Annotated in this window: 36 protein-coding genes, 1 tRNA gene and 2 pseudogenes; 30 read left to right on the plus strand and 9 right to left on the minus strand. The window is 61.7% G+C overall.

Features of this window, described 5'->3' with window-relative positions; translation table 11 throughout:
• The 5 genes and pseudogenes from RMN95_RS16845 to RMN95_RS16865 form a co-directional block, all read left to right on the plus strand.
• Positions 1-745 (plus strand): annotated as a pseudogene (locus RMN95_RS16845) (glutamate synthase subunit alpha); the annotation flags it as partial.
• Positions 738-2195 (plus strand): glutamate synthase subunit beta, encoded by a 1458-nt coding sequence (locus RMN95_RS16850; protein ID WP_309618058.1) that lies wholly within the window; start codon positions 738-740, stop codon positions 2193-2195. The pseudogene RMN95_RS16845 and the gene RMN95_RS16850, both read left to right, overlap by 8 nt.
• A gap of 36 nt (positions 2196-2231) precedes the next feature.
• Positions 2232-3689, plus strand: coding sequence for a pyruvate kinase (gene pyk, locus RMN95_RS16855; protein WP_309618059.1), 1458 nt, complete (start codon positions 2232-2234; stop codon positions 3687-3689).
• 138 nt (positions 3690-3827) lie between these two features.
• Entirely contained in the window at positions 3828-4100 is a 273-nt protein-coding gene (locus RMN95_RS16860; RefSeq protein ID WP_309618060.1) for a hypothetical protein, read from the plus strand.
• A 20-nt stretch (positions 4101-4120) separates the two neighbouring features.
• Positions 4121-4969 (plus strand): hypothetical protein, encoded by an 849-nt coding sequence (locus tag RMN95_RS16865; protein WP_309618061.1) that lies wholly within the window; start codon positions 4121-4123, stop codon positions 4967-4969.
• A 25-nt stretch (positions 4970-4994) separates the two neighbouring features.
• On the opposite strand, the gene RMN95_RS16870 is transcribed toward RMN95_RS16865, so the two are convergent.
• Positions 4995-5077: transfer RNA gene (locus RMN95_RS16870), tRNA-Leu, on the minus strand.
• A 39-nt stretch (positions 5078-5116) separates the two neighbouring features.
• On the opposite strand from RMN95_RS16870, the gene RMN95_RS16875 reads away from it, so the two are divergent.
• Complete coding sequence (locus RMN95_RS16875; protein WP_309618062.1) at positions 5117-5722, plus strand: response regulator; 606 nt, start codon at positions 5117-5119, stop codon at positions 5720-5722.
• 127 nt (positions 5723-5849) lie between these two features.
• On the opposite strand, the gene RMN95_RS16880 is transcribed toward RMN95_RS16875, so the two are convergent.
• Together RMN95_RS16880 and RMN95_RS16885 are read right to left on the minus strand one after the other, a co-directional pair.
• Positions 5850-6551 (minus strand): tyrosine-protein phosphatase, encoded by a 702-nt coding sequence (locus RMN95_RS16880; protein WP_309618063.1) that lies wholly within the window; start codon positions 6549-6551, stop codon positions 5850-5852.
• Between the two features lie 3 nt (positions 6552-6554).
• Positions 6555-6947, minus strand: a complete 393-nt coding sequence (locus RMN95_RS16885) for a hotdog fold thioesterase (protein ID WP_309618092.1) — start codon at positions 6945-6947, stop codon at positions 6555-6557.
• 85 nt (positions 6948-7032) lie between these two features.
• On the opposite strand from RMN95_RS16885, the gene polA reads away from it, so the two are divergent.
• From polA to RMN95_RS16940, 11 genes are all read left to right on the plus strand, one after another.
• A complete protein-coding gene (gene polA / locus RMN95_RS16890) occupies positions 7033-9705 on the plus strand; it encodes a DNA polymerase I (protein WP_309618064.1) in 2673 nt (890 codons plus the stop codon).
• Between the two features lie 134 nt (positions 9706-9839).
• Positions 9840-10601, plus strand: a complete 762-nt coding sequence (locus RMN95_RS16895) for a DeoR/GlpR family DNA-binding transcription regulator (protein ID WP_309618065.1) — start codon at positions 9840-9842, stop codon at positions 10599-10601.
• Positions 10598-11551 (plus strand): 1-phosphofructokinase family hexose kinase, encoded by a 954-nt coding sequence (locus tag RMN95_RS16900; RefSeq protein ID WP_309618066.1) that lies wholly within the window; start codon positions 10598-10600, stop codon positions 11549-11551. The genes RMN95_RS16895 and RMN95_RS16900 overlap by 4 nt, the downstream gene beginning before the upstream one ends.
• A 41-nt stretch (positions 11552-11592) precedes the next feature.
• Entirely contained in the window at positions 11593-12813 is a 1221-nt protein-coding gene (locus RMN95_RS16905) for a PTS transporter subunit EIIC (protein ID WP_309618067.1), read from the plus strand.
• Positions 12814-12838: 25 nt separating this feature from the next.
• Positions 12839-13147: a PTS lactose transporter subunit IIB gene (locus tag RMN95_RS16910; RefSeq protein ID WP_309618068.1), complete on the plus strand. Its 309-nt coding sequence runs from the start codon at positions 12839-12841 to the stop codon at positions 13145-13147.
• Entirely contained in the window at positions 13147-13608 is a 462-nt protein-coding gene (locus RMN95_RS16915) for a PTS sugar transporter subunit IIA (protein ID WP_309618069.1), read from the plus strand. The genes RMN95_RS16910 and RMN95_RS16915 overlap by 1 nt, the downstream gene beginning before the upstream one ends.
• A gap of 7 nt (positions 13609-13615) precedes the next feature.
• Positions 13616-14656 carry a zinc-dependent dehydrogenase gene (locus RMN95_RS16920; protein ID WP_309618070.1) on the plus strand — a complete coding sequence of 347 codons (1041 nt, stop codon included), beginning with the start codon at positions 13616-13618 and terminating at the stop codon, positions 14654-14656.
• 8 nt (positions 14657-14664) lie between these two features.
• On the plus strand, positions 14665-14934 hold the full coding sequence (locus RMN95_RS16925; RefSeq protein WP_309618071.1) for an HPr family phosphocarrier protein: 270 nt from the start codon (positions 14665-14667) through the stop codon (positions 14932-14934).
• Between the two features lie 40 nt (positions 14935-14974).
• Positions 14975-16699, plus strand: coding sequence for a DUF885 domain-containing protein (locus RMN95_RS16930; protein ID WP_309618072.1), 1725 nt, complete (start codon positions 14975-14977; stop codon positions 16697-16699).
• Positions 16696-16884, plus strand: coding sequence for a hypothetical protein (locus RMN95_RS16935; RefSeq protein WP_309618073.1), 189 nt, complete (start codon positions 16696-16698; stop codon positions 16882-16884). Before RMN95_RS16930 ends, RMN95_RS16935 begins: the two co-directional genes overlap by 4 nt.
• Complete coding sequence (locus RMN95_RS16940; protein WP_309618074.1) at positions 16877-17854, plus strand: DUF1731 domain-containing protein; 978 nt, start codon at positions 16877-16879, stop codon at positions 17852-17854. The genes RMN95_RS16935 and RMN95_RS16940 overlap by 8 nt, the downstream gene beginning before the upstream one ends.
• 30 nt (positions 17855-17884) lie before the next feature.
• Here the strand turns inward: RMN95_RS16940 and RMN95_RS16945 are convergent, their stop codons facing one another.
• From RMN95_RS16945 to RMN95_RS16960, 4 genes are read right to left on the minus strand one after another with little or no spacing between them, the layout of a single operon-like run.
• A complete protein-coding gene (locus RMN95_RS16945; RefSeq protein WP_309618075.1) occupies positions 17885-21001 on the minus strand; it encodes an ABC transporter permease in 3117 nt (1038 codons plus the stop codon).
• Positions 20998-21732, minus strand: coding sequence for an ABC transporter ATP-binding protein (locus RMN95_RS16950; protein WP_309618076.1), 735 nt, complete (start codon positions 21730-21732; stop codon positions 20998-21000). The genes RMN95_RS16945 and RMN95_RS16950 overlap by 4 nt, the downstream gene beginning before the upstream one ends.
• Positions 21729-22436: an ABC transporter ATP-binding protein gene (locus RMN95_RS16955; protein ID WP_309618077.1), complete on the minus strand. Its 708-nt coding sequence runs from the start codon at positions 22434-22436 to the stop codon at positions 21729-21731. The genes RMN95_RS16950 and RMN95_RS16955 overlap by 4 nt, the downstream gene beginning before the upstream one ends.
• A complete protein-coding gene (locus RMN95_RS16960; RefSeq protein ID WP_309618078.1) occupies positions 22436-23311 on the minus strand; it encodes a hypothetical protein in 876 nt (291 codons plus the stop codon). The genes RMN95_RS16955 and RMN95_RS16960 overlap by 1 nt, the downstream gene beginning before the upstream one ends.
• A gap of 297 nt (positions 23312-23608) precedes the next feature.
• Between RMN95_RS16960 and rpsA the strand changes: the two are divergent.
• Positions 23609-25072: pseudogene (rpsA, locus tag RMN95_RS16965) on the plus strand (30S ribosomal protein S1).
• A gap of 56 nt (positions 25073-25128) precedes the next feature.
• Here the strand turns inward: rpsA and RMN95_RS16970 are convergent.
• A complete protein-coding gene (locus RMN95_RS16970) occupies positions 25129-25731 on the minus strand; it encodes a DUF4126 domain-containing protein (protein ID WP_309618079.1) in 603 nt (200 codons plus the stop codon).
• Between the two features lie 125 nt (positions 25732-25856).
• On the opposite strand from RMN95_RS16970, the gene coaE reads away from it, so the two are divergent.
• The 12 genes from coaE (at position 25857) to RMN95_RS17030 (ending at position 40180) form a co-directional block, all read left to right on the plus strand.
• Complete coding sequence (coaE, locus tag RMN95_RS16975) at positions 25857-26474, plus strand: dephospho-CoA kinase (RefSeq protein ID WP_309618080.1); 618 nt, start codon at positions 25857-25859, stop codon at positions 26472-26474.
• A gap of 31 nt (positions 26475-26505) precedes the next feature.
• On the plus strand, positions 26506-28578 hold the full coding sequence (gene uvrB, locus RMN95_RS16980; RefSeq protein ID WP_309618081.1) for an excinuclease ABC subunit UvrB: 2073 nt from the start codon (positions 26506-26508) through the stop codon (positions 28576-28578).
• Between the two features lie 89 nt (positions 28579-28667).
• A complete protein-coding gene (gene uvrA, locus RMN95_RS16985) occupies positions 28668-31550 on the plus strand; it encodes an excinuclease ABC subunit UvrA (protein WP_309618093.1) in 2883 nt (960 codons plus the stop codon).
• A 25-nt stretch (positions 31551-31575) separates the two neighbouring features.
• The gene (gene uvrC / locus RMN95_RS16990; RefSeq protein ID WP_309618082.1) at positions 31576-33459 is read left to right on the plus strand and encodes an excinuclease ABC subunit UvrC; all 1884 of its coding nucleotides are present in this window, start codon (positions 31576-31578) and stop codon (positions 33457-33459) included.
• A gap of 26 nt (positions 33460-33485) precedes the next feature.
• Entirely contained in the window at positions 33486-34361 is an 876-nt protein-coding gene (gene rapZ / locus RMN95_RS16995; RefSeq protein WP_309618083.1) for an RNase adapter RapZ, read from the plus strand.
• A gap of 48 nt (positions 34362-34409) precedes the next feature.
• Positions 34410-35387 carry a DNA-binding protein WhiA gene (whiA, locus tag RMN95_RS17000; protein WP_309618084.1) on the plus strand — a complete coding sequence of 326 codons (978 nt, stop codon included), beginning with the start codon at positions 34410-34412 and terminating at the stop codon, positions 35385-35387.
• A 160-nt stretch (positions 35388-35547) separates the two neighbouring features.
• Complete coding sequence (locus tag RMN95_RS17005) at positions 35548-36174, plus strand: superoxide dismutase (RefSeq protein WP_309618085.1); 627 nt, start codon at positions 35548-35550, stop codon at positions 36172-36174.
• A gap of 98 nt (positions 36175-36272) precedes the next feature.
• Positions 36273-37280 carry a type I glyceraldehyde-3-phosphate dehydrogenase gene (gene gap, locus RMN95_RS17010; RefSeq protein ID WP_309618086.1) on the plus strand — a complete coding sequence of 336 codons (1008 nt, stop codon included), beginning with the start codon at positions 36273-36275 and terminating at the stop codon, positions 37278-37280.
• 16 nt (positions 37281-37296) lie between these two features.
• Positions 37297-38514: a phosphoglycerate kinase gene (locus tag RMN95_RS17015; RefSeq protein WP_309618087.1), complete on the plus strand. Its 1218-nt coding sequence runs from the start codon at positions 37297-37299 to the stop codon at positions 38512-38514.
• A complete protein-coding gene (gene tpiA, locus RMN95_RS17020) occupies positions 38502-39299 on the plus strand; it encodes a triose-phosphate isomerase (RefSeq protein WP_309618088.1) in 798 nt (265 codons plus the stop codon). The genes RMN95_RS17015 and tpiA overlap by 13 nt, the downstream gene beginning before the upstream one ends.
• Positions 39300-39398: 99 nt before the next feature.
• Positions 39399-39647 carry a preprotein translocase subunit SecG gene (gene secG, locus RMN95_RS17025; RefSeq protein WP_309618089.1) on the plus strand — a complete coding sequence of 83 codons (249 nt, stop codon included), beginning with the start codon at positions 39399-39401 and terminating at the stop codon, positions 39645-39647.
• A gap of 170 nt (positions 39648-39817) precedes the next feature.
• On the plus strand, positions 39818-40180 hold the full coding sequence (locus RMN95_RS17030; RefSeq protein WP_309618090.1) for an RNA polymerase-binding protein RbpA: 363 nt from the start codon (positions 39818-39820) through the stop codon (positions 40178-40180).
• 24 nt (positions 40181-40204) lie between these two features.
• On the opposite strand, the gene pgl is transcribed toward RMN95_RS17030, so the two are convergent.
• Positions 40205-40780, minus strand: a 576-nt coding sequence (gene pgl, locus RMN95_RS17035) for a 6-phosphogluconolactonase (RefSeq protein WP_309618091.1), incomplete at its 5' end; no start/stop codon positions are given.

The raw sequence follows: 40780 nt of genomic DNA on the forward strand, positions 1-40780 counted from the left end.
TCTTTTCCCGGTGGGTGCGACCGAGAACGGTCTTCCCACCGGCACCATCGAGATCAGGCTCACCGGTACCGCCGGGCAGTCGTTGGGGGCATTCATGCCCGCCGGGATTTCGCTCCGTCTCGAGGGTGACAGCAACGACTATGTTGGCAAGGGCCTGTGCGGCGGGCAGATCGTGGTGCGCCCGAGCAGATTCAGCATCTTCCCGGCCGAGCGCAACGTCATTGCCGGCAACGTGATCGGATACGGTGCCACCCAGGGCAGCATGTTCCTCCGCGGCATCGTGGGGGAGCGATTCCTGGTCCGCAACTCGGGCGCTACGGCAGTGGTCGAGGGTGTCGGCGATCACGCCCTTGAATACATGACGGGTGGCCTCGCCGTCATCCTGGGTGGCACGGGTCGAAACCTCGGGGCCGGTATGTCCGGCGGAACCGCGTATATCTACGACCTTCGGCCGGAGCGGGTGAATGCCGACGCACTCGCCTCGGGCGAACTCACCCTGTCTTGCCTCGAAAGTGCCGACATAGAGATCCTGACAGACCTGCTTCAGCGCCATCGTGATGAGACGGATTCTGTCGTGGCCGCGTCAATGCTGGCCACTATGGATGCCGCCATTCCCCGTTTTACGAAGGTGATGCCGCGCGACTACGCGGCCGTCATTCAGACCCGCCAGACCGCTATCGATGAGGGGCTCGACCCCGACGGCGACGTGACCTGGGCACGAATCATGGAGGTAACCGGTGGCTGACCCCAGAGGCTTTCTCAAGGTGCAGGAGCGCGAGACGGCGAAGCGGCGCCCGGTCGCGCTGCGACTGATGGACTGGAAAGAGGTATACGAGCAGCAGGATGCCTCGGAGCTGAAACGCCAGGCCGGTCGCTGCATGGACTGCGGCATTCCGTTCTGCCATCAGGGCTGCCCGCTCGGCAACCTGATCCCCGAGTGGAATGACCTCATGTGGCGTGGTGAGGGTGCGCAGGCCATCGAGCGCCTCCATGCGACCAACAACTTTCCCGAGTTCACCGGCAGACTCTGTCCGGCTCCGTGCGAGAGTTCCTGCGTGCTCGGCATCAACCAGCCCGCCGTCACTATCAAGCAGGTCGAGGTCTCGATCATCGACCAGGCGTTCGCACATGGTCTGGTCACCCCACACCCTCCCGAGCGACTGACGGGAAAGACGGTCGCTGTCGTGGGATCGGGGCCGGCCGGGCTCGCGGCGGCCCAGCAGCTTACGAGAGCCGGACACACCGTCGCAGTCTATGAGCGGGATGATCGAATCGGCGGCCTGCTGAGGTACGGCATCCCCGATTTCAAAATGGAAAAGAAGCACATCGAGCTCCGGGTCTCCCAGATGCAGGCCGAGGGCACCCGCTTCCGTGCGGGAGTTGAGATCGGCGCCGATATCAGCTGGAGCGACCTGAAGTCCCGATACGACGCTGTCATCGTCGCCACCGGTGCCACCATTCCCCGCGAACTGCCCGTCCCTGGGCGCGACCTGCCTGGCGTGCACTTCGCAATGGAGTTCCTCGTCCAAGCCAACAGGGTCGGCGCCGGAGACACTGTTTCCGAACAGATCAGTGCCGAAGGAAAGCACGTCGTCGTCCTCGGCGGTGGCGATACCGGAGCCGACTGCATCGGAACCGCTCACCGCCAGCAGGCGCTCTCCGTAACGAATCTCGCGATCGGGCTCCAGCCTCCCACCGAGCGCCCCGAGCACCAGCCCTGGCCGATGGCCCCCACCCTGTTTGAGGTCACGAGTGCACATGAGGAGGGCGGTGAGCGAGTCTATCTGGCGTCGACCGTCGAGTTTCTTTCCAATGATGCCGGCGAGGTTCGAGCCATCCGTGTCGCGGAGACAGAGTACCTAGACGGGCGTCGGGTTCCGAAGTCCGGCACGGAGCGCGAGATTCCCGCTGACCTGGTACTGCTTGCCCTTGGCTTCACCGGCCCGGAGTCTGACACTATCGACGAACAACTGCCCCTGCCATTCGACTCCCGGGGCAATATCCAACGCGACGGCCGATACGAAACGAGTGAAGCGGGCGTCTTCGTCGCGGGAGATGCGGGTCGAGGCCAATCGCTGATCGTCTGGGCGATCGCCGAAGGCCGGGCTGCCGCATCCGCTGTTGATCGATATCTTGAGGGTGACACTCAACTTCCCTTCCCGGTAAGACCCACCGACCACGCGCTCGCAATCTGACCACCACCACCACTGCATTACCCACAGAAGGAAGTCATGAGACGAGCTAAAATCGTCGCGACGCTCGGTCCAGCCACGTCGAGCTACGAAAATATCAGGGCCATTATCGATGCAGGTATCGATGTAGCCCGCATGAACCTCAGTCACGGCTCATACGCCGTTCACGAGGAGGTCTACGCGAATGTGCGGAAGGCCGCAGAAGACTCCGGTCGCGCCGTTGCGGTGATGGTCGACCTCCAGGGCCCAAAGATTCGCCTCGGTAAATTCGAGGCGGGCCCCTATGAACTGGCCGTAGGTGACATCTTCCGAATCACCACGGAAGATGTCGTGGGAACGAAGGAACTTTCCGGGACCACCTTTAAGGGGCTGCCGGATGACGTCTCTCCCGGCGACTTCCTTCTCATCGATGACGGCAAGGTGAAGGTGAGAGTGACCGAGGTGACAGGGCCGGTGGTCACGACCGAGGTGATTGTCGGCGGATTCGTCTCGAATAATAAGGGCATCAACCTTCCCGGAGTGGCCGTCAACGTGCCTGCGCTCTCCGATAAAGACGAGGATGATTTGCGCTGGGGTCTCAAGCTCGGTGCTGACCTCATCGCACTCTCATTCGTGCGCAATGCCGACGACATCATCCGGGTTCACGAGATCATGGCCGAGGAGGGACGCAAGATTCCCGTCATCGCCAAGATCGAAAAACCCCAGGCCGTCGATCATCTCGAAGCCATCATCGACGCCTTTGATGCCATCATGGTGGCTCGCGGCGACCTGGGTGTTGAGCTGCCGCTCGAGGCAGTGCCCATCGTCCAGAAACGCACCGTCGAACTGGCTCGTCGCATGGCCAAGCCAGTGATCGTCGCCACCCAGATGCTCGAATCGATGATCTCGTCGCCGGTGCCGACTCGCGCCGAGACCTCCGATGTTGCCAACGCGATCCTCGACGGGGCTGACGCCGTCATGCTGTCGGGCGAGACGAGCGTGGGTGAGTATCCGGTAATCACCGTGCAGACCATGGCCCGCATCGTGGCATCCACCGAAGAGCACGGGCTTGAGCGCATCCCGGAGCTCGGTACAAAACCGCGCACCCAGGGTGGCGCCATCACGTTGGCTGCTGCCGAAGTAGCCGATTTCGTCGATGCGAAGTATGTTTGCGTGTTCACTGAGTCCGGCGATTCGGCGAGACGGATGTCGCGACTGCGGTTCCGTGTGCCGATGAAGGCCTTTACCCCGGATCCGGCCATCCGTCGCCGCATGTCGCTGATCTGGGGCATCGAGTCGTTCATCGTCGATCGGGTGACCCACACCGATGCCATGTACCGGCAGGTGGATGAGGTACTTCTCGCCCAGGGGCTGGCGAAAGTCGGCGATAAGGTCGTGGTCATCTCCGGGTCCCCTCCCGGAATCTCCGGTTCCACAAATGACCTGCGAGTGCACATCATCGGGGATGCCGTTAACGCCGCAGCCCCGGTCTGGGAGCGCGGCGCGCGCGCGGATTAGGCTTCTCACCTCACGCCCACGGCGATGACGACGAAATAGCTTTACGGGAACGCTCTTCTGCCCTTTAATTAGATAATTGGGAGGAAAGAGCGTTCCCGCGTCTGGCGGGTACGTGTTCCTCAGGGAAAGGGTTTCACCGTGACCGAAACAGACGCATCCGGATCCACACCAGCGCCGAACGGCCCCGAGGGTCGCACCATCACGGACTGGACGGACCTCGGCCGGGAAATGTGGTCGTACCTCACTGGTCGCGGGGCCGCGGTCAACTACGAGCTGGTCAATATGACAGTCGAGGTCCCTCGCGACATCGGGCCTGATGCCCCCCGTGCGACCTGGAAGTTCGATGGAACTCTGCGGGTGACCACAAGCGACAGCGAGGGTGGCGGAGCCGCACAGCCCAGCGCGCGATGAAGGCTGTCGCTCAACCTCCGGTGAGCCTCGACATTGACCTGTCGTTCTCGGTCGAGGCAGATTCGTTGTCGTCATCAGGCACAATTCGTGCCGCAGGATCAAAGATCACGATATCGCTCGAATCACCCGGAGCGTTCCGTTCCACGAGCACGCTAAACCGGCGCGGGCTTCTCCAACTCGCGAAGGTACTTGCGAGCCAGGGGATCACGGTCACGCTGGAGGGCCCCAAGGGAGTAGTCGGCAGCGTCGGCGTCGTGGCGCCATCAGCCCTTTCGAGACTCATCTCAGGCTCACGAAATGTTCGTCTCGGTGGGGTGACGGCTTTACTCAATGCACTCCAGCGGACGCCCGGTGTGCCTCGGATCGAGATTCCTCCTTCGACGATGTTCCCACTGGTTCCCACCGTTAGCCGGCGGATTGCCCGCCGAGTGACCACCACCCACTACCTGCGAGGCAGTGGTCGGCCGAGACTCATTTTCGTGATCGGGTCTTCCGTGTGGGACGGCAGACCGCCCCGTGAATTCGAGCTCCTCGATGGCACCACCAAGATCGGCTCCTCGGTGGAGGCAGATCTCCGACTCGATGGACTCGATCCGCTCCACGCCGAAATCCGGCACGATGACAATGACGACTACGTACTGTACGTTCTTTCGGGCGTGGCCGAACCGCTGCCCGTCCTGGCACCCCCTCGGTCGTCGCGCGGAGCCGGTCGAATTCTCCGTACTGGCGCACGAATAGAACTCGGCCAGTGGCGGATGGCCTTCTTCAGGGAAGAGTACGCAGATCATGGTCGACCCTACGGTGGCCGTGTTGGAGGAGAGCTGGCACGCCAGAAGCGCCAGCCGGGCCCACGAGGTGGTCGCGCTTAGTGCGACCCCTCACGCTTCTCAGTTGTGCCGGATGCGGGACTTGAACCCGCACGTCCTTACGAACAAAGCATTTTGAGTGCTCCGCGTCTGCCATTCCGCCAATCCGGCGCACAACAACGCTCAAAAGAATACCGTAGGCTCGTTTCCGTGACTGACCAAGATGCAACATCGACGACCCCGAGGCGGGTTGTTGTCGCCGAGGACGAATCCCTCATTCGCATGGACATTGTGGAGATCCTCCGCGACAACGGGTTCGAGGTCGTGGGGGAGGCCGCGGACGGCGAGACCGCAGTGGCGCTCGCGACCGAGCTTCGGCCGGATCTCGTCATCATGGATGTGAAGATGCCGCAGCTCGACGGCATTTCGGCGGCCGAAAGACTCAGCAAAAACCACATAGCGCCCGTCGTTCTGCTCACCGCGTTCAGCCAGAAGGAGCTCGTAGAGCGCGCCTCAGAGGCCGGCGCTCTCGCCTACGTCGTGAAACCATTCACCCCCAGTGACCTGCTCCCGGCGATCGAGATCGCCCTGAGCCGCTACGCGCAGATCATCACCCTCGAGGCCGAGGTGGCCGACCTGGTCGAGCGATTCGAGACCCGCAAGCTGGTCGACCGAGCCAAGGGCCTGCTGAACGAGAAGATGGGGCTTTCTGAGCCCGAGGCGTTCCGCTGGATCCAGAAAGCATCCATGGATCGTCGTCTCACCATGCACGACGTGGCCCAGGCCATCATCGAGCAGCTTTCCGCGAAGAAGTAGCTCAGCCGTCCATCCGAGGCCGCCGATACGCGTGGTCGTGTCGGCCGGAAGCCGCGAAACTCCAGCTGATGGTTCTGCTCGTACACCTAGCGATGGGTGGAGTTTCGGCGGGATAGGCGAATAGCGACTACTCAAGCAGTCTTCGTCTGACCTGGTCGAGTTGTGCGGGGGAGCATCCGGCCTCCAGCAGGTATCGCTCTATATTCATTCTCTCCAAGAGATCACTGAGCGTTGAACGTGCCGATGCCATCGCTGCGGTGAGTTCGAGCGGCGTGCGCGGATCTTCATGAGCGTTGTCGTGCGACGCTAGATAGTCGTTGGTCTGTCTAACCCCGAGCTCGTAATCATCCAAAATTTCCGCGAGATTGACCTCACACAGGCTCAGGATGAGAGCAGTGATCAGTCCGGTTCGGTCACGACCGGCAGCGCAATGGATCACGACACCCCCAGCGGGAGCAGCCGCGATCGTCGCGAACACCGCCCCGATCTTGTCGGGCCAGCGCCGCAAATTTTCGGCGTAGTAGGTTGGCGAGCCGAGAAACGGAGCCATGAGCTCCATGAATTCATTGTCAGACTGGTCTTCTATCGCGCACGCGAGCGAGCGCACCGTGACCGGCCTCAGGGGAAGGTCAGTGATCTCGTCGGGATTGCGGAGGTCTATGAGCGTTCGTACCCCTGCCGACTCGAGTTCTGCCCATCCTTTCAGTGAAAGGATGTCAGGACGTGGCATGCGATAGAGGCGACCAAACCTGGTGGGACCGGTGCGAGTCGTCAGCCCACCAAGATCCCGAGTGTTATGAATTCCACCCCAGGTAACCCGCCTGGTCACGCGTCAACGATCCTTGAGGAAGTTTGTCATCCGCACCGTCGACAGTCGACGCCCCTCGTCATCGGTCATCACAATCTCGTGGGTGGCCAGGGAACGACCGAGCGAGATGGCGGTGCATGTTCCCGTAACCCAACCCGATGTGATCGACCGGCTGTGGGTGGCGTTGATCTCTATGCCGACCGCATAACGCCCGGGGCCGGCGTGGATCGCCGAGGACACCGATCCGAGAGACTCCCCAAGCACGACATGCGCGCCTCCGTGCAGCAATCCGATCACTTGCGTATTACCTTCAACGGGCATCCTGGCCACGGAATATGCCGCCGACAGCTCGATGAATTCCACGCCCATCTTGACCGAGAGCTCGCCACCATTGGTGCGTTCAATGATCTCCCTCATCACAGGATCGAGGTCATCGGGAAGCGTGGTCATGTGGGTTACCCCGTCATCTTTGGCTGTCGGATGCCGCGGCTAGGCTGGGCACGTGTCGGACACCGAAAAGCCTACCCTTCTCATAATCGACGGTCACTCGCTCGCCTTCCGCGCGTTTTACGCGCTGCCGGTCGACAGTTTCCAGAACCGTGAGGGGCAACACACCAATGCGATCCACGGCTTCCTTTCGATGCTGATCCTGCTGCTGCAAAACGAGAAACCCACCCATCTCGCGGTGGCATTCGACATCTCCCGGTACTCGTTCCGCACTCGTGAGTACCCCGAATACAAGGGCACCCGCGGCGAAACCCCTCCCGAGTTCGTGGGCCAGATCCCGCTGCTGGAAGAGGCGTTGAAGGCGATGGGTATTGTCACGATCTCGAAGGAAGACTTCGAGGCCGATGACATCCTGGCGACCCTTGCCGCTCGTGGTGCCGCGGAGGGCTACCGCGTGTTGGTGGTCTCTGGTGACCGGGACGCCATTCAGATGGTGACACCGGATGTGACGCTGCTGTATCCCAATGCGCGCGGGGTATCCGAGTTGAAACGCTATGACCGCGACGCCGTGTTCGAGCGGTACGGCATCGAGCCCGAGCAATATCCCGATGTCGCCGCGCTCGTGGGAGAGACCTCCGACAACCTGATTGGAATCGACAAGGTCGGTGAGAAGACCGCGGTGAAGTGGATCACGACATACGGCAGTCTCGACGAGGTGCTCGCCCACGCGGACGAGATCAAGGGTGTGGTCGGCGAGAAGCTGCGCGAGCAGAAAGATCGGGCCGTACGCAATCGCAAGCTCAATCACCTATTGACCGATGTCGACCTACCTGTGGGGCCAACACAATTGCTCCGCGCGTCCATCAACGTGGCTGCGGTGCGCGAGGTATTCGACAAGCTCCAGTTCAAGACACTACTGGACCGAGTGCTGAAGATCGCGGGGGCGGAGAGTCCGGACGGATTGGCGAAGGATGCCACTGCGGTGGCGCCCCCGAGCAACTCGATTCCGGTCATCCACACCATGGTCGACGAAGAATTGGGCAAGTGGATCGATACGGTGTCGAAGCGCGGCACTCTACCGCTCGGCCTCCGTGTAAAGAGTGCACACGGCGTGGTCATCGGGTTTGGACTCGCCTCGCAAAGCGAGACGGCGTTCGTGCCGTGGGAAGCGGATCGACCTGATTATGTCGCGCTCGAAAATTGGCTAGCGAGTGACGCGCCCAAACACATGCAGGGCGCGAAGGCGCAGCTCAAGATTTTGCGTGACTCGGGTATCGAGCTAAACGGCATCACGTTCGACACCATGCTTGCGGCGTGGCTCATCAAACCGGGCATCAAGCCCGAGACTCTCGAATCGCAGGTATATGACTACCTCGGAGAAACCCTGGAGCAGGGTGACCCGAACCAGCTCGTTCCCGAAACCGAGGCCGCCAGCCCCGCCACCGAAGCGTGGTACGTGTTGAGAGTCGCCGAATACCTCTCCGAGAAGCTGGAACCCGGCTCACGTTCGGTGCTCGACACGATCGAAATCCCGCTGGTTCCGGTGCTGGCGACGATGGAGCGCACCGGCATCACGATCAACCGCGAAATCCTCGGCAGCCTGACCGCAGAACTTGGGGCGACTGCGGCAGAGGCCGCCGCGAAGGCGTACGCGGAGATCGGTCGCGAGATCAACCTGGGCAGCCCGAAGCAGCTCCAGGAGGTGCTGTTCGACCAGTTGGGAATGCCCAAGACCCGGTCGAATAAGACCGGCTTTTCCACGGATGCGGCAAGTCTTGCCGACCTGCAGGAGCAGGCCCCGCATCCTTTTCTCGATGTGCTGTTGCAGCACAGGGACGCCACCAAACTCCTGCAGATCATTAGTGGCATCGACAAGGCAGTGGATGCCGGGGGCCGGGTGCACACCACCTACGAGCAGGCGGGGTCGAGCACCGGTCGCATTGCCTCGAATGACCCGAACCTGCAGAACGTGCCAGTGAAGACCGAAGTCGGCAGGCGCATCCGATCTGCGTTCGAGTCAGGATCAGGGTTCGAAACTCTCCTCACCGCCGACTATACACAGATCGAGATGCGCATTATGGCCCACCTTTCGGGCGACGGGGGCCTGATCACGGCATTCAATGAGGGGGAGGACCTGCACCGCTTTGTTGGCGCCCGTATCTTCGGGGTTGATCCAGCCGACGTCACACCGGTCATGCGCACCAAGGTGAAGGCAATGTCGTACGGCCTTGCCTATGGCCTCAGCGCTTTTGGATTGAGCAAACAGTTGCGCATCGAGACGTCGGAAGCCAAGGAACTCATGACGGACTATTTCGCGCGATTCGGCGCCGTACGCGAATATCTTCAGAATGTCGTTGAGCAGGCCAGGGCAGACGGCTACACGACCACCCTCTTCGGGCGACGCCGTCCGTTCGGCGACCTGTCGTCATCAAACAGGGTGTTTCGGGAAAATGCGGCGCGGCAGGCACTCAACTCGCCAATCCAGGGCACCGCGGCCGACATCCTGAAGATTGCGATGATCAGGATTGAGCATGATCTCGGCGAGCAGGGGCTCGGATCACGGATGCTGCTGCAGGTGCACGATGAACTCGTATTCGAGGTAGCCGCAGGGGAGCTCGATGCCCTCACTGCCATTGTGCGCAACCGCATGGCGGGGGCGGCCGTCCTCACGGTCCCCCTCGAGGTGCAGATTGGAACCGGCCCGAACTGGGATTCTGCCGCGCACTGAACGATGAACGGTCGACGCGGATGCTGATTCATCCTGAGTCGACCCCGTCAGCTCATTGACAAACGGACATAAACGGACTTATATAAGCCCATAACCACCTTTGGTTTGTCCGATTCTCCATCAACGAGGTCAGAGTGTACGCACCGGAGCGTCACCAGCAGATTCTGGACACTGCCCGTGTCCACGGTCGTGTCGATGTCGCCGGCCTCGCCCGCGATCTCGCGGTTACTCCCGAAACGGTGCGCCGAGACCTGACGGCACTGGAACGTCGAGGAGTACTTCGCAGGGTGCATGGGGGCGCTATCCCGGTGGAGCGACTAGGCATTGAGCCCGGGGTCTCGGACCGTGAAAGTCACTCGGCGGGCCAGAAGGAGCGAATCGCCCGGGCTGCGCTGGATGAACTTCCGGACGGCGGCTCGATCATCCTCGATGCCGGTACGACTACTGTCCGGCTGGCGGAGATGCTCCCTCACGATCGTGAATTGACAGTTGTCACCCATTCAATCCCGGTGGCAGGCATTCTCATATCCCGGCCCAACATCACTCTTCACCTCCTCGGCGGCATCGTTCGGGGCCGCACCCTGGCCGCCGTCGGTGACTGGACCCGAGCCCAGATCGCCGATGTCTTCGCGGACGTTGCATTCATGGGCACCAACGGCATCAGCGTGGATCGAGGTCTCACCACCCCCGACCTCGCGGAAGCCAGCGTCAAACGCGCACTTATCGACGCCGCGCGGCGCACGGTGGTGCTGGCAGATCACACAAAATTCGGCCGAGAGGATTTTGCTCGCGTCGCACCGCTCTCCGATATTGACACCGTGATTACCGATATCGGCCTCGACGTCGAGCTTGCCGGAGACATCGAGAACGCTGGGCCCAGGGTGGTGGTCGTGTGATCATCACGGTGACCCTGAACCCCAGCCTTGATCGCACGCTTGAAGTTGGCCGGCTGGAGCGCGGCGTGGTGCTCCGGACCACCACACCGACACTCGAAGCCGGCGGCAAGGGTGTCAATGTCACGCGAGCACTCGCGGCAAACGGCATCCCGAGCATTGCAGTGTTTCCGGTGGGTGGCCGCGAGGGGTCGGAACTGCATGGGCTCCTGGCCGATGCCGGTATCGACACGCGTGCCATGGCGGTGGCTGGTCGTACTCGGTCCAACATCACTATCGCCGAACGAGACGGCACCGTCACCAAACTCAACGAACCGGGCTCGGCGCTGCTGGACCACGAGATTCGCGCGCTCTCAGATCTCGTCGCCGACACAGTGTCAGCGGGAGACTGGATTGTCATGAGCGGGAGCGTTCCGCCGGGGTTCACCGGTGGACGGATGCGCACCTTCGTGTCGAGCCTTGCCGCCCATGACGTCAGCCTGGCCATCGACACGAGTGGTGATGCCCTCGCTGCGGCCATCGATGCCCGTCCCAGACTCGTCAAGCCCAATCGGGCAGAGCTGGCCGAGATCGCTGGCTCGCCGCTGGAATGTATTTCCGAAGTCATTGACGCAGCACAATCCGTTCGCGATCGCGGCGTCGAGTATGTTGCGGTGAGTCTGGGCGCTGATGGCGCGGTGCTGGTCGGCCCCGCTGGCGTCGTTGTCGGTGCGTCTCGCGTCGAGCGCCCCAGGAGCACCGTCGGCGCGGGAGATTCATTCCTCGCCGGATTCCTCGCCAAATTCTCCATGGATGAAACAGATGTCGACGCCGCCATGCTCGAAGCTCTCGCCTGGGGTGCGGCGGCGGCATCCCTGCCTGGCACCTCCGTGCCATGTTCTGCGGACATCGACTTCACCCACGTCCAGCTGGTGTGGCAGCCAGACCTGGATCGGCCACTCGTGGCCAGCTAACCCAACCCCCATCCCAATCCAGTACAAAGGAGTACCCAGTAATGTCTGACTTCACACCAGCGGCCACCGGGACCGGTGTTCGCGCGCGCATTCAACGAGGCGGTGCGTTCCTTGCCGGCATGATCATGCCGAACCTTGGGGCCTTCATCGCGTGGGGCCTCATCACGGCCCTCTTCATCCCCAACGGTTGGGTCAACGAGATTGCCCGCAACACCGGGGCCATTGCGAAGGACACAAACATTCCGTTTGCCGATCAGGCACTCACTCTTGTCGGTCCGATGATCGTTTGGCTTTTGCCTATCCTGATCGGCTTTACGGGCGGTCGTCTCGTTCACGGCAACCGCGGTGCGGTCGTCGGTGCTGTGGCGACCATTGGTGTCATTGTGTCACCGCTGGCCCTCCAATTGGGCGCGACCCCTCCCGCTGACGCCTCGGGCCTCGGCCCGCAGTTCCTCGGCGCTCTTATTATCGGCCCAGTCACGGGTCTGCTGCTGAAGCTCTGGGATAGGGCTATCGCCGGCAAGCTCAAAGCTGGCTTCGAGATGCTCGTTGACAATTTCTCCGCCGGAATCATCGGTGGCGTCATGGCGATGGTCGGTGTCTTCCTTTTGGGACCGATCGTCTTCGCGATCGCTGATGCGTTCGGCGCAGCTGTCAAGGCGCTGGTTGCAGCAAACCTCCTCCCGCTGGTCTCGATCATCATCGAGCCTGCCAAGGTGCTCTTCTTGAACAACGCACTGAACCACGGTGTGCTCACCCCGATCGGTGCCGACCAGGCTGCCGAAGCGGGCAAGTCGATCATGTTCATGCTCGAGGCGAACCCCGGGCCCGGCTTGGGTATTCTCACCGCAATGCTGCTCTTCGGTCCCCGCGCAATCCGCGCGACGGTGCCGGCGGCGATGGTTGTTCATTTCCTCGGTGGGATCCACGAGATCTACTTCCCCTATGTGCTCATGAAGCCGATCCTCATCATCGCGGCTATCGCGGGCGGAGCGTCAGGGGTGCTCTGGTTCTCGATTTTCAAGCTAGGACTTGTCTCACCGGCCTCACCCGGCAGCATTTTCGCCTGGATCGTGGCCTCCCCGCCCAGCGACCTGCTTCTGAACATGGTCGGAATCCTGATCTCTGCGGCCGTCGCGGCAGTGGTCGGTTCCGTCCTTCTGGGATTCGGTCGTAACGAGGGGGCGGCTATGGACCTCGACGAAGCGAAGGCGCAGAGTGTCAGGAACAAGAACAAGAAGACCGCTCCGGCAGAGGCCTGAGTTCCTACAACACAAGGGAGATACCATGGTGACCATCGACGGATCAAGCATCAAAAAGCTGATCGTTGCGTGCGACGCAGGCATGGGCAGCAGCGTAATGCTCGCATCGACGTTGAAGAAGCAACTCGCGAAGAGTGGGATCACGGTTGAGCACTCGCCCGTGGCCAGCATTCCGGGCGACGCTGACGTCGTGGTCACCCAGACCGGTCTGGCGGATCGTGCGAGGGGCGTTGTTCCGCACGTGCCTGTCATCCCGTTCCAGCTTTTTCTGGGAGACCCCAAGATTGCCAAGCTCGTAAAGGCAATCCAAAACGGCGAAACGGTCGAACTGTAATGCCGGATGAGAGCACTCCTCTCGCCGAACTGCTCGCGGAGGCGTCGATTGATCTCGACGCCTCCGCGACCAGCCGGGATGACGCGATCCGCCAGGCCGGTGCAGGCCTCCTGGCGGTGGGCGCCATTGACGAGGCATACGTGGATGCCATGATCGATCGCGAGAACTCCGTCTCCACGTTTATGGGCGAAGGTGTGGCAATTCCTCACGGAACGCTGGCAGCGAAAGATTCGGTCCTGTCTGATGCCCTGTCGCTCGTGCGCTTTCCGGATGGAGTCGACTGGGACGGCAATGATGTGCGCCTGGCATTCGGCATTGCCGCCAAAGGCAATGGTCACATCGCGCTACTGTCCCAGCTCGCTACCGTCCTGATGGATCCGGAAAAAGCTGAAGCGTTGCGCGCCGCTACGACGACTGAGCAGGTTTATGCGCTGCTCGAGTCCGACGACGAGGACGAATGACAGCACCGTGAAGGTTGCAAAGTTTTATGCCCCGGGTGACATCCGTCTTGAGGACGTCGACGAGCCGCACGTCTCGACCGGTGAGGTAAAAATCCGTGTGCGCAACTGCTCGACGTGCGGCACGGATGTCAAGATCTTGACGTCGGGTCATCCCAACATGTCGCCACCGCAGGTCATGGGCCACGAAATAGCGGGCGAAATCGTGGATGTCGCGGCGGGCGTCGAAGGCTGGAGCGTAGGCGACCGAGTGCAGGTCATCGCCGCCATCCCTGACGGCACCTGCGACGACTGCCTGGCGGGTAATCCGACGATCTGCCCGAATCAGCTGTCGATGGGCTACCAGTTTCCCGGCGGATTTGCCGAATACATGATTGTGCCGCGCGAGGTTCTCAGGGTGGGCGGTCTCAACCGGATTCCTGACGGGGTGGGCTTTGCCGAGGCCTCCCTCACGGAACCCCTGGCCTGCGTCCTGAATGGCCAGGAACTGGCACGCGTGGGGGCCGGTGACACAGTCGTGGTCGTGGGTTCGGGGCCCATCGGCTGCCTGCACGTTCGGCTTGCCCGGTCCCGCGGCGCCGTGCGAATCATCCTGATCGATATCAATGCCGACCGACTCGCGGAGGCGGCCGCCATTGTGCAGCCGGACCTGACCATCGTGTCAAGCGAGACCGATCCGGTCGAAGCCGTGCTTCGGGCCACGAATGGCCGCGGGGCCGATGTGGTGATCACCGCCGCAGCATCCGGTGCAGCCCAGGAACAGGGGCTCAGGATGCTGGCCCGGCGTGGCCGCTTGAGCCTGTTCGGTGGGCTGCCGAAAGACGCACCCACCGTCACCGTCGACTCGAACCTGGTGCACTACCGCGAGCTGACTATCGTCGGCGTTAACGGGTCGAGCCCCGCTCATAATAGACAGGCTCTGGAGCTCATTGCTACCGGCGTCGTGGTAGTCAGCGACCTCATCACCCACCGACTTCCCCTTGACAGGCTTCTCGACGCGATCGGTATCGTGGGCAGAGGCGAAGCAATCAAAGTAACAATCGAATCGTAGGAGCAGTCATGGCAGAGAAAAAGGTCGTAGTGGCGTCGAGCGTTGGACTGCACGCCCGCCCGGCATCACTATTCGCGCAGGCAGCGGCACAAGCCGGCGTGCCCGTACAACTGGCCTCCGCTGCGGGCAAGAGTGTCAACGCGGCCAGCATCCTCGGAGTTTTGTCGCTCGGCATCGGGCATGGCGAGGAGGTCACGCTTACCGCCGAGGGGGACGGAGCCGAGGCGGCCCTGGAGACCCTCGCCGAGTTGCTGAATACCGATCTGGATAAGGAGTAGATTCCCATGCCGAATAGGTGGGTTTGGATAGGCTTGGAACATGACTGATTCTCCAGCATCTCCTGGTTCTCTCTCCGGCGAGACCGCCCGTACGCCCACCCAGATCGATGCCGTGGCAGAGGAATGGGTTGTCACCCTGGCCGAACTCGATCCGTCGGTAGCCATCTGGATCGGAATTCCGGGGAGGCTAGACGAATACGCGGACCTGTCACCCGCTGGGCATGGGAAGTACCTTGACGAGGCGAAGAAAGCACTTGCGAAGCTAGAGGCTGCCACCGAGGTCGACGATGTCGACTGGGTGACGAAGACCGACCTGGCCAGCGATCTGACGCTGGAAATCGAGTCGAGCGCTGTGGGCCTGTGGATGCGCGACATGAACGTCATAGCGAGCCCCGCTCAGGATATCCGGGACGTTCTTGACCTGATGCCGACGGGTTCGGAGCAGAACTGGGTTGATATCGCGGGTCGATTGTCGAACCTGCCCCGCGCGATCGAGGGTTACATCGAGACTCTGCGACTCGGGATCGAGAACGGAGTCACACCCGCGCGGCGACAGGTGCGGGAAGTGATCCATCAGGCTCGGAAGCACGCGGCGGCCGACGGCTTCTTCCACGACTTTGCTGCCGGCGCCTCTCTGGAAGGCTCGCGGGAGTTGCCAGACTCGCTCGCCGCTGCAATGGCCAGCGGGGCACAGGTATCGGCTGCCGCGTACGAATCCCTGGCGAACTTCCTCGCCGATGAGCTGATGCCTGCCGCGCAGGTGCAGGACGGCGTAGGCCGCGAGGTGTATGCGCTGCAGTCCCGCCGATTCCTTGGCGCAACGATAGATCTTGACGAGACATACGAGTGGGGCATCGACGAGCTTGCCCGGATGGTCGAGGAGCAAGAGTCGATCGCCCGCGAGATCAAACCCGGCGCATCCGTTCTCGAAGCCATTGAATTCCTGGACACCGATCCATCACGCACACTGCAGGGGACGACCGCACTGCGGGAATGGATGCAGCAACTGAGCGATAGGGCCATCGATGAGCTCTCGCGCAGCCACTTCGACATACCGAAGCCGCTGAAACACCTCGAATGCATGATCGCCCCCACCCAGGAAGGTGGCATCTACTACACGGGCCCGAGCGACGACTTCTCACGCCCGGGACGCATGTGGTGGTCGGTGCCCGAGGGCGTCACCGAGTTCAACACCTGGCGCGAAACCACCACGGTCTACCACGAGGGTGTTCCCGGCCACCACCTGCAGGTCGGGCAGGCTGTCTACAACCGCGCAAAACTGAACACCTGGCGGCGTCAGCTCGCGGGTACATCCGGGCATGCCGAAGGCTGGGCACTCTACGCCGAGCGTCTCATGCAGGATCTTGGATACCTCGATGATCCGGGCGACAGGCTCGGGATGCTCGATGGACAGCGCATGCGAGCGGCCAGGGTCGTGCTCGACATCGGTGTGCACCTCGGCAAGCCCCGTCTCGACGGAACAGGCATATGGGACTGGGACTACGCGCTGGACTTCATGGGAAAGAACGTCAACATGAACGAGCAGTTCGTGCGCTTCGAGGTGAATCGCTACTTCGGCTGGCCAGGGCAGGCCCCCTCCTACAAGGTGGGCCAACGCATCTGGGAGCAGATTCGGGACCAGTACAAGTCTGCGGAGGGCGCCTCCTTCAACATGAAAGAGTTCCACCGCAAGGCCCTCGATCTCGGGGGAGTTGGCCTCGATACGCTCAGAACAGCCCTGCTGAAGCCGGCACAACGCAGGTGAGCGCTCGGTCGCCGTGGGAGCGGGCGCCGGGTGAGTGGTCACCGCGAATCACTCTGCTCGAGCGCACGGCGGGCGATGCGCAGCACGTATCACTGCGGCTGGATGCTCCCATCCTCGGCAGGCTCTATGAATACGAGGGCACCTTCACGTACGCTATCGAAACTCAGGAGCACTTCAATGGTTGAGCGCATCGTCATCGCCGGGGCATCCGGATTCATCGGCAGATATCTTGCTGCGCGGTACCGGCCCCAGGGAGCAGCGGTCAGCCTCATCGGGCGTCGGGGGCAGGATGCCTCGTGGGGAGACACCTCGGCCATCACGACAGTGCTGGATGGCGCGGTGCTGCTCATCAACATGGCGGGGAAGAGCGTGAACTGCCGCTACAACACGACCAATCGTGCCGAGATCATGCGGTCGCGGATCGATACGACTCGCGAACTGTCCGCAGCCATCGCGGACTGCGTCAGCCCGCCACCACTTTGGATCAACTCATCCACCGCCACCATCTACCGGCATGCGGACGACCGCGCGATGACAGAGCGCACGGGCGAGATCGGGACCGGATTCTCCGTGGGAATCGCCACCGCCTGGGAAAACGAATTGTTCGCCGACGACCTGCCCGCCACCCGGCGCGTCGCGTTGCGGATGGCTATTGTGCTCGGCAACGGCAGCGCACTCGTCCCGCTTATCCGGCTCACCAGGTGCGGGCTCGGCGGCGCCCAGCTGGATGGCCGGTGGTTTCGCGCACCATCTCGGGTTGCCGCGGGAACGTTCCACGAGTTCAGGGCCCGGGGCGGGCGGCAGAAATTCAGTTGGATTCATATCGCCGATGTCATGGGGATTATCGAGTTCATCAGGGCAGAGCCCCAGCTCGACGGAGTGATCAACGCCAGCACCCCGAATCCGGTCGATAATATTTCGATGATGACAACGCTTCGCCGTGTACTCGGCGTGAAATTCGGCATTCCCACTCCCAGGTTCCTGCTCGAGGTCGGCTCCGCGCTCATCCGATCCGAGACCGAGCTGGTACTGAAGAGCCGGTGGGTCGTGCCGCAGAGGGTGCTGGATGCGGGCTATCGGTTCGAGTATCCAGATCTCGAGCGGGCGCTCGTCCAGATCGTGAACGAACGACGGACCTTATCCTCGGAAGCCTAATTTTGGTTTCCGTGGCGGTGCGAGCCAGGGTTACTCATCTCTGAGCAGTTCGGTCGGCTTCATCCGGCCGATCAGAATAGCCGCGACGACCGATGACAGGGCGGTAGCTCCCAGCACGAGTGCGACCAGTAGCGCGAGTTCACCGAAGGGTATGTCGAGCGGCGGGGCAAGAGTGAAGATCGGTCTGAGCACGTAGACGAACTGCGATGCCATGCCAATGCCAATGATGAGACCGATCACCGTGCCGAGGATCGTCGAGATGCCCGATTCTGCCAGCACGAGCCAGCGGATCTCGCGGGCATGCATACCCTGTGCACGCATCGTCACATATTCGCGACGGCGTTGCATGAGCAAGCCGAATACGAACATTGCCGTGGCGGTTGCTGCCATGAGGAAGGTAAAGAGCGAGTCGATCTGAAGGAGGCCACGCACATTGAGTGCCGTCAGACTGGATTGGTCTTTGTTCACCGCTTCCACGGTGGTGTTGACGTCGAATCGCTCATGGAATCCCTGAATTCCGGACAGCGACTGCAGTGCTCGTTCGAGTCCCGCGCTGCTTCGATCTGCGGTGTGCAGCAGGTAATAATCGGCTTCCTTAAGGCCGGTCTCACGCTCGTAGAACCCCAGATTTGCGACGATGTCGGTTCCCGTTGGGGCGCCGGGAAAGAGTGTGAGCAGGCCGAGCACCACAACGGGTCTGCGGGTCTGCTGATCTGTATCGCGAGCCAGCAGCAGTTCAGCCCTGTCGCCCACACTCAGCTTCAGGCCCTGGGCCAGGGCGGTGTTGACAAACACCCCGTCCGGGCGCTTTTCCAATAACGAGATCATTCTGCTGGACGAGCCATCCATGAACAGCGAGTCCTGGAGCGCGGCCACACCGCGATACGTGGCGGGGTCGATTGCAGCGAGGGTCGCGACGTCCTCATTGAATTCGCTGGTGAGCACCGCATTCTCAAGGGAGTACACCACTGCTGTTGCACCGCTGACGCCGTCGACTGTGAGTTCAGAGGTCAGTGTTGTCGGATGCTCAGTCGGATTGGTGGGATTCGGGGTGAGCCGGATGTCGGAGCCGACCAGGAACCGAGCATCCGTGACCTGTGCCTTGTCGTAGACAGTGGCAAAACTCGCGAGCATAGTGCCGAGGCCGACCACCAGCGCCAGGGTGACGACGCCGCCGGTGAGCGCGGCAAGCCTACGGGTGATGCTGCGCCACAACACGCCCGGCAGCAGTGACCCGAATCGTGGCGCAGTGTGACGTGACGCCGCGCGTTCTGTTAGTGCGTAGAGCACCCGAGCGATGAGCAGCGTGCCCGCAAGCCAGGCAAGGATCGGCGGAATTAAAAGCTGCAATGGCAACGACACCGACTGTCCCGCGTAGACGGAGCCGGCGGGCGCATCGAACGCGCCGAGCTGCAGGGCGATAAGCTGCGCCACGAACGCGATCACCAGCACCACAACGTCGAGATGAAAGCGCCGCCAGCCCGGGATGGCTCGGCGCGACACGGTGGCGAGTTCCTGGGTGATCTCGGTGCCAATCAGGCGCCTTCCCGGCACATACAGGGCGAGCGCAGTCACCAGCATGCCGCCGCCCGCTCCAATCGCCGCGGATTGCACCAGGGCACTGGGGGATGCCTCGAATACGATGGAGCTCCCGAGCAAGACGACCACGGTGACGAATCCCAGCGCCATCCCCATCAGGGAGCCGATCCCCGCAATCGCGATCGTACGCAGGACGAGTAGGTGCAGCAGGTGGCGCATGCCCGCCCCGCGAACGCGGAGCAGTGCGTTCTCGCGACGCTGTGCCTCCGCGAGCAGGTTCCCGGCGTAGGCGGTAAGGACGGCCGCGAGGATTGCTCCCGGCAGCCCAAGGAAGACGAACAGTCGCTTGGCGATGTCTGCGTCGCCTTCGGCGACCAGCAGTGCGTTGGAGATGTTGTCAATGAGGTAGGCCTGATCGGCAGTGAACCCCTGGATGCCGGCCGCAATGAGGCGGGTCTGTGTTCCGCCGGTGGCTGGGTCCGCGTTCAACACGGATCGATCGAGCAGGATATCGACCTCCTCAAGCGGGAGACTGTAGATCCTGGAATCACGCGCTGCCGCTGCCCCCTCGAACGCGGGCTCCACGTCGGCGCGGTACATCTCATGGTCGACCACCACGGTGAACGGAACGTATACGAACTTTTCGAGGCGGCTCGATTCTCGACTCTCGAAGAGGGGTTTAGCGATCGACAGATCCGTGATTCCGCTGACTTTCGCGACTAGCGGCCGCGCCCCGGGCAGGGTAATGGTGATGCTATCGCCCACGCTGACCGTGAGAGCCCGTGCGGTCTCGGCGCTGACCAGCACGCTGCCTGCCTCGAACCCGCCGGAGAGCATGGTGATGCTCGGATAGTTGGCCTGATACCGTGAGTCGAAGGCGAAAAGCTTCACCGGGCCCGGGACAGTCACTCCGTTGGCACTGAGTGTGCCCGGATCCATCTCCACCAGCACGAGTGGGTTTGCGGCTCTAACACCCGGAATGCCCGCCACTCGGTCAGTGAGATCACGCAGCGATGTCGCAGGGGGTGCGTTCGCGGGCGCGGGAGTGCGAGCCTCGCGTGCGGAGACTGTCGCGTTTACCGGCAGGTTGGCCGTCACCGGAATCGGACTCGCCGCACGGAGAAGATACGTGACACGGTGACTGGCCCCTGGCTCGACAGTGCCGATGTTCAGGCCAATACCCGCCTTTCCCTGATAGAACGGCGGGCCACTCTCGACATCCTTGACCTCAGCTCCGTCAAGAGAAGTCGAACCCGGTAGGTATGTTGTCGGGTCACTCGGATGGTCCCGGATAACGACTTCGTGTGCCGGCGCGAGTCCGTCATTGGTGACAGTCAGCGTCACAAGGGTCTTGCCTCCCGACTCGAGCGCGTCGGCGGCCAGAGCCTGCTCGAAACGCAGCCCGCCGCCGAGGGGAGCCGTCAACACCAGTTGTGAATCGAGTGTCAGCGGCGCCAGTGCCCGCCTCGTCAACGACGCGCCGGAACCGTCGATGAAGAACAACACGGCCGAGAACAAGCCAACGCCGACGATAACGCCCACAAACGATGTGAGGGTCCGCCGAGGGTTACGGAACAGATCCCTCAGTACGTAGCCGAGAAGCGTCATGAGCGCGCCTCCTTCGAATCCGAGACCCGGCCGTTATCCATTTCGACCATGACGTCCATGCGCTCGGCCACTGAACGGTCGTGTGTCACGACCACCAGCGTCGTTCGGCTCAGCCGTTGAACCTGCAGCAGCAGCTCGACAACTCGATCCGCGCTGGCGCCATCGAGCGAACCGGTTGGCTCGTCGGCTAACAGAACCCCGGGGCCATGAATGAGTGCCCGCGCTATGGCAACGCGTTGCCGCTGCCCTCCGGAGAGTTGATCCGGGAAGCGGCGCGCCAGAACGGCTACATCGAGTTGTTCGAGCAGAGAGTGAATGTGGGCTGGTTCATCGGACACACCGGCCAACACCGCCTGCAGTCCAACATTTTCGGTGACGGTGAGGAAGGGCTGCAGGTTGTCTGACTGGAACACAAAGCCGAACATCCGTCGGCGCAGTGCCGCTCGCTGCGCATCCGGCAAAGCGGAGATGACGTCGTCGTTGACCCGAACCTCTCCGCCGGTGGGCAGTTCAAGCCCACCAATGATGCCGAGCAGTGTCGATTTGCCGGATCCACTGGGCCCGACGATCGCAACGCTGCTCGCGCGCCCGATCGCTAACGTCACGCCGTCAAGGGCTCGAATTCGACCGGTAGATGTCGCGTACTCCATGCTCAGAGCATCGATCGAGATTCGCGCGCCCAGAGTCGTACGGGAACTCGCGTGGACCGAGAGACTGGTGCTGACGGTCATGCTGCATCCTCGATTCGTCCGCCAGTCAAGCGGACGATGCGCGATCCCCGTGCGGCAACGTCGTCACTGTGTGTGACCAGGAGTACGGCGAGTCCACGCTCACGACAGGCGCGCTCCAGTACGCCAAGGATGAGACGCGCGTTCGTCCCGTCCAGTTGGCCGACGGCCTCGTCGGCCAGGAGCAGGTCTGGTGTGTTCGCCAGGGCCACCGCCACCGCGACTCGCTGGGCCTCACCACCAGAAAGGCGGCGCGGCAGATGATCCGCGCGATCCGCGAGTCCGAACTGCTCGAGCAAAGCGTTTACACTCGCGGTCGACGGCTCGCGTGTCGCGAGGCGAATGGCGAGCGCGACGTTCTCGGCGGCCGTGAGGAAGGGTACGAGGTTGCCGGACTGAAGCACGATTCCGATCCTCGTGGCACGCAGCTCAGCGCGCTGCGTGTCGGACATCCACCCGGTGTCACGCCCATCGAAGAACACCCGGCCCGAGTCAGGAAGAAGGAGCCCGGCAATGAGCGAGATGACTGTCGACTTGCCGCAACCGGAGGGACCGACAAGGCAGGTGATCTCACCGCGTTGCAGTTCGAGGTCGAGCTCCTCCAGAACCCGTGTTGGGTCGTTGGGGTTGCGATAGGTCTTCGAGACGCCGTGCATGCTCACCACAGCGCCACGGAACTGCGATGAAGAGTCATTGATCTGCGACATCACGGCAGCCTGCTCGCTTGTACGTCACCAAAGAGGACTGGATACTCAGCGGCAGCCTGAGCGTCGATGCGCAGCGCCTCAGCGCTCGCTTCGCCGAGCCCCTCGGGGCTGAGCATGGTGACATTGATCAGAAACTCGATGTCTTCGTGACGGCTTGCCGATCGTGGCTCGTTTCGAATCTGTCCGACGCCGAGAGCGAAGTACTTGAATTCGTTGTCAAGCGCACCGGCCTTGCCTTCCCGAATGACCAGCACGTTATCGAAGCAAGCGAAGGGAACGCATTCTTGCGGTTGAGTTCTCAAGAATTCGGCGGCATCGCCGTTCGCGCCTGGCGGTCGAGCAATTTGCCAGGGTGGCGTCCCGGTCGTCGGGTTAGTTGGCATCAGAATGCCGCCCCGTGCGCCATCCACGCCAGACAGCCAGGCTTCATCCACTGCGATGAAGCGCCCTGCTTCATATTGCTCGGTGGCAACCCCGAGCACCCAGATGTTGCTGTCCTTGTCTTGAGCGAGGTAGTCGAGCGACTGCTGTACCACCTGTCCAGCCCCGGTCGACTGATCGTGTACCAAAACGGTCTTCACGCCCTGAATCTCCCGAATAACGTCGGTGACGGTCGTCACGACCTTGTGTGGCACCTCACGATTGCCGATGAGTGTGGTTCCCTCTCGGACCCACTGCATCCCTGGAATAAGCGGCAGCCACTCGTTGGCGCCGAGCCTGGGGTCGACAAAATTCGAGGCGATAAAAGCGGTCTTGGCAAATGACTGCTTGGGCGTGGGGCCTGCCGACCCCGTGCACCCAATAAGAAGTGCGCCAAGCAGACCAAACCCCATCAACGGGAGCACGGTCAGTCGCCGTGATGTTGACCACGTCATGAACGTCTCCTCATCCGGACCGAATCCCGGCGGCCCTGGGCAGCACAGTACGAGAGGGTCTCTGAACAGGGCCTGAACTGTCCCTCAGCTGGCTCGACTCTTGCCGCATGGACCAGCAGCGGGGGCTGGTGGGGGCCGGTGGATACCGTGGCTGGCCTTCGCCGAAATCAGGCGGTAAGCTAAGGCGTCGCAATCGTGACTAACTATTCGCCTGCCGTTGGCGACACCACTGTGATCCACCAGCCAGCGGCCTAGCTGTGCCTGTTCCAGGCATGTCCATACCGGAGCAACTACTACATGACAATCGTAACGACCGACAAGGCACCCAAGCAGGTCGCCATTAATGACATCGGATCTGCTGAAGACTTTCTCGCCGCGGTCGAAAAGACCCTGAAGTTTTTCAACGACGGAGACCTCATCGAGGGTACCGTCGTCAAAATCGATCGTGACGAGGTCCTCCTCGACGTCGGTTATAAGACCGAGGGTGTCATCCCCTCCCGCGAACTTTCCATCAAGCACGATGTAGACCCGACCGAGGTCGTTCAGGTTGGTGACACGGTCGAGGCACTCGTTCTCCAGAAAGAGGACAAAGAGGGTCGCCTTATCCTGTCCAAGAAGCGCGCACAGTACGAGCGCGCATGGGGCGATGTTGAGAAAATCAAGGAAGCCGACGGAGTCGTGACCGGTTCGGTCATCGAGGTTGTCAAAGGTGGCCTCATCGTCGACATCGGTCTTCGCGGATTCCTGCCGGCGTCGCTCATCGAGTTGCGTCGCGTCCGCGACCTCACGCCGTATCTCGGTCAAGAGATCGAAGCCAAGATCCTCGAGCTCGACAAGAACCGCAACAACGTTGTGCTCTCACGTCGTGCGCTCCTTGAGCAGACTCAGAGCGAGAGCCGCACAACGTTCCTCAACAACCTCGCCAAGGGCCAGGTTCGCAAGGGCGTCGTCTCCTCGATCGTCAACTTCGGTGCGTTCGTCGATCTTGGCGGCGTGGACGGACTCGTTCACGTTTCCGAGCTGTCGTGGAAGCACATCGAGCACGCCTCAGAGGTCGTCGAGGTTGGTCAGGAGGTCACCGTCGAGATCCTCGAGGTCGACCTCGAGCGCGAGCGCGTCTCGCTGTCGCTCAAGGCCACCCAGGAAGACCCGTGGCAGGTATTCGCTCGCACGCACGCAATCGGGCAGGTTGCGCCCGGAAAGGTCACCAAGCTGGTTCCCTTCGGCGCATTCGTTCGTGTCGCCGAGGGCATAGAGGGTCTGGTGCACATTTCCGAATTGTCGGGTAAACACGTCGAGCTTGCCGAGCAGGTCGTGTCGGTCAATGATGAGGTCTTTGTCAAGGTCATCGACATCGACCTCGAACGTCGCCGCATCTCACTCTCACTCAAGCAGGCCAACGACGGCGTCGACCCCGACGGCACCGAGTTCGACCCGGCGCTCTACGGAATGCTCACCGAGTATGACGACCAGGGCAACTACAAGTACCCTGACGGCTTCGACCCGGAGACCAACGAATGGAAAGAGGGCTTCGAGACCCAGCGAGAGAAGTGGGAGTAGGATTACGCTGCGGCCCAGGAGCGCTGGGAGCAGCACAAGAAGCAGGTGGCCGCGGCCGCCCTGCAGGTCGACATGCCGTCTACTGGCGTTCCGGCCGGGGCGTCCTCATTCTCCAGCGATGAGGTGCCTGCCGGTGCCGGCACTCTCGCCGATGATGAGGCACTCGCTGCACTTCGTGAGAAGTTGAGCAACAACTCGTAATCGGATAGCGAAGAATGGCCGGTCTCCTCGGAGACCGGCCATTCTCGTTTACGTAGCTACAGCGACAGCGCGCGGCGCTGTGCCCGACGGTGCCTCGCCCGTCGGAACAGCATCACGAATCCCACGGTTAGTCCTGCCAGAGCCGCCACCACAAGCACAGGCAACAGGAGCGCCAATACACTGAGCACAGCGCTGCTGACGTCTTCGAAAGTGCTCACTACCGGCGCCGCAGCGCCAAAGGTTGCGGCATTCATCGCCGGTCTCGACGCCATCTTTGTGACATGAGTTGCCAGTGCGAGCACAATACCGATTGCGATCGGCACCCAGGCATTCGAGCTGAAGATTGACGCTGGATCCTGCACGACTGCCGTTGCCGAGGTCGACCCCGTACCGAACGCAATGCCGCCGGCTGCCGGTCTCACCATCGTCTGGATCCAGTCATTCACCGAGTCGACCACGGGAATCTTGTCCGCAATGATCTCGATCACCAACAGCACGCCGAGGATGCCGAGTACCCACTCGTTGGAAAGCCATGACCACGCGGGTGGAAGTTCCACGAAATCCAGGAATCGCCCAGCGAGACCCAGGGTGAGCAGAGGAATGTAAGCATTCAGCCCGGCTGCTACGGCGAGGCCGGTGCCCGTCAGGATCTCAAACATGCCCGCCTTCTTTCCACACGTTCCTTACAGCACAGACGCCAGCACCACAGGCCACCATCACCGCAGACGCGCCACAGCACAGACGCTAGCAGCAGCCGAGCCGCCGTCACCGCTAGCATGGGCGCGTGTACCTGATAGCGCTGACCGGGGGCATCGCGTCCGGTAAATCCGTGGTTGCGAGGCGGCTGGCCGAACGCGGTGCGATAGTGGTGGATGCCGACCAGGTAGCGCGTGAGGTGGTCGAGCCGGGCACGCCCGCACTCGCCGCCATCGTCCAGCATTTCGGCGCAGGGGTGATTCTTCGGGATGGCGCCCTCGACCGCGCTGGACTCGGGGCCATCATCTTCACCGACCCCGCCCAGCGCGCGGCGCTCAACGCGATCACACACCCTGCGGTGTGGGCCACCTCGCGGGAACGCTTCGCGGCGGCCGCGACTTTTAACCCCCGGGCCGTAGTTGTGTACGACGTGCCTCTACTGGCAGAGGGCAGCCGGGCAGCCGAGTTCGACCTGGTAGTGGTCGTGCAGGCGAGCACGGCAACGCGTGTAGCTCGCATGGTGGAATTGCGCGGAATGACCCCGGCGGAGGCCTCCCAGAGAATTGGCTCACAGGCGAGCGACGCTGACCGGCTGGCCATTGCGGATGTGGTGATAGACAGCGAAGGGACGCTGGAGCAAACCGTGGCCCAGGCTGATGCCGTGTGGGTGCGCGCCCACGCTTTCGCCCACAGCAAACACCCCTGACGATGTCAGTGGCCGTGCCTAGACTTTCACTATGGAACCCACGCGCTCGGTACGGCCATTCGAGGTCATCAGCGAGTACATCCCGAGCGGTGACCAGCCTCAGGCCATTGCCGAGTTGGCTCAGCGTATCAATGCGGGCGAGACGGATGTTGTTTTGCTTGGCGCTACCGGCACGGGCAAGTCGGCGACGACGGCATGGCTGATCGAACAGGTCCAGCGTCCCACGCTCGTGCTTTCTCACAATAAGACGCTCGCGGCGCAGCTCGCCAATGAATTTCGCGACCTCATGCCGAATAATGCCGTCGAGTATTTTGTGTCGTACTACGACTATTACCAGCCCGAGGCGTACATCCCGCAGACCGATACGTTCATCGAGAAGGATTCTTCGATCAACGCCGAGGTCGAGCGACTTCGCCATTCCACGACGAATTCCCTTCTGAGTCGCCGCGACGTGGTGGTGGTGTCCACCGTCTCGTGCATCTACGGCCTCGGCGCCGCCGAGTCGTACCTCGAGGCCATGGTGGCCCTTCAGGTTGGGCAGAAAATAGATCGCGAAACCCTCATCCGGCGCTTCGTGTCGATGCAGTACCAGCGCAATGACTACGACTTCTCCCGCGGCACGTTCCGAGTTCGCGGCGACACCATCGAGATCATCCCCGTCTACGAAGAATTGGCCATTCGAATCGAGATGTTCGGCAACGAGATCGAGGCCATCTACGCACTGCATCCCCTAACCGGGGATGTGGTGAGAACGATGGATGCGGTTTCCGTCTTCCCGGGAACCCATTACGCCGCGAGCCCGGCGACCATCCAGCGCGCCATTGTGACCATCCAGGAGGAGCTCGCCGAGCGCCTGCAGGAGTTCGAGCGCCAGGGCAAACTCCTCGAAGCACAGCGGCTCCGCATGCGCACGACCTTCGACATCGAGATGATGGAGCAAATCGGGTTCTGCAACGGCATTGAAAACTACTCCCGCCACATGGACGGGCGCCAGCCTGGCGAGGCACCACACTGCCTGCTCGACTATTTCGCCGAAGACTTTCTCGTGGTGATCGACGAATCGCACGTGACAGTCCCGCAGATCGGTGCCATGTATGAGGGGGATGCCTCGCGCAAACGCACCCTGGTTGAGCACGGCTTTCGCCTGCCGAGCGCCATGGATAACCGACCTCTTAAGTGGGAGGAGTTCCTCAACCGGGTGGGGCAGAAGGTCTACCTCTCCGCGACCCCGGGGAAGTATGAGATGGGCATCACTGATTCCGTTGTCGAGCAGGTGATCCGTCCCACCGGGCTGGTCGACCCTCAGATCCTCGTAAAGCCGTCCAAGGGGCAGATCGACGACCTGCTTGAGCAGATCCGCATCCGGGTGGAGAAGAACGAGCGAGTGCTGGTCACCACGCTGACGAAAAAGATGGCGGAAGAACTCACCGAATTCCTGGGCGAGCACGGAGTGCGCGTCCGGTACCTGCACTCCGATGTCGATACCCTACGCCGCGTCGAGTTGCTCACCGAACTGCGCCAGGGCGTGTACGACGTGCTTGTCGGCATCAACCTGCTGCGTGAGGGCCTCGACCTGCCCGAGGTCTCGCTTGTCGCGATCCTCGATGCGGATAAGGAAGGGTTCCTGCGGTCGGGAACCTCGTTGATTCAGACCATCGGGCGGGCCGCACGTAACGTTTCGGGCGAGGTGCACATGTACGCCGACGTGATGACGGATTCCATGGCCAAGGCCATCGATGAAACAACGCGACGCCGTGATAAGCAGATCGCCTACAACCTCGAGCGCGGCATCGATCCACAACCCCTCCGCAAGAAGATCGCCGATATCACTGACCAGATCATGCGCGAGGCGGGGGACACCGCCGCGGTGCTCGCGGGCAAGTCCGACTCAAGCCGCAAACGCGCGCCTACTCCCAACCTCAAGCGCGAAGGTCTTGCGGCCGCTGGGGGCAACGACCTCGAGAAAATTATCTTCGATCTCAACGAGCAGATGCTGCAGGCGGCAGGCGAGCTGAAGTTCGAGCTCGCCGGTCGGCTGCGCGACGAGGTACAGGATCTCAAGAAGGAACTTCGCCAGATGGAGCAGGCCGGCCACCTCCGTTAGGTGGGCGTCAAGCCCCGACCAATGTCGGCCTTATCCGTAGAATGTAGAGAGTGTCAATTACTGAAATCGAAGAGCTGGACGAGAGCTCCATGCTCGATGCAATCGAGTCGAAGACTGCGCCGAACGGCACACTGACGGTCCGCGGTGCCCGAGTTCACAATCTGCGAAATGTGGACCTTGAAATTCCTCGCGATTCGCTCGTGGTCTTCACCGGCCTCTCCGGTTCAGGCAAGTCGAGTCTCGCTTTCGACACCATTTTCGCGGAGGGGCAGCGGCGGTACGTCGAGTCCCTTTCGGCCTACGCGCGGCAGTTCCTGGGCCAGGTCGACCGACCTGACGTTGACTTCATCGAGGGGCTCAGCCCCGCGGTATCCATCGATCAGAAATCGACTAACCGCAACCCGAGGTCGACGGTGGGCACAATCACCGAGATCTATGACTACATGCGTCTGCTGTGGGCGAGAATCGGCGTCCCGCACTGCCCGGTGTGTGGCGAACTCATCTCGCGCCAGAGTGTGCAGCAGATCGCTGACCAGCTCATGACCCTCGACACCGGCACCCGCTATCAGATTGTCAGCCCGGTCATTTCGCAGAAGAAGGGGGAATTCGTCGATCTGTTTGCCGAGCTTGCTACCAGCGGTTACTCGCGAGCGCTCGTTGATGGGGAGCAGATTCAACTCAGCGATCCGCCCAAGCTGAAGAAACAGTACAAGCACGACATCTCAGTCGTCGTCGACCGACTTGTAGCCGGTGACGATATCCTGACGCGACTCACAGACTCTCTCGAGACCGCGCTCCGTCTCACCGACGGTGTGGTGTCGATCAACTACGTCGATCGTGAGGGGGATGCCGCGTGGCGTACCTTCTCTGAAAAGCTCTCGTGCCCCAACAACCACCCCCTGCAACTTACCGAAATTGAACCGCGCACCTTTTCGTTCAATGCACCCTTTGGCGCCTGCCCTGAGTGTTCGGGGCTCGGAACCCGGATGTCGGTTGACTCGGAGCTACTGATTGCCGGTGACACCGTCAGTCTTGCCGAAGGGGCAATCCTCCCGTGGACCAGTGCGGGCAAGGGACTGTTCAACTATTTCGAGAAGCTACTGGTGGGCCTGTCACAGGATCTCGATTTCTCTCTGAAAACCCCCTGGGGTGAACTGTCAGAAGAGGTACGCGAGGCGATCCTTCGAGGCAACAACTTCGAGGTGACCGTCCGGTGGAAGAACCGCTTCGGTCGCGAGATGAAGTATTCGACGGGCTTCGAGGGTGTCATCCCGTATATGGAGCGCAAATACATCGAGGCTGAGACCGACACCCAACGACAGCGGGTCGCTGACTATCTGCGCGAGGTCCCGTGCCCGGTCTGCGACGGCAAGCGACTGAAGCCCGAAGTCCTGGCCGTCACCGTCGACGGCTCGAGCATTTCCGATATCTGCGACCTTAGCCTGCTGAATGCCTATGAATTCATGAAGAACCTGGAGCTGTCGGCACGCGATGCAAAGATTGCCGCGCAGGTGCTGCGTGAGATTCGATTGCGCCTCGAGTTCCTGATCGAAGTGGGGCTGAGTTACCTCAATCTCATGCGTGCGGCGGCCACCCTGAGCGGTGGTGAGGCCCAGCGCATCCGGCTGGCAACTCAGATCGGCTCGGGACTCACCGGGGTGCTCTATGTGCTTGACGAACCAAGCATCGGCCTGCACCAGCGTGACAACCGTCGCCTGATCGAGACTCTTGTCAAGCTCAAGAACCTCGGTAATACCCTGATCGTGGTCGAGCACGACGAAGACACCATCAGGACGGCGGACTGGATCGTCGATATCGGCCCAGGGGCCGGGGAACACGGCGGCGAGGTTGTGCATTCAGGCTCGTATGAGGGGCTGCTGGCCAACCGCCGATCGATCACCGGCGACTACCTCGCCGGGCGCAGGTCCATCGAAACGCCAAAGAAGCGCAGGAAGATAGATAAGTCCCGCCAGGTCATCGTCGAGGGTGCGAGAGCCAACAATCTCAGGAATGTGACCGTGGGCTTCCCGCTGGGAGTGTTTACCGCGGTGACCGGAGTCAGCGGGTCAGGCAAGTCGAGCCTGGTCAACGACATCCTGTACAAGGTGCTGGCCAATCAGTTGAATGGCGCTCGTCAGATGGCAGGCAAGCACACTCGCGTAACCGGGCTGGACAACCTCGACAAGGTCGTTCATGTGGACCAGGCACCGATCGGTCGAACGCCCCGATCGAACCCGGCAACCTACACCGGGGTGTTCGACAAGATCCGCACGCTGTTCTCCGAGACGGCCGACGCAAAGGCCCGCGGCTACTTACCCGGTCGGTTCAGCTTCAACGTCAAGGGTGGCCGCTGCGAGAACTGCTCGGGTGACGGCACGATCAAGATCGAGATGAACTTTCTCCCGGATGTCTACGTCGCGTGCGAGGTGTGCGGGGGAGCAAGGTACAACCGCGAAACACTCGCAGTGAAGTACAAAAATAAGAACATTGCTGAAGTGCTGGACATGCCGATCAGTGAGGCGGCCGAATTCTTCGAGGCAATCTCGTCGATTCACCGCTACCTGAAGACTCTCGAAGAGGTCGGGCTGGGGTATGTGCGACTTGGACAGAGCGCGACCACCCTGTCTGGTGGCGAGGCGCAGCGGGTCAAGTTGGCTACCGAACTGCAGCGCAGGTCGATGGGTCGCAGCATCTATGTACTCGACGAACCCACGACCGGGCTTCATTTTGAGGATGTACGCAAGCTGCTGATGGTGCTCAACGGGCTGGTCGATAAGGGCAATACGGTCATCGTCATTGAACACAATCTCGACGTCATCAAATCAGCGGACTGGCTGATCGACCTCGGGCCGGAGGGCGGCGCCGGGGGCGGCGAAGTGCTGTCGATCGGCACTCCCGAGCAGTTGGCACGGGTGGAGGGCAGCCACACGGGCGTATTCCTGAAAGAGACCTTGGAAGGCAGCCGTGCTTAGTCCCGGCGCGGACTGAGCGTTGACCATGGCTCCCACGGTGCACTGGCGCCCTCGCGCCGGTGAGATCCCGCAGCAGCCCGGGGTCTACAGGTTCAGGGATTCCTCGTCCCGCGTGTTGTACGTCGGCAAGGCGAAGAATCTGAGGTCGCGGCTCAGTAATTATTTTGCGCCGCTGGCCTCGTTGCATGAACGTACTCGCCGGATGGTGTTGACCGCGTCATCCGTCGAATGGACCGTCGTCAGCAATGACTTTGAAGCGCTCCAACTGGAGTTCACGTGGATCAAAGAGTTCGACCCACCCTTCAATGTGCAGTACAAGGATGACAAGTCGTATCCGTATCTTGCGATCACCCTCGGAGACGCCGTGCCGCGGGTGCTGGTCACTCGCAACCGCACCATTCCCAACGCGCGTTATTTCGGCCCGTACAGCCGCGCCTGGGCGATCCGCGAGACCGTCGACATCATGCTGAAAGCCTTCCCGATGCGCAGTTGCTCCGAGTCGACATATAAGCGGGCCCAGCAGACCGGGCGACCATGCCTGCTCGGCGACATCGGCAAGTGCGCGGCGCCCTGCGTTGGCCGGGTCACGCTCGAAGAACACAAGTCGATAGCTCTCGACTTTGCCAGCTTCATGGGAGGCAACGACTCCCGGTACCTGACCACCATTACGAAGCGGATGAGAGATGCCTCCGCCGCCCTGGACTACGAGTCTGCCGCGCGGTTTCGTGACCAGATCGCCGCCATGGAGACGGCACTGGCAAAGAATGCGGTCGTACTCGACGATGGAGTCGATGCCGACTTATTCGGCATTGCCCACGATGAACTCGCTGCCGCCGTCCAGCAATTCATCGTGCGCGGCGGCCGCATCCGGGGTGTGAGGGGGTGGGTCGTCGACAAAGAGCTCGATGTTGACCTGCCTGATCTGGTCGAATCCGTTTTGCAGAATGCATATGAAGATACCGTGCCTCCCCGGGACGTGTTCGTGCCCGCGACTCCGGATGACGTTGGAGCGCTGGAGCGCTGGCTGGGGGAGCTACGTGGTCCCGGCGCGCGCGTCAAGGTGGCGGTGGCCAGGCGCGGCGATAAGGCAACCCTGGCGCAGACCGTGACCCAGAATGCGCAGAATGCTCTCATTCTCTACAAGACGCGGCGCAGCGGCGATTTCGTCGCGAGATCGCAGGCCCTCGCTGACATCCAGGACGCGCTCTCGATGAAGGATGCCCCGCTTCGCATGGAGTGCTACGACGTATCGCACCTGAGCGGCACCAACATCGTCGCGTCCATGGTGGTGTTCGAAGACGGACTCCCGCGCAAGGACCAGTACCGTCGCTTCAGCATTCCGGAGTCGACGGACGATACCGAGTCGATCTACCAAACACTCTCGCGGCGGCTCGCCTACCTTCGGGAGCCTGAGTCCAGCCCGGCCGACGAGGCGTTGGATGACGCGGATGGCGTCGAAACCCGGCGAAAGAAATTTGCGTATCCACCGCAGCTGCTCATTGTCGATGGCGGCCAGCCGCAGGTGGCAGCGGCACAGCGTGCGCTGGACGATGCCGGTGTCTCGGGCATCCAGTTGTGTGGCATCGCTAAACGGCTTGAGGAGATCTGGCTGCCAGGCTCAGACTTCCCGGTGATCCTGCCACGCAACAGCGACGCTCTGTTCCTCATTCAGCGGATTCGCGATGAGGCCCACCGGTTCGCGATCAGCTACCAGCGCCAGAAGCGCAGGAACGACATCCACTCCGTTCTCACGGACATTCCCGGTCTCGGTCCCTCGCGCGTGCGTGAACTTCTCAAGCACTTCGGGTCGGTATCCCGACTTAGGAACGCCAATACCGGCGATGTCGGCGAAGTGAAAGGCATTGGCCCTGTCCTGGCGTCAACCATCGTGGAGCGGCTGCGACAGTGACGCGCTGCCGGTAGTCTTGACCCACGATGCCGGCCGAGCTTGACCACCAGGAGATGTTGATCGTCACCGGTATGTCCGGCGCCGGTCGTTCCACTGTCGCCAATGCCCTGGAGGACCTTGGCTGGTATGTCGTCGACAACCTGCCGCCCCAGATGCTGACGCCACTCGTAGAACTGGCACAACGCGCCGGTGAGTCACTTCCGCGCATAGCCGCCGTGGTGGACGTGCGTGGTGGCAGGCTATTTTCCGACGTGCAGGAGGCGATCGAGTCCCTCCGTGACAGCATTGTGATGCAGGTGTTGTTTCTCGACGCCACCGACGCGGCCCTGGTTCGTCGTTTCGAGCAGGTTCGGCGCCCCCATCCCCTGCAGGGCGATGGAACGCCCCTTGACGGAATCGCCGCGGAGCGTGCCCGGATGGCGGAAATCCGCTCCACTAGTGACCTAATCATTGACACGTCAGAGCTGAACGTCCACCAACTGGCGAGTGCGATTGCCGAAAAGTTCTCGGCAGCAGACGCCGCCGGGCTGAGAATCACGGTCGAAAGTTTCGGCTATAAATACGGCCTGCCAGCGGACGCAGACATGGTTGCCGACTGCAGATTCCTGCCCAACCCCTTCTGGATTCCAGAACTGAAGCCACTCAACGGCCAGGATGCGGCCGTGCGAGACTATGTGCTTTCCCAGGAGGGTGCGGCACAGTTCGTCAGCGATTATTCAAAGGCGATGGAGCCGGTATTCGCCGGATTCCAGCGCGAGAACAAAAGACACGCCACGATCGCCATCGGCTGCACGGGCGGCAAACACCGTTCCGTCGCGATCGCGGGGGAGCTGGCAGCAGCGCTGCGCACACTCCCCGGCGTTGTCGTCAGCATCAAACATCGCGACCTCGGCCGCGAGTGACCCGGCGGTGGCGTGCAGCGCCATCGCCTATGAATGAAGGAGAGCCCTGTGGCACTGACTGCCGACGTCAAAGAAGAACTGACGAGCATTAATTCTGGAAAGACAACAGTACGGGCGGCAGAGCTTGCGACCATCCTGCGATTTTCCGGCGGTCTTCATGTGATCTCGGGCCGCATTGCGGTCGAGTCTGAACTTGAGACCGAGCAGCTTGCGAGACGGGTGCGTAAAGATATCGCGGAACTCTATGGCGTCCGCTCCGATGCGTCCGTGGTGTCTGCGTCCGGCACGAGACGCACAAGTCACTACCTGATAAGGGTGCTTGAGGGCGGCGAGACTCTCGCACGCCAGACTGGCCTGTTGGATGCGAGACGAAGGCCTATTCGCGGACTTCCCAACCGGCTCACGACGGGAAGCCGTGAGGAATTGGCGGCCGTTTGGCGTGGCGCGTTCCTCGCCGCGGGCAGCCTCACTGACCCAGGTCGGTCGGCAGCACTCGAGGTAACCTGCCCAGGTAATGAGGCGGCGATGGCTCTGGTCGGCGCTGCAGGCAGATTGAAGATCTCGGCCAAGGCGCGCGAGGTGCGGGGTGTGCACAGGGTCGTGGTTCGAGACGGTGAGGCGATCAGCGCGATGCTGATTCTGATGGGTGCCGAGAGGAGCGTCGAGAGCTGGAACGAGCTGCGACAACGTCGCGAGGTTCGCGCGACCGCCAACCGGCTGGTGAATTTCGATGATGCCAATTTGCGTCGTTCCGCGCAGGCCGCGGTTGCCGCGTGCGCGCGGGTTGAGAGGGCCCTTGAGATTATCGGTGAGGACGTACCGTTCCATCTACAGTACGCGGGGCAGCTTCGGCTGAGATTCCGCGATTCAAGCCTGGATGAGTTGGGTCATCACGCCGACCCTCCGATGACAAAGGATGCGGTGGCCGGGCGAATCCGTCGCCTCCTCGCCATGGCGGATAAGCGAGCGTCCGATCTCGGAATTCCCGGAACTGATGCCAACCTGCCGCCCGACCTGGATGAATAGATCGGTGACCAATCCTGTGAGTGTGCCGTTCCATGAGCGGTCGACTTATCGGTGGGCCGGGAAGCATCTTCCGGCTGCACCGGTTGTGGTGAGTACACTGGAAACGCCACCCCAACACGACTACGAATCGTTTTCCGGGGTCGATTAGCTAGGAGAAATGATGGCTGAATACACTCTTCCCGAGCTCCCGTATGACTACTCGGCGCTTGCTCCGAGCATTAGCGGAGCGATCATGGAGCTTCATCACGGCAAGCACCACCAGGCATACGTGACAGGCGCGAATGCGGCTCTCGCCGGGCTTGCGGCTGCTCGTGACGCTGGTGATCTCGCCAACGTGAATAAACTCGAGAAAGACCTGTCGTTCAACCTCGGCGGGCACATCAATCACTCGATCTTCTGGACCAACCTTTCGCCGGATGGCGGTGATAAGCCCAGCGGCGACCTCGCCAGTGCCATCGACGATAATTTCGGCTCGTTCGACAAGTTCACCGCTCACTTCACCGCGACCGCGCTCGGAGTGCAGGGCTCGGGTTGGGCGGTTCTCGCCTGGGATTCGATCGGTGAGAACCTCATCATCGTGCAGTTTTTCGACCAGCAGGGAAATCTCCCGGCAGGCATCGTTCCCCTGCTGATGCTGGATGTCTGGGAGCATGCGTACTACCTCGATTACAAAAATGTTCGCGCCGACTATGTCACGGCGTTCTGGAATATTGCCAATTGGGCAAATGTCCAGCAGCGTTTCGACGTCGCGCGCGCCAAGACCAATGGGCTGCTGCTACTGTCATAGCGGCGTCGTGGCCGGGCTCTAAGAGCCCGGCCATTCCTCTTCCCCACCACCACCTGAAGCACGAAGCGTCCTTCGGCGCCTGAGCAACTGGAGTACAAGTGACCGTCAAGATTGGCATCAATGGATTCGGCCGCATCGGTCGTAATTTCTTCCGCGCGGCTCTCGCCACGGGAAGCGACCTCGAAATAGTGGCCGTCAATGACCTCGACAATCCCGCAGCGCTCGCACACCTGCTCAAGTACGACACCGTGGGCGGTCGCCTCGACGCAACGGTCGAGGTCGATGGCGACACCATTATTGTCAATGGCACGCCGATCAAGGTCCTGGCAGAGCGTGACCCGGCGGCTCTGCCATGGGGTGAACTTGGCGTCGATATCGTCATTGAGTCCACCGGTCGCTTCACGAAGTCTGACGATGCTCGTAAGCACATTACGGCTGGTGCAAAAAAGGTCATCGTTTCTGCCCCAGCATCGGGCTCGGATGTCGCGACCATCGTCCTCGGAGTCAACGAGCAGACCTACGACGCGGCCATCCACGACATCATCTCAAATGCGTCATGCACCACGAATTGCCTGGCCCCGCTAGCGAAGGTTTTCCTGGAAAACTTTGGCATCGAGCGCGGACTCATGACCACGGTCCACGCCTACACCGCAGACCAGAATCTTCAGGATGGACCGCATAGCGACCTGCGTCGCGCCCGCGCTGCTGCGGCCAACATCATCCCGACGTCGACTGGTGCTGCTAAGGCTCTCGGCCTCGTCATCCCGGAGCTCCTGGGCAAGCTTGACGGCTACGCCCTGCGTGTGCCTGTCATCACTGGGTCGATCACCGACCTCACGGTGACTGCATCGCGCCCGGTCACTGTCGAGGAGGTCAACGCCGCGTATAAGGCGGCCGCTGAGGGGCCCCTGAAGGGCATCCTGAAGTACACCGAAGACGAGATCGTGTCGAGCGACATCGTAGGCGACCCGCATTCCTCGATCTTTGATGCCGGCCTCACCAAGGTCATCGGTGACCAGGTGAAGATCGCATCGTGGTACGACAACGAGTGGGGCTACTCAAACCGCCTCGTCGATGTGACCGAGTACGTCGGCGCCAGCCTCTAAGCCGCAGAGGGTCCGGATGTCGCTACGCACCCTTGAGTCTCTCGGCGAGCTTAAAGGTAAGAGGGTCGTCGTCCGCTGCGACCTGAACGTTCCACTCAACGATGGAGTCATCGCCGACGACGGACGCATCCGTGCGTCTCTCCCCACCCTCATGAGGCTGATTCAGGCTGGCGCGCGAGTCATCGTGGTGTCGCATCTCGGGCGACCGGACGGCGAGCCTGACGCGCGATACAGCCTTGCGCCCGTTGCTCGGAGGCTGGGTGAGTTGCTGGCGATGCCCGTGGTGTTTGCGTCAGACACCATCGGCTCCTCCGCCAGCGAGTCCGCAGCTCGGCTGGGTGATGGCGGTATCGCGCTATTGGAGAATCTGCGTTTCAACCCCGACGAAACGAGCAAAGACACGGTGGCGCGCACAACATTCGCCGCAAAGCTCGCGGCATTCGGTGATGCCTTTGTGTCTGACGGCTTCGGCGTCGTCCACCGAAAGCAGGCAAGCGTCTATGAACTGGCGAAGGCACTGCCCAGCGCTGCCGGGCTGCTCATCCAGCAGGAACTTGATGTGCTGGAGCGATTGACCGTCACCCCGGAGAAGCCTTACACGGTCGTGCTCGGGGGATCCAAGGTCTCAGACAAACTTGCCGTCATCGGCGCACTGTTGTCCAAGGTAGACAGGCTTCTCATTGGCGGCGGTATGCTGTTCACGTTCCTCGCTGCACTCGGACACAGGGTGGGGGCGAGCCTGCTCGAGGCCGACCAGATAGATGCGGTGAAGGGCTACCTCGCCGAGGCCGAGAGGCTGGGTGTGGATATCGTACTTCCCACCGATATCGTGGTCGCATCGAAGTTTGCTGCCAACGCAGAGCACGTAGTGGTGGCCGCCGGTTCGATCGAAGATACGGCGTTCGGAGCATCCGGTCTCGGTCTCGACATTGGCCCAGACACCGCCGCGCGATTCAGCGAGTTGATCATGGAGTCAAAAACGGTCTTCTGGAATGGGCCGATGGGCGTGTTCGAGCTTGCGCCATTCGCGGCGGGAACCCTCGCCGTGGCCTCGGCGCTCTCAACCTTCGACGGCTTCGGAGTCGTGGGTGGTGGAGATTCTGCAGCAGCGGTTCGCGCGCTCGGCTTCAACGACGACCAATTTGGTCACATTTCAACTGGCGGCGGCGCAAGTCTCGAGTTTCTCGAGGGAAAGTCGCTTCCCGGCCTGGAGGTCCTCGGATGGCACAAGTGAGTCGTATCCCGCTCATCGCAGGGAATTGGAAGATGAATCTGGATCACCTCCAGGCCATCGCCACAGTGCAAAAACTCGACTGGACATTGAAAGATGCACGGCACGACTACGGTGCTGCTGGTTCGGAGGTAGCGGTGTTCCCGCCGTTCACCGACCTGCGTTCGGTCCAGAATCTCATCGCCGCGGATAAGCTTGACATCGTCTTTGGCGGCCAGGATCTGTCTGAGCACGAAGCCGGTGCTTACACTGGCGAGATTTCGGGCGCGTTCCTCAAGGGGCTCGACTGCACCTATGTTCTCATCGGGCACTCCGAGCGACGCACGTTGCATGGGGAAACCGACCAGCAGTTGGCTCGCAAATTCTCTTCGGCCGTAAAGCACGGGCTCGTGCCGGTGCTCTGCGTCGGAGAAACCGCGGACGATCTCGAAGTTCATGGTCCAAGCGCCGTGCCGGTGGCGCAATTGCGAGCTACGTTGGCCGGGGTCACCGGAACTCCGAATTTCGTTATCGCCTACGAACCTGTGTGGGCCATCGGCTCCGGCCAGGCCGCAACTCCCGATCAGGCCGAGCAGGTGGCGGCGACGTTGCGCGCCACGGTGGCCGAGTTGCTGGGCGAGGAGACAGCCGACGCCACGCGCATCCTTTATGGCGGATCCGTAAAGTCGAGCAATATCGCAGGCTTTATGCGCCAGCCCAATGTTGACGGCGCCCTGGTTGGTGGTGCAAGCCTCGATGTCACCGAGTTCGCCAGTATTGCGCGCTTCCAGAAGCACGTCGGAACCTGAGTCGGCGAGGTTCACACAGCGCCGAACAGGGCGTATCGCCGACACCGACAATCTCACGTTGTCGGTTAGAGTAGTCGAGGCTTTCGAAAGGTAATCGTCGTGGAAATTCTTCAGGTAGTGCTGCAGGTGGTGCTCGGGCTCACCAGCCTGCTGCTGACGTTGCTTATTTTGCTGCATCGTGGCAGGGGTGGTGGGCTGTCCGACATGTTCGGCGGCGGAGTGACCTCCAATCTGGGTGCATCTGGTGTTGCCGAGCGGAACCTCAATCGCATCACCGTCATCCTCGGTGTGATCTGGATCAGTTGCATTGTCGTGTTGGGACTTATTACCAAATTCGATGGCGCCTAGGCCCTTCAAAATCTCTCTCCGGAGCAGTATCCCCACCCAGTCCGTTAGCCCTACAAGGCGCGGTATCCGTGCAAGGCCCAGTATCTTCGAAACACCACCTGTCTTCGCAATAACAAGTACCATCACAACAGCCAGTACCATCACAACAGCAGATCGAACTTAGGGGCATCGTGGCATCAGGCGGAAGTGCAATTCGAGGTTCTCGTGTTGGCGCGGGGCCCATGGGCGAACAGGATCGTGGATTTCACGCCGACCGCATGCAGGTGTCGTACTGGGACGAGATGGGTAACGAGACAGTTCGCAACTTTGCGGCAAACCTTCCTGAGGAAGAAATCCCCGAAACGATCGACTCGCCGTCTACTGGGCTTCCCGCCGGTCGCGACAAAGAGAATCCACCGTCGGTCACCAAACTCGAGCCGTACAAGACCCATTTGGCCTATGTCAAGGAACGCCGAAGTGAAGAGGAAGCCGCACAGCTTCTCGAAGAGGCTCTGACGCAGTTACGAGCACGTCGCGGCACCGTCGCGAACTAGCGGCGGCGTAATGGTGTGCGGGGCCTAGAACTCGAGATCGGTGTCATCGGCACCCGTCCAGAACTGGCCCGGCGTAATCAGATTCTCCGGCACGTGCGCCGCAGCGTCCGCATCGACGAAGAAGAGCGTCTTGCGCCGGCCCTCTACACCGGCCGCTGGCACCTCATTGACGCTGGCGCCAGCGAGGGTCAGGCCCAGCGCCGAGGCTTTGTCCGCCCCGGCGACAACAAGCCAGACCCGAGCGGATGAGTTAATCGCGACGAGAGTCATGCTGAGCCGTTCCGGGGGTGGCTTTGGCGATGTGCGTACCGAGATGACGGCCTTATCACGTTCGCGAATCCCGCCTCGCTCAGGGAAAAGTGACGCGACGTGCCCGTCGGGGCCCATGCCCAGGAAGGTGATGTCAAAGTGCGGCATGGAGGCATTCGCTGGGCTGTGCGCGATGATCTCATTCGCATAGGCATCCGAAGCAGCATCAAGGTCAAGGCCACTGTCGGATGCAGCAAAGGCGTGTACCCGCGCCGGGTCGAGTGCCACGTGGTCGAGCAGGGCCGCTCGCGCCTGGGTTTCGTTGCGATCAGGGTCGCCCGCAGGCAGCCA

The sequence above is a fragment of the Salinibacterium sp. genome (genome assembly GCF_031364185.1).
Lineage (GTDB): Bacteria > Actinomycetota > Actinomycetes > Actinomycetales > Microbacteriaceae > Rhodoglobus.

Coding starts and splice junctions, on each gene's coding strand:
- pyk (WP_309618059.1), top strand. CDS start 2,232: ATGAGACGAGCTAAAATCGTCGCGACGCTCGGTCCAGCCACGTCGAGC.
- RMN95_RS16885 (WP_309618092.1), bottom strand. CDS start 6,947: ATGAGGGAGATCATTGAACGCACCAATGGTGGCGAGCTCTCGGTCAAG.
- RMN95_RS16905 (WP_309618067.1), top strand. CDS start 11,593: ATGTCTGACTTCACACCAGCGGCCACCGGGACCGGTGTTCGCGCGCGC.
- RMN95_RS16910 (WP_309618068.1), top strand. CDS start 12,839: ATGGTGACCATCGACGGATCAAGCATCAAAAAGCTGATCGTTGCGTGC.
- RMN95_RS16915 (WP_309618069.1), top strand. CDS start 13,147: ATGCCGGATGAGAGCACTCCTCTCGCCGAACTGCTCGCGGAGGCGTCG.
- RMN95_RS16925 (WP_309618071.1), top strand. CDS start 14,665: ATGGCAGAGAAAAAGGTCGTAGTGGCGTCGAGCGTTGGACTGCACGCC.
- RMN95_RS16930 (WP_309618072.1), top strand. CDS start 14,975: ATGACTGATTCTCCAGCATCTCCTGGTTCTCTCTCCGGCGAGACCGCC.
- RMN95_RS16940 (WP_309618074.1), top strand. CDS start 16,877: ATGGTTGAGCGCATCGTCATCGCCGGGGCATCCGGATTCATCGGCAGA.
- RMN95_RS16945 (WP_309618075.1), bottom strand. CDS start 21,001: ATGACGCTTCTCGGCTACGTACTGAGGGATCTGTTCCGTAACCCTCGG.
- RMN95_RS16950 (WP_309618076.1), bottom strand. CDS start 21,732: ATGACCGTCAGCACCAGTCTCTCGGTCCACGCGAGTTCCCGTACGACT.
- RMN95_RS16955 (WP_309618077.1), bottom strand. CDS start 22,436: ATGTCGCAGATCAATGACTCTTCATCGCAGTTCCGTGGCGCTGTGGTG.
- RMN95_RS16960 (WP_309618078.1), bottom strand. CDS start 23,311: ATGACGTGGTCAACATCACGGCGACTGACCGTGCTCCCGTTGATGGGG.
- RMN95_RS16970 (WP_309618079.1), bottom strand. CDS start 25,731: ATGTTTGAGATCCTGACGGGCACCGGCCTCGCCGTAGCAGCCGGGCTG.
- uvrB (WP_309618081.1), top strand. CDS start 26,506: ATGGAACCCACGCGCTCGGTACGGCCATTCGAGGTCATCAGCGAGTAC.
- uvrA (WP_309618093.1), top strand. CDS start 28,668: ATGCTCGATGCAATCGAGTCGAAGACTGCGCCGAACGGCACACTGACG.
- uvrC (WP_309618082.1), top strand. CDS start 31,576: ATGGCTCCCACGGTGCACTGGCGCCCTCGCGCCGGTGAGATCCCGCAG.
- rapZ (WP_309618083.1), top strand. CDS start 33,486: ATGCCGGCCGAGCTTGACCACCAGGAGATGTTGATCGTCACCGGTATG.
- RMN95_RS17005 (WP_309618085.1), top strand. CDS start 35,548: ATGGCTGAATACACTCTTCCCGAGCTCCCGTATGACTACTCGGCGCTT.
- RMN95_RS17015 (WP_309618087.1), top strand. CDS start 37,297: ATGTCGCTACGCACCCTTGAGTCTCTCGGCGAGCTTAAAGGTAAGAGG.
- tpiA (WP_309618088.1), top strand. CDS start 38,502: ATGGCACAAGTGAGTCGTATCCCGCTCATCGCAGGGAATTGGAAGATG.